27 protein-coding genes are annotated in these 44,638 nt (G+C 40.5%); 15 read left to right on the plus strand and 12 right to left on the minus strand.

Annotated elements, in window-relative coordinates; all coding sequences use genetic code 11:
- Nucleotides 1–268: 268 nt before the first annotated feature.
- Together VF06_RS33310 and VF06_RS33315 are read right to left on the minus strand one after the other, a co-directional pair.
- Nucleotides 269–1,849, minus strand: coding sequence for a group II intron reverse transcriptase/maturase (locus tag VF06_RS33310; protein WP_099072579.1), 1,581 nt, complete (start codon nt 1,847–1,849; stop codon nt 269–271).
- A gap of 761 nt (nt 1,850–2,610) precedes the next feature.
- On the minus strand, nt 2,611–3,180 hold the full coding sequence (locus VF06_RS33315) for a class I SAM-dependent methyltransferase (RefSeq protein ID WP_438502238.1): 570 nt from the start codon (nt 3,178–3,180) through the stop codon (nt 2,611–2,613).
- Nucleotides 3,181–3,649: 469 nt separating this feature from the next.
- Here VF06_RS33315 and VF06_RS33320 point away from each other — a divergent pair, with 469 nt between their 5' ends.
- The 4 genes from VF06_RS33320 to VF06_RS33335 all read left to right on the plus strand — a co-directional run bounded on the left by VF06_RS33320 (nt 3,650) and on the right by VF06_RS33335 (nt 8,506).
- Nucleotides 3,650–4,198: a COP23 domain-containing protein gene (locus VF06_RS33320; protein ID WP_099070473.1), complete on the plus strand. Its 549-nt coding sequence runs from the start codon at nt 3,650–3,652 to the stop codon at nt 4,196–4,198.
- 26 nt (nt 4,199–4,224) lie between these two features.
- Complete coding sequence (locus tag VF06_RS33325) at nt 4,225–5,001, plus strand: S1 family peptidase (protein WP_244918198.1); 777 nt, start codon at nt 4,225–4,227, stop codon at nt 4,999–5,001.
- Nucleotides 4,998–6,719 carry a WD40 domain-containing protein gene (locus VF06_RS33330; RefSeq protein ID WP_099070474.1) on the plus strand — a complete coding sequence of 574 codons (1,722 nt, stop codon included), beginning with the start codon at nt 4,998–5,000 and terminating at the stop codon, nt 6,717–6,719. The genes VF06_RS33325 and VF06_RS33330 overlap by 4 nt, the downstream gene beginning before the upstream one ends.
- 158 nt (nt 6,720–6,877) lie before the next feature.
- Nucleotides 6,878–8,506, plus strand: coding sequence for a WD40 domain-containing protein (locus VF06_RS33335; protein WP_099070475.1), 1,629 nt, complete (start codon nt 6,878–6,880; stop codon nt 8,504–8,506).
- Nucleotides 8,507–9,152: 646 nt separating this feature from the next.
- On the opposite strand, the gene VF06_RS33345 is transcribed toward VF06_RS33335, so the two are convergent.
- Both VF06_RS33345 and rpaA read right to left on the minus strand, forming a co-directional pair.
- Nucleotides 9,153–10,592 (minus strand): serine/threonine-protein kinase, encoded by a 1,440-nt coding sequence (locus VF06_RS33345; RefSeq protein WP_099070476.1) that lies wholly within the window; start codon nt 10,590–10,592, stop codon nt 9,153–9,155.
- Nucleotides 10,593–10,723: 131 nt separating this feature from the next.
- Complete coding sequence (gene rpaA, locus VF06_RS33350) at nt 10,724–11,467, minus strand: two component system response regulator RpaA (RefSeq protein ID WP_099070477.1); 744 nt, start codon at nt 11,465–11,467, stop codon at nt 10,724–10,726.
- 158 nt (nt 11,468–11,625) lie between these two features.
- Here rpaA and VF06_RS33355 point away from each other — a divergent pair, with 158 nt between their 5' ends.
- Entirely contained in the window at nt 11,626–12,687 is a 1,062-nt protein-coding gene (locus tag VF06_RS33355; protein ID WP_099070478.1) for a YheT family hydrolase, read from the plus strand.
- 4 nt (nt 12,688–12,691) lie between these two features.
- On the opposite strand, the gene VF06_RS41615 is transcribed toward VF06_RS33355, so the two are convergent.
- Together VF06_RS41615 and VF06_RS33360 are read right to left on the minus strand one after the other, a co-directional pair.
- A complete protein-coding gene (locus tag VF06_RS41615) occupies nt 12,692–12,859 on the minus strand; it encodes a hypothetical protein (protein WP_180267479.1) in 168 nt (55 codons plus the stop codon).
- Between the two features lie 108 nt (nt 12,860–12,967).
- Nucleotides 12,968–13,171: a hypothetical protein gene (locus tag VF06_RS33360; RefSeq protein ID WP_099070479.1), complete on the minus strand. Its 204-nt coding sequence runs from the start codon at nt 13,169–13,171 to the stop codon at nt 12,968–12,970.
- 588 nt (nt 13,172–13,759) lie between these two features.
- Between VF06_RS33360 and hetI the strand changes: the two genes are divergently transcribed.
- On the plus strand, nt 13,760–14,491 hold the full coding sequence (hetI, locus tag VF06_RS33365) for a 4'-phosphopantetheinyl transferase HetI (RefSeq protein WP_099070480.1): 732 nt from the start codon (nt 13,760–13,762) through the stop codon (nt 14,489–14,491).
- Nucleotides 14,492–14,606: 115 nt separating this feature from the next.
- Here hetI and VF06_RS33370 read toward each other — a convergent pair whose 3' ends face one another.
- Entirely contained in the window at nt 14,607–15,410 is an 804-nt protein-coding gene (locus tag VF06_RS33370) for an SDR family NAD(P)-dependent oxidoreductase (protein WP_099070481.1), read from the minus strand.
- A gap of 633 nt (nt 15,411–16,043) precedes the next feature.
- On the opposite strand from VF06_RS33370, the gene VF06_RS33375 reads away from it, so the two are divergent.
- Both VF06_RS33375 and VF06_RS33380 read left to right on the plus strand, forming a co-directional pair.
- The gene (locus VF06_RS33375; RefSeq protein ID WP_143861823.1) at nt 16,044–16,544 is read left to right on the plus strand and encodes a hypothetical protein; all 501 of its coding nucleotides are present in this window, start codon (nt 16,044–16,046) and stop codon (nt 16,542–16,544) included.
- A gap of 115 nt (nt 16,545–16,659) precedes the next feature.
- Nucleotides 16,660–17,124 carry a hypothetical protein gene (locus VF06_RS33380; protein WP_099070483.1) on the plus strand — a complete coding sequence of 155 codons (465 nt, stop codon included), beginning with the start codon at nt 16,660–16,662 and terminating at the stop codon, nt 17,122–17,124.
- Between the two features lie 181 nt (nt 17,125–17,305).
- On the opposite strand, the gene VF06_RS33385 is transcribed toward VF06_RS33380, so the two are convergent.
- The 5 genes from VF06_RS33385 to VF06_RS33405 form a co-directional block, all read right to left on the minus strand.
- The gene (locus tag VF06_RS33385; protein ID WP_099070484.1) at nt 17,306–18,820 is read right to left on the minus strand and encodes a thioester reductase domain-containing protein; all 1,515 of its coding nucleotides are present in this window, start codon (nt 18,818–18,820) and stop codon (nt 17,306–17,308) included.
- Nucleotides 18,821–18,822: 2 nt separating this feature from the next.
- Nucleotides 18,823–20,496 (minus strand): PfaD family polyunsaturated fatty acid/polyketide biosynthesis protein, encoded by a 1,674-nt coding sequence (locus VF06_RS33390; RefSeq protein ID WP_099070485.1) that lies wholly within the window; start codon nt 20,494–20,496, stop codon nt 18,823–18,825.
- 185 nt (nt 20,497–20,681) lie between these two features.
- Nucleotides 20,682–25,541 carry a PfaB family protein gene (locus VF06_RS33395; protein WP_099070486.1) on the minus strand — a complete coding sequence of 1,620 codons (4,860 nt, stop codon included), beginning with the start codon at nt 25,539–25,541 and terminating at the stop codon, nt 20,682–20,684.
- Nucleotides 25,542–25,756: 215 nt separating this feature from the next.
- Nucleotides 25,757–27,484 (minus strand): SDR family NAD(P)-dependent oxidoreductase, encoded by a 1,728-nt coding sequence (locus tag VF06_RS33400; RefSeq protein WP_099070487.1) that lies wholly within the window; start codon nt 27,482–27,484, stop codon nt 25,757–25,759.
- Between the two features lie 118 nt (nt 27,485–27,602).
- Entirely contained in the window at nt 27,603–33,125 is a 5,523-nt protein-coding gene (locus VF06_RS33405) for a type I polyketide synthase (RefSeq protein ID WP_099070488.1), read from the minus strand.
- A 2,369-nt stretch (nt 33,126–35,494) separates the two neighbouring features.
- On the opposite strand from VF06_RS33405, the gene VF06_RS33410 reads away from it, so the two are divergent.
- From VF06_RS33410 to VF06_RS33440, 7 genes are all read left to right on the plus strand, one after another.
- Nucleotides 35,495–36,703 (plus strand): ABC exporter membrane fusion protein, encoded by a 1,209-nt coding sequence (locus VF06_RS33410; protein ID WP_099070489.1) that lies wholly within the window; start codon nt 35,495–35,497, stop codon nt 36,701–36,703.
- A 136-nt stretch (nt 36,704–36,839) separates the two neighbouring features.
- Nucleotides 36,840–38,018, plus strand: coding sequence for an ABC transporter permease DevC (gene devC, locus VF06_RS33415; RefSeq protein WP_099070490.1), 1,179 nt, complete (start codon nt 36,840–36,842; stop codon nt 38,016–38,018).
- Between the two features lie 179 nt (nt 38,019–38,197).
- Complete coding sequence (locus VF06_RS33420; protein ID WP_099070491.1) at nt 38,198–39,202, plus strand: NAD-dependent epimerase/dehydratase family protein; 1,005 nt, start codon at nt 38,198–38,200, stop codon at nt 39,200–39,202.
- Nucleotides 39,203–39,490: 288 nt separating this feature from the next.
- Entirely contained in the window at nt 39,491–40,474 is a 984-nt protein-coding gene (locus VF06_RS33425) for a glycosyltransferase family 2 protein (RefSeq protein ID WP_099070492.1), read from the plus strand.
- 141 nt (nt 40,475–40,615) lie between these two features.
- Nucleotides 40,616–41,083, plus strand: a complete 468-nt coding sequence (locus VF06_RS33430) for a DUF2141 domain-containing protein (protein WP_099070493.1) — start codon at nt 40,616–40,618, stop codon at nt 41,081–41,083.
- A gap of 154 nt (nt 41,084–41,237) precedes the next feature.
- Nucleotides 41,238–42,497 carry a glycosyltransferase family 2 protein gene (locus VF06_RS33435; RefSeq protein ID WP_099070494.1) on the plus strand — a complete coding sequence of 420 codons (1,260 nt, stop codon included), beginning with the start codon at nt 41,238–41,240 and terminating at the stop codon, nt 42,495–42,497.
- An 852-nt stretch (nt 42,498–43,349) separates the two neighbouring features.
- Entirely contained in the window at nt 43,350–44,597 is a 1,248-nt protein-coding gene (locus tag VF06_RS33440; RefSeq protein WP_099070495.1) for a glycosyltransferase, read from the plus strand.
- Nucleotides 44,598–44,638: the final 41 nt, after the last annotated feature.

Consider the following 44,638-nt stretch of genomic DNA (forward strand, 5'->3'; position numbering starts at 1 on the left):
TAAACGATGTTTGAGGATCATAATTGTACTATCAATACCATCATGAATGTTGCAATAAACTTGGCGATCGCTGTCTGCTCTCGAAAAGTTTCGCAAGCTGGTACTAATATTACGAATCCTTTGAACACCTTCTTTCATGGAAGAAATTAATTGAGGTAAATCAGAAAGTATATGCTGGAAATGGTTGAGTCGATGGGGGATATTATTCCCCGCACCTCTCAGTTAGATCCGTGCGTACCCGTTTCCGTGTACACGGCTCCCGATGTTCTTAGCTTGCGCTTTTGCTCATGTGCTTATAATCGTGGCAACTCTCGTGAATTGCTTCCAGATTATTTTTCTTCCAGTTGGCGTGATTTCCATCGATGTGATGCAGGTGAACCCGTTCCTCATCGATGAACTTTAAGCCGCAAGAGGCACATCTATGGTTTTGCTTCTTAAGAGCTTTAGAGGTTCCGCTATCATAGAGTTGACTGTTACGTTCACTCCAGTAGGCTGTATCTCCGTCGTAAGGTGATTTAGTTCCCTTGACAGAAGTGTGTTTGTTTTCGGAGTAGGGAACCTTTGGGAATGCTTTGTCTAGTAATTTCTTGCTAGAGTAGCGGTTTTGCTTGGTTTCCTTGTTAAATACCGTGTAAGCTCTTGTTTCGATGTGGTATAGCGAGTTTTTAGACCCGTCCATCTTGCAGAACTTATGGTAATTTCTCCACCCTCTAACTACCGGGGCTAATTTCTCAGCCTTTGTGGTAACACCATAATTCGAGTTGTTGACGATGTGCTTTACTTTCTTGCGAAAAGCTTTGAAGTTGTCCATTGAAGGGATACATCTAAACTTTCCGTTTTTCTGGACTTTGAAGTGCCAGCCGAGGAAATCAAACCCATCTGTCGCGGCGGTAACTTTGGTTTTCTTTTGGCTTACATTCATTCCGCGTTTGCGGAGGAACTCGCTGATTCTTTCAAGTATCTCTATCGCATCATCTTCGGGTCGGAGTATAATAACCATGTCATCCGCGTATCGGACTGATGGCTCGGTGATATCCTCTTTTGAGGTTTTATCAGTGATTCTGTTTCCTCGTTTGTAGTTATAGTGGTATCTGTGTATACTCTCAATCCCGTTGAGTGCGATGTTAGCTAGTAATGGGCTGACCACTCCCCCCTGTGGGGTTCCTTGTTCAGGGAATTCTGGATTTACCCCTGCCTTGAGGCATCGGAAAATACCGAGTTTTAAGCCTTTGGGGGCAATGAGTTCATCCATTATTGCTGAGTGGTTAATCCTGTCGAAGCACTTTTCGATATCGAGTTCTATAACTCGTTTTTCTATTCCACTGCAAGCAGAACGGAGGTTATTGAAGATGTATTTTTGTGCATCGTGGGCAGAGCGCCCGGTTCTGAACCCGTAGCTCCTAGCGTGGAAGGTGGCTTCGTGTGCTGGTTCCAGTGCATATTTTGCAAGGCATTGCCAAGCTCTATCCGCGATGGTCGGTATCTTGAGCATTCTGGTAGTCCCGTCCTTCTTGGGAATGGGGATTTCCCGTAATCCTTGATGCTTCCAATTTCCACTATTCATTTTCAGTAGTTCTTCAAGGTTGAAGCGTTGTTCAAATGAGAGGGATTTCTTACCATCAATACCAGCCGTCTTTTTACCAGCGTTTAGCTGAGATACAAGTCTAATTGCAAGAAATCGAGCCGAGGTAGATTTAAGAATAAGCTTTTGGAGTGACCTAGCTTTCCGCTTGTCTCCAACTTGAACAGCTTTATACACGCGCTTTTGAAGGCGGAAAAGATTTCGGCGGMATTTCTTCCACGGTAAAGCTCTCCAAGATTCACTAGTTTTGTAACTGTGTCTAATCATTTTCTCTTCTAGAGTTTGTGTATTCTGAACACCTCAGACCAATTACGGTCTGTCCTACCCGAATTGTGGGAATTAATCCGCTCGTCTGGTCTACTTGGGGGTTCGACCGCCCCTAGACCCACAACTCGTTTTTATTCGTTCCCTCGGAGAGATTGATTGTTCCGTTAGGTGTGGTCAATTCAACCACTGGATTCCCAAGACTCTTGCCGCTATAAGATGGAGATGCGGCGGGAATTAATTCTCCAGTGGAGTCAAGGTTTTTATGTTACGCCCTGCTCTTGCATAGGTTGCTTTTCTAGACCCGGTTTCACCGTAGGAACTCCCTGTTAGCGCCAGTGTCAGCCCGCAACGGCTGTCTGATTGCACCCTGTTCCCAGCTTCACTCTACAAGAACCGAGCTTGTTCGGTGTGGGCAGGTAAGGAGTCAATTCTGAGTCTGAATGGCAAGGCTTGCACTTGCATCTGACCGAGAGTTCAGCCCCTTAGTGACAGTAATCTGCTGTCGGACTGGATTAGTTATATACGGACTGATTACCGTGATTCACTAATCAACGAATCGCACCAAGTGTCAGCCCGCAACGGCTGTCTGATTGCACCCTGTTCCCAGCTTCACTCTACAAGAACCGAGCTTGTTCGGTGTGGGCAGGTAAGGAGTCAATTCTGAGTCTGAATGGCAAGGCTTGCACTTGCATCTGACCGAGAGTTCAGCCCCTTAGTGACAGTAATCTGCTGTCGGACTGGATTAGTTATATACGGACTGATTACCGTGATTCACTAATCAACGAATCGCACCCATCTGTGCAATCAAAGGGTATCCTGATTTTTGAGACTTTGGGTGTACTACCCAATATTGAAGAAATAGTACCAAGGAGAGGATACCTCTTGCTCTCCACTTCCACCATTTTAGGAAAATAATTGACATTCCAGAAGTCTGCTAGTCTTTCTGGATCGTAAGTCAGAATCACGATTTTGCTTCGAGTGACTCGCTTGATTTCCTCAAGCCCCGCCCTCAAGTCCGGCCAGTGGTGTATTGTCAAGATGGCCAAAGAAACGTCAAATGACATATCCTCAAATGGCAAGCTATCGGCAAAGGCATTTATCGCAGGATTTCTTCCGAGAGCAAGTCGCTTCTTTCGCATAACAGAAGACGGCTCAACTGAAATCACATATTTATCTTGTGGTTCATAGGAACCGGTTCCTGCTCCAACATTTATAACGGTATTGAAGTCAACAAGAGCAGACTGAACATATGAGAATATTCGTTTATCAGCCCTTCTGACTTGTGCATAGTCATGTTTATTATTGTCATAGTCGAATGCTGGATTTTCGATTTTCATCTTTAATAATTTGCTACGAATAGTCCCAACAGTAGCATTTTGTAATTCGGTTTTAGTTAAACATTTTTGACACAAAGCATTAATCAAAACTGGTAATTGTTACATGATGATATTCATACTCCGATGTTGGGGTTTTTATAAGGGCGATCGCACACTTCTTTCCGGGATGAGGCGTAGGCGTAGCCCGTCGTAGACATCGCCTTTATCGATCTTGGGGTTTAGATCGAGGCGATCGCTTCAACCATATTTTAATATATAAGTGTTAATTTATACATATAAAGCGGATTTTGAAAAATATCGCGCTTTTGTTGTTGATGGGGGAAATGCGAGCCATCTTGATAATTTTTCATCAAAAAACCTAATTTTTACTGATATATTTGAGCATAATTCCGAAAATCAGTAATTTGAAGTTGTAGCTTGCTCTATTACTGTCAAGTATTTTTAGTGATTAATACTTAGATATATGCAACTGAGGTTATTTGCTCGCGTATTACCAGGGGTAGCAACAGCTTCCGTGATTTCAGCTTTAGCAGTTACCACCACAAGCAACTATCCGAGTTACGCTAGGGGAAACAAATTCTTCTGCACACAGGAAGGTGGTGTACCAGTTACTAAGGTACGTACCTCACGGGGAAATGAGACGTTTATCCGTTGGGTAGTCAAAGATTTTAAAAACTTCCCACCCAAAGAGCGCTGTAAGATTGTTAGTGCCAGATTTCAACGCTACTACGATAACGGCTCACTTTACATCACCAGTCGAGATAACTTCAATAGTTATCCGGTTTTGTGCATTGCTAATCGCAAAGGGGAGCAATGCGAAAAACAAAATGTTCTCGTCACCCTCAAACCTGGAACTGATACCGGCAGAGTTTTGCAACAGATGGTTAATTTCCGCCGGAGTGCAGGAGAATCAGTGATTGATTTAGGTGGATGTCAAGCTTTTAGCTACGAGGAAGGTGAGGTTTATTTGGATGTGAAGCAACTCGTAGACGGTGAGGGGTGCGTTCGATAAATTCGCCGAGAAGCAGAATTGTTTATGTGGTGTGCTTGCTGATTTGTCTTGGTGGTGTTTCGTTGGCACTATCAAAACAGCAAAGCATTTCTGGTGAGTTTAGCAGAGTGGTGCGACCTAATCACCTTGATGTCGAGCAATTGCAAAAATTAGCTAAAACTATCACCGTCAAAATTTCCGCACTAGAGTTACTAGGTTCAGGAACTCTACTCCAACGCCAAGGTGAAATTTATACAGTTATCACCAATGCTCATGTTTTGAGAGCCGCTAAACCACCCTATCAAATTCAAACACCAGATGGGCGTGTATATCAAGCTACTGTGTTGCAAATTGCCGAGTTGCAGCAGAATGATTTAGCTGTGTTGCAGTTTCGTAGCCCTGATATAGTTTATCCAGTGGCTAACATTCCAGATGCGTCTAATTTGCGAGTTGGGGATGAGGTGTTTGTGGGTGGATTTATAGCTAATTTAGCTACTCAAAAGCAGTCTACCCCGACTAAAACTCAGTTTGTCTTTACCTCTGGAAAAGTCACCTTATTGTTAGACAAAGCATTAGAGCAAGGCTACCAGATTGGCTATACCAATGACGTGCGTAAAGGCATGAGTGGCGGGCCATTGCTAAACATACATGGTGAAGTGGTGGGGATTAATAGCTTACACAAAGATCCGCTTTGGGAGACACCGGAAGTTTATCAAGATGGTTCTCAACCGGAGCCGCACTTGCAGGAACTAATTACCCGTTCTAGTATGGCTGTACCGATTAGAAAAGAATTGTTGCAAAATCATCAGGGGAATCAATTATGAGGGTGGCTGGTGGACTAGCGGCATTATTATTGGGTACAGGAATTGTCATAGTGCAACCAGCCGCCACAGCGTTGACACCCTCAGAAATAGCTAATATTGCTCGACAAATTACAGTCCGTATTGATGGTGCAAATACTGGCTCTGGGGTAATTATTGAGCGTCAAGGTAATGTTTATACTGTTGTGACTAACTGGCACGTAGTTCAACTCAAAGGTAACTACACACTACAAACACCAGATGGCAAAAGATATACATTCAATAATAGCCAAGTCAAACCACTTCCAGGTGTTGATTTAGCGGTGTTTCAGTTTACTAGTAACCAAAATTACCGTGTGGCTGAAAAGGGAAATTCTGACCAAGTAGCATTAGGAACAAATATTGCTGTAGCGGGGTATCCCCAAGATACACCTGACATAAGGTTTCTCAGAGGTGAAATTTCGACTCTGGTCACAAAACCAAAAGATGGTTATGCCTTTGTGTATGACATCGGTGGTTTTCCGGGGATGAGTGGGGGAGCAATACTTGATGAGCAGGGTAAATTAGTCGGGATTCACGGACGCGCTACAACTCGTCCAGATACAAATGCTACTACTGTGTTGGGCATTCCGTTGAAGACTTATTTAAGTATTGCGCCATCTGCACAACCTGTGGCAACTGCACCAGCACCAAAGCTGACAAATACTCCAATCTCCACAGCAACAGAGCCAAAGCCAGTCAATCCCTTTCCATTTGTATTCCCTCTTTCACGTCAGCCATTATCACCACTTACTCTTCCATCAGTAGCCAAGTTTACCTTAGAAAAGACCCTGATTGGGCATTCCCAAAAGGTAATTAAATATAGTGACAATGGTTCATTCTTAGAAGGAGAAGTTAATTCAGTTACTATTAGCTCAGATGGCAAAACTTTAGCTAGTGGTAGTGGGGACGGTACTATCAAAATCTGGAATCTCGCCACAGGGCAGGAAATTCGTACTCTCATAGGTTATAAATATGGAGATAATTTAGTCGCTTTTAGTCCAGATGGTAAAACCTTAGCTAGTGGTGGTTCTCATTCCAACCGTACTATCAAAATTTGGAATATTGTCACAGGGCAAGAAGTTCGTACTCTCAAAGGTGATCTTGATAAGACAACATCAATTGCATTTAGCCCAAATGGCAAGACTTTAGCTAGTCGTGGTGGATACTCAACTATAAAAGTATGGAATGTGGGTACAGGGCAAGAAGTTCGGACTCTCAAAGGTCATTCTGGTGTGCTTTGGACAGTTGCTTTTAACCCAGATGGCAAAACCTTAGCTAGTGGTAGTGGTGACGGTACTATAAAAATTTGGAATCTCGCTACAGGGCAGACAATCCGTACAATTTATAGCCGTTCTTCTGTTAAATCAATCGCATTTAGCCCAAATGGTAAAACATTAGCTAGTGGTAGCGAGGACAAGACCATCAAAATATGGAATGTTGCCACAGGACAAGAAATTACTAATTTTACAGGTCATTCTTCTTTTGTTAATTCAGTCGCCTTTAGTCCAGATGGTAAAACTTTAGCTAGTGGTAGTTGGGACAACACTATTAAAATATGGAATGTTGCCACAGGACAAGAAATTACTACTCTCAACGGTCATTCTGATTCGGTTAGTTCAGTCACCTTTAGCCCAGATGGCAAAACTTTAGCTAGTGGTAGTTCGGACGCGACTATCAAAATTTGGCGGTTGTCTGAGTAGCTATTTCATTATAGATTTTGCATGTTATTTAGATTCAAAAAACCTTGTATTTTGAGATTTTTTAGTAATTTAATAAGGCATACAATCAATTACATTTACTCTCTTATGGCTGTACCGATTAAAAAAGAAGTATTACAAAATCATCAGGAGAATCAATCATGAGGGTGGCTGGTGGACTATCGGCATTATTATTGGGTATGGCAATAGTCATAGTGCAACCAGTAGCCATAGCGTTGACACCGAAAGAAATTTCTGAAATTGCTCAACAAATTACAGTCCGCATTGATGGTGCAAATACTGGCTCTGGGGTAATTATTGAGCGTCAAGGTGATATTTATATTGTGGTTACCAACTGGCACGTAGTCCAACTCGAAGGTAACTACACAGTACAAACACCAGATGGCAAAAGATATACATTCAATAATAGCCAAGTCAAGCGATTTTCTGGCGTTGATTTGGCGGTGTTTCAGTTTACGAGTAATGCAAATTACCGTGTTGCCGAAAAGGGCAATTCTGACCAAGTAGCATTAGGGACAAATATTTCTGTAGCCGGTTATCCTCAAGGAACATCAGACATCGATTTTCGTAGGGGTGCAATTTCCCGTCTGGTGACAAACCCAAAAGATGGTTATGCCTTTGTGTATGACATCGGTGGTTTTCCGGGGATGAGTGGAGGAGCGATACTTGATGAGCAAGGTAAATTAGTGGGGATTCACGGAAGGGCTACAACTCGCCCAGATACGAATGCTACTACTGTGTTTGGGATTCCGTTGAAGACTTATTTAAGTTTGACACCAATTAAACCAGCGATCGCAACTGTACCAACTCCTCAGCCATCATCAAATCCACCAGCCTCAACTCCATCACCAGTCAACACTTCACGACTTGTAAATCCTAACAATTCATCCAGCAAATTTGTTTTAGCGAATACTCTCAACGATCATGATGGTAATGTTAATTCAGTTGCTATTAGTCGAGATAAAAAAACTTTAGCTAGTGGTGGTGAAGACAATACTATCAAAATCTGGAATCTGACAACTGGAGAAGAAATTATTACCCTCAAAGGTCATTCTAGTTTTGTTAAATCAGTCGCTTTTAGTCCAGATAGCAAAACTTTGGCTAGTGGTGGCGATCAAACTGTCAAAATCTGGAATTTTGCCACTGGGCAAATAATTCGTAACCTCGAAGGTCATGTTTATGGTGTTGAATCAGTCGCCTTTAGTCCAGATGGCAAAACTTTAGCTAGTGGTAGCGGTGACAATACTATCAAAATTTGGAATATCGCTACTGGAAAAGAAATTCGTACCCTCAAAGGTCATACTTCTGGTGTTGAATCAGTCGCCTTTAGTCCAAATGGCAAAACTTTAGCTAGTGGTAGTAATGACAATACTATCAAAATCTGGAACCTCGCCACTGGGCAAGCAATTCTGACTTTCAAGGGTCATTCTCACGGCCCTAAATTAGTCGCTTTTAATCCAGATGGCAAAACTTTAGCTAGTACTTGGCACAATAGTATCAAAATTTGGGATGTTGCTACTGGGAAATTAATTCGTACTCTTAATGGTCATTTATTGTGGGTGCGGTCTATTGTTTTTAGTCCAGATGGCAAAACCTTAGCTAGTGGTAGTTATGACAATACTATCAAAATTTGGAATGTTGCAAATGGACAAGAAATTAGTACCCTCAAAGGTCATTTATTGTGGGTAAGGTCAGTTGCTTTTAGTCCAGATGGCAAAACTTTAGCTAGCAGTAGCACTGATATCAAAATTTGGCGGCTGTCTGAGTAGTTATTTTTTGCCATTCCCTTAATGAGAGGCGATTAACTATAAATCAATACGGTTCAATTAAGGCTAAAACTCATGGTCAAATTCAATTTTTTTAACGTAGACGCGTAGCGGCTTGCCGCAGGCTACCGCCAAGGACGCATTCGCGCAGCGTCTCGTCAGAGAAGGACGCAAAGAGAAGAAAGAAAGGCTTAACTGAACCGTATTGAACTATCAATATCTCGGTGATGTCCAATTTTGTGAATCGTGATTAATAAAGCTTCAATATCGAAGGAATATATGACCCAATAGTTTCCTACTTTCAATTTGAACACACTACTCATATCGGCACTCAAAGCTTGAGGAGTCAGGTTATCAAAATTTTCAGATAACCATTGAATTTTATGTAATCAACGCTCTTGAATTGTTGAAATTAATACTTTTAAACCAGCAATTGCTTCGGCTTTAAACTCGACTTGATAGCTCAAACCTCTGCGTAACTCTGCGCTTAACTCTGCGCTCCTCTGCGTTTAAAAACATTTGCATCCTAGCTTTTTTAAACGCAAAGGAACACGGAGGTTAGCGCAGAGGTACGCAAAGTATTTGTAATTTTAAAAGTTTCCAGTAATTTCATATTGATACTGTTGCCATAACCTTTGCCTGAAAATTACTAGTGTTCTTGAACCTTAATTTCAAATGAATTAATCATTGTTTCCGCCAGTTCTAAATACTTATTATATTCTTTTTCTTCAGCAGTATAAGTAATAAAATATGCTTTACCATCTCTGACTGTGCCAATTTCCATCACTTTTAGCTTACATTGTCCTTCTTGACGAGTATAAGTTAATTTATAAGCATTAAGTTTTGATAGCGTTGTTGATGGTTGAGAATCATCTCTTATTTGGGAATTTGGATTAATATTTTTGATGTTTCGCACAGCCAAATTTTTAGATTCTTCTAAAGATAACAACTGCTGAGATAAGTCTTTTACATCAATTGTGATTACTAAAGGACAAGAATTTACTTTGTTTTGATTTTTAGGGATAAATTTAACTACCTCACTGCCAAAATTACCGCTTGGTTCGATTGGTTTCCAGTCATTTGATGGATATTTAATTGTGATGCCAGACTTAGGCTCGTTGTAAGGCACAAAAGTAGGTTTAAGATTAATAAATAAAGATAAAATCCACAAAATTAGAGGAATCATTACGGCTGCTAGACCCACAGCCAGCCAAAGTTTCCAAGGTTGAGGTTGAGGTGATAAGGTTTTAAGAGCCTGCAATACTTCATTTGCTGACTGGTAACGCTGGCGGTAGTCGTAGCGCACCATTTTATCAATGATATTTGCTAGTTTATCGCTAACTTGGGTGCGTAGTTTACCACCGTAGGCATCGCGCCAAACAATCTCCCCTGTTTGTGGGTTTGTCGGTAGTCCTGCACCAAGCCGAGGATCGGGATTTATCCCTGTTAAAGCTTGAATAGCAATAATCCCCACTGCATAGATGTCGCTGCTTAATTTTGGGTCGCCTCTTTCTTGTTCGCTAGGCATATAACCAGGACTACCAATGCGAGTGGGAAAACTGACCTGTCCTTGAGGATTAACTACCTGGGTAGTGACTTCTTTAACTGCGCCAAAATCAATTAAAACAATTTTGCCATCAGCCTGACGGCGGCGAATATTTGAGGTTTTTAAATCCCGATGAATTAAATTTTGTTGATGAACAAAGTCTAAAACTTCTAGAATATCCTGTAAAAGTTGAATTACATAAGCTTCACTAAGTTGCACGCCCGATACTAATTCTCGGCTGAGGTCGTAACCTTCAATATATTCCTGGACTAAATAAAATTCTTGGTTCTCTTGAAAGTATGCCAGAAGACGCGGTATTTGGTCGTGATTGCCTAACTTTTCCAGCTTCTCTGCTTCCCTTACAAACAATCTTTTACCAACTTCTAAATTGTATGGGTCGGTAGACATTGGTTTAAACTGCTTGACAACACAATGAGGATTCCCCGGTCGTCCTATGTCAACAGCTGTGAAAGTAACTCCAAATCCACCTTTGCCAAGTTGTTCTAGAATTTGGTAGCGTCCACCGAGAATTTGACCTATCATCTCAGTCACCAATGCATCCTGCAATTTTTATACCATTTATCTTGAGGATTCTAAAAATATAGAGACGTTGCATTGCAACGTCTCTACAAGTTGGAAAATCTCACTTACTACTCAGAACTGCTGCGGTGATTTCATTCCACCACTGTTACAGAGGCTCCCTCGGCGGCTGGAGGTATACTCGGTAACTCTAGACAATATCCTGCACCATACACTGTCTTGATGTAGCGGGGGTGGCGGGGATCTGGTTCTAGTTTGGTTCTTAGGTGACGAATATGGACGCGAATTGTTTCAATGTCGTCATCGGGATCGTAACCCCAAACTTCTCTGAGGATTTCGCTGGGGGAAACTGTTTGACCGTGGCGTTGCAACAAGCAGTGAAGTAGCTCAAATTCCAAGTGAGTCAATTTCACTGTTTCGTTGAACCATATCGCCTCAAATCTTTCGGGAACGAGGGTGAGGGAACCATAGTTGAGGATTTCGCTGTGCTTGGCTGCTTGGGGAATGCGGTCTGTACGCCGCAAAAGTGCCCGCACTCGTGCTAGCATTTCTTCAACTTCAAAGGGCTTGGTGAGGTAGTCATCTGCGCCGGCGTTAAAGCCTTCTACCTTGTCCTGGGTTTGGCTCAACGCCGTTAACATTAACACGGGAATCTCGGCGGTGCGATCGTCCCGGCGCAGGCGTTGGCAAACTGTAAATCCATCCACTCTAGGCAGCATCAGATCGAGCATGATCAAGTCTGGTTGTAGCTGGAGAGCCAGCGCTTGACCTTTGATGCCGTCCTCAGCTTGACTAACATCGTAGCCAGCCATTTCCAAGTTGACGGCAACTAGTTCTGAAATCGCTGGGTCATCGTCTATGACAAGAATCCTCGGCATTCTTAAAAAATTATTACTACTTATTAAGGATAAATAAGAACCTTTGATAGATACAAAGATTTTTAAATCGTTTCTAAAAAAGATTTTAAATCTTACATAAATATTAAGATTAAATGACGGTGAAATCAAGACTCAAATATTACGAAATCCTATAGTCTATGATGTGTTATACTCCCTCCTACAATCCGTCTTGGTTTTTACAAAACGGTTTCCTCATGACTGTATACACTGCTTTGTGGGGAAAACGTTATTGGGAAACTACCATTGAACATCCAGAACCGTCCTACCACGAACAAATCTTTATTGGCAGTGAAGGTGTGCCAATTTTTGGCTTGGTTGCCATCCCAGAAAATGCCCGTGGTACGATTATCGGCACTTATGGGATTACCGGAGAGTTAGAAACACAATGGTATTTGAGACTGCTAGGACGTAAGGCTTTTGCTTTAGGGTATGCTGTGGTGTTATTTGATTGGCGTGCCCACGGCAAAACAGCCCAATTATCGCCTACTTTGACTTCCGATGGCCTTTATGAGGGGGAAGATTATGTTCGCATTGCTGCGGCTGCCAAAGCAATGGGATGTCCGGGAAAATTTTGGTTTGCAGGGTTTTCTTTGGGTGGACAATTGGCGCTGTGGGGGGTAAAAGTTGCTGGGGAAGTAATTAGAGAGTATGGGGATTTAGAGTTAGAAGATAGCGATATTGGCGGTGGTATGGTAATTTGTCCGAGTTTAGATTCACAGCGATCGCTATCTTATCTAGTTACAAAACCTTTCGGCAGATATATAGAGGCGGGAATTGCCAAAGATTTAAAAAAATTGGCGTGGCGATTACACGAAATACATCCCGGAAGCTTTGACCCTAAAGCTATTGAACGAGCAAATAGTATCTGGGGATTTGACAATGAATTGGTAATTCATCGATTAGGTTTTCCTTCTGTGGAGGCATACTACCAAGCTAGTAGTGCTTTGAAAATATTGCCCCAAATATCAAAACCAACGTTGATTATTTATGCTGCCGACGATCCACTTTTTGACCCGGCTATTATACCGGAATTGCAAGCAGCTTGCGATGATAATCCAGCAATAGATTTGTTACTCACTCAATACGGCGGTCATGTTGGTTATGTGAGTAGTAAACAATGCCAGCAGCAATTAAAAGACCCTGACATTTGGTGGGCATGGAATCGAATTTTAGAATGGTTAGAACAAAGAATTGACTAGAAATTTACCACAATATAGTCGGTATCCCAGCAATAACAGAAGCAATACCCGTCCAGAGAGTAAAGCGTTCAATATCTAGTTCATCCAAAGCAACGCTCATTTGCTTAATTGCTAATAGTAGCGCTGTTAGTAGCACCACAAAGAATCCAAGGTATCCCAAATTAGCGATCATTAATCCTCACTATCTCTAAAAAAAATTAATTCTAATAGATTTTTAACAAGCTTTGACTAAGTTTTTTTGTTCCAGATTTAACACTTTATGAGAAAAATTATTTACCAGCTAACAGATATCCACTTCAGATAGCCAAATCATAGTTTCATAACCAACTCGACTTATTTCTGGTTCTGGTTCCATAGGCATTTTGACTAAATATTTCCAGGTACCCGACTCAAATCGGTAGTTGTTAATGATGCCTTCTCCACCCATAAAACTTACTAGGTTACCATTGGAAAACTTAGGTTCTACCAAAACACTTAGAGACATAATTCCTAATTCCTGTGAGTAATAGCTAATGTTCTAACCAAAAGAAAATTGACTATTCTCTGTCAAGGGTTTTAATGTAGTCTCTTTCAGAAGATTTAAGTTGAGTTAAGTATGGTACTTCTATAGTCATAAAAAAATTACATATATTGACAGCAATAAATGACGATATTGTTTATGAAAAGCGATTCTGGCTACTGTAACTCAGTATTCAGTAGTTGTGTTTACAGCCTGAGTTAACATCTAATAAATCTTCTGGTAGATTTTAAGAGAAACAAGCGTAGTTGTATAGACGTTGAGAGCGATCGCCATTACTAAGCTGAGAAAATATTAAGTTTTATATTGATTTTTTGGGAATATATTTTTTTAACTCTTACTTATGGCTAAATTATAAAGCTAAAACCCTCTTGCCTCATGACTTGAAAGCAGGGAGTAGGGAATGGGAAAAGACCGCTTTCATATTTGACTATGAAACTTGCTTCATCTTGACTGCCCCCTGCCTTATCTTCAGGATAAACATTCACGCAGACCTATTTAAACCAAATCCATTGATAATAATTGTCGTAAACTAACAACTAGAGTACAACTTCCTTGACTGCTCCTAATCATCTCTGGCTACCCGCACCAACAGATTTAAATCTGTTACCGGATGAAATTCATGTATGGCGTATCAAACTTAACCAACCAGAACCACAGTTACAAAATTTAAAAAATACCCTTTCCAGTGACGAAATTACTCGTGCTGAACGATTTCATTTTCCACAACACCAACAGCGTTTCATCGCTGGGCGTGGGATTTTGCGGAGTATATTATCCCGTTATTTGGGTATTAAGCCATCAGAAATTCAGTTTAACTATCAACAGCGTGGCAAACCAGTATTAGCAGAAAGATTTGCCAAGAGTGGACTAGAGTTTAACTTGTCTCACTCCCAAGAATTAGGGTTGTGCGCGGTGAACTGTCAGCGTGAAATTGGTGTAGATTTAGAATATATTCGTCCCGTCTCAGATTTAGAAGCTCTTGCCAAACGGTTCTTTTTACCGAGAGAATATGAAATGCTGCGATCGCTTGCTTCAAACCAACAGCAAGAAGTATTTTTCCGTTACTGGACTTGCAAAGAAGCTTATTTAAAAGCAACCGGCGACGGACTCTCCCAACTAGAGGCAGTTGAAGTATTCCTCACTCCCACAGCACCAGCCAAGTTACAGATATCCCAAGATTGGAGTCTTTTTGAATTAGTACCTGCAAATAATTATGTTGCTGCCGTTGCAATAGCAAATTCTGGTTGGGATTTAAAATGTTGGCAGGAAGGTGTGGATTGTTGACGGTTGACGGTTGACTGTTGACTGTTGACTGGGGAGACAAGGGAGACAAGGGAGACAAATTGCAACAATTCTTTTCCCTTGTCCTCTTCCCCTACCCCATCTCCCTCATCCCCACTTACTTATCTTCCTGCATATTTCTGACAATTTTCGTCACCAGTTTTCTGGGTACAAATCTGACGCTTTTTGCTAGTAGTTTATTAATTAAACCGGGGATGACAATGGTTTTGCCTTTCATTAAGCCGTGATAACCGATTTCGGCTACTGTTTGGGCATCCATCATTCTCTTACTTTTGAGCATTTTAGAGTCTGCCATTCCCGTTCTTTGATGAAAGGCTGATTCTGTGGAACCTGGGCAAAGAACTGTCACAGTGACACCTGTGCCTTCTAATTCATTGGCGATCGCTTCTGAAAACGATAAGATATAAGCCTTAGTCGCAAAATAAACCGCCATCAAAGGGCCTGGTTGAAAAGCAGCAGCAGAGGCGACATTTAATATTTTGCCTTCACCTTGCTTAACCATATCCTTGATAAATAGCTTAGTTAAATGGGTGAGACACACCAAATTTACCTGTAGCATTTCCAATTCAGCAGTTAAATTTGTTTCGTGAAATAACCCATAAGTACCAAAGCCAGCATTATTTACCAATACATCAACCTGAATATTGGCTTGTTGTAACTCCGTGAATATCTCGTCTGGAGAAGTTGAGATAGATAAATCTTTGACAATAGCTTTGACAAAATTGCCAAATTTTAACTCAAATTTCTCAGCAACTTCTGTTAGCTTTAATTCATCTTTATCTACTAAGACAAGATTGTAATCATCAGCTGCAAAAAGACACGCTAATTGGTAGCCAATTCCACTTGCTGCCCCAGTAATAAGAGCCGTTTTTTTGCCCTGTGTTTGATGTGTTGTGTTCATGCAAGAATATTGGTAAATTCAACTGCTTTCCATTGACAGTGGTTCTTGTTCTACAATTAAGTATGCTTAATATCTCAAACTACGAAAAACGTCTTGAGCCAAAATAATCTGTAATTTGCTTTTGAATTAAGAATGAAGCGTTGATGTATAAGAGAAAATCTAGATACACCCCTATACACACATATTATGATGACTCACAAATATGGGTAAATTCAAAATTTGATAACCTACAATAACTATTGTAGACTGTTTTTTGTCAAGATGTTCATTTTAAAATTTATATTTGTAAACATAAATAAATAGAGCAATCATCTTGCTACTGATACTGTCCAGATCCTTAGCGATCGATTTACACTCTGTCGGTGCTAGCAGTGGGGCTTGATTTAACTGCATTTTTGCAATTGCTTACAGTGAACCTTTAACTTAATAGTTTCATTACCAAAATAAATAAAGCAATTCATGAAAATCATATATTTAATTTAGTTTTTGCATAATAAAATATGTATAAATTAACAAGTGACTGTACTTGATATAGGCAAGTCTTAACATTATGTTAATTCTTAAGAAATCAGTCAAATCCGGACTGAGAATGATTTTAATTTAGACGTGTATAAATTTATTTCCTTAAATACAATGATAGACCGTATCCTTCTTTTAGCTATTTTCATTTTCATCGGAATACCAATAACGATTTTAGGCATCTTCTATAACTTAAATTATTCAGGTTTCTGTTTTGCAAAGATGCGTTATCTAAGCGATGAAGAAAAGTTACGAATAGCTTTTGATTATAACAATAAAGAGGATAAATTACTTGTATCTTTAGGTGGAAAACTAGAATCTTATGAACATATCAAATATGCAAGTTTTGATGAATATATCAAAGAAAATCCAAACTGCTGTTCTATCAATCACGGCGAACTTTACAAGATTGCACAGCCTTCATTTGGTCTACTTCCAGAGTTTTCATTTTTCGATCGTATATCTGGACTTGGTTTTCGCGATTTGACAGTCATGAACTTTAAAGTACGTTATTTAGATGAAAAGGGTAATCAGAGAGTACAACAAGTACGTGTTAGAAATACTTTACGAAACTGTGGTCGTCCAAAATCTATTTGGTTTAAGCGAGATTCCTAATCACAATTTATAGAGGCTATGGCTATGTATTTAATACAATTATTTTAGATAAAAGTTCGATTTGGCTGAACTATTTTTTGACGGAATAACTATGTAAATAATCACATATTGAATAATGAACCGCACCTGTTTTTTAACTACTTTTCTTTTAATAGGATTACCATTAACTTATTTAAGCATATACTTTAGCTTAAATTATTCAGGATTCTGCTTTGCAAAGATGCGTTATCTCAGCGATTACGAAAAGCTTAAATCAGCTTTTGATTCTTTAAATAATGCAGAACAACTACGTATCAAACTTGCAGGTCAAATGCAATATATTCGATTTATAAAGTATAAAAATTTTGATGAATATATTAAAGAGAATCCTGATTGTTGTACGATTAGTCCTCCTGGCGGTGTTGAGGCGGCTATACCAGATTCTTTTTTAAATCCTCGTATACTTGGACTTGATTCTGGTGAAGGGATACGTATTAAGTTCAAAGTGCGCTATTTAGATGAAAATGACTTGCGAAGATCTCAAGAAATCACTGCTGGTATTGTTTTGCAAAACTGTGGTAAAGATGTAGTTTTCGATTAATAGTTATAGTGTTTACTAATCGGCTAAGGTACTAAGTACTCCGCTTTATAAATTGAGTAAACCTCTGCGTAACTCTGCGTTTGACTCTGCGTGCCTCTGCGTTTAAAAACAAAAATACAACTTAAAATTTTGGATTTTGAATATTCAATCCAAAATCCAAAATCTAAAATTGCCTGTCTTTCTAAGCGAGATTCAAGAATCCGCTTTGAATCAAATAAGCGGTATAAGTCATAAACAATTGAGAATCAATTGTTGGGCAAGCAATAGAACTTCCTGCTAATGCGTGAAGCGTATCTTGGCAACTAATATGTGGTCTTCTAGCTTGCAAGTACAAATCCGGAATAGTCAATTGTTCATCAGACCAACGTTCCAGTAAAAAGGGTCGCAGAGTATACAAAGGATTGTCTACAGAAGACACATTATTGATTAACTCTGATTGCCATTTTTCGTAGGGAATCATCTCAACTGAATAACCAAAAGAACGTATCCAGTCAACTAAAACTTTCAACGGCGCAGGTTGGGGATGTTGTAAATGGAAAGCCTTACCTATAGATTCCTTTTGGCGTGATAGATAGACGATGGCTTGACTCACATAGTCCACAGGAGACATATCCATCATATATTCTACATCGGGGAAACTTCCCATTTGTAGACAGCCCTTGGCCATCAAATTAATAAAGTCATGGGTGTTACAAATCCCTGTTTTGCTATCTCCAGAAATCAGAGGTGGACGATAGATAGTTACAGGAAGTCCTCTGTCACGGGCAATTTTAACTAATCTTTCAGCTACCCATTTTGTTTGGGAGTAGCCAAGATAAATACCTTCCCAATGACTGAATTCATCCTGTTCTTTGACAACCTTACCAGCATAAACAGGTGATTCAAAAACAGCAACACTGGAAACGTAATGTACCGGCTTGACTTTAATTTGACAAGCTAATCTTAAAACTTCTTGAGTTCCCAAAACGTTAGCAGCTTTCAATGCCGAATAGGGATAAACATAATTCAGCAAAGCACCGCTATGATAGATAGTATCAATTTTGGCAGCTAAGATTTGAAATTGTTCTAAACCAAGACCTAACAATGGCAAAGATAAATCGCCAACTACAGGAATAATTCGAGAATTATATTCTTCCTGCCAAATTGCATATTGCTGGAGATTATTTTGCAGTTTAGTCTTGCCTGCTTCAACACTATCAGCACGGACTAAACAATAGATATCTGCCTTAGTTTCCTGTAGTAATTCCCGGATAATAAAGGCTCCTAAAAAGCCTGTTCCTCCGGTTAAAAAGATGTTTTTCGGTTCGCCTATAGGTAAATTAGCAGCAGCACCAGGATTAATTGTAGGGTCAAGAACAGCCTCAGCACCTAAATCTAAAATCAAGGGGGTAGTATTGACGTTAGAAGATGCTGATTTTGTATCTTGAATCGCTGAATCTTCTTGTAGTTCTTCGGCTAGACGCTGGGAAAGGGAGGCAATATTTGGGTAATGCCATAACAGCAGTGGAGATGGTTGAAATCCGAGCAATTTTTCTAATTTACTTACTAGAATCATTGCTTGGGCGGAATCCAAGCCATAGTTTTCTAAATGTTCTTCGATGTCAATTTCAGCAGGTTCAACACCTAGCAATTCCGCTAAATTAGATACTAAAAAATGCTGAATATCTGCGGCGGTAAAAGACTGTTTTAAAGTCATTTTTAAATCTCCAATAATGTAGAACGTACTGGTTGATATTGACTGTAATAATTAGAGAGTTGCAGCCCTTGAATTTTCAAACTTTGGATGCGATATAAAAAGGCTGCGCCAGTCATAATTTGGTCAGCAACATCAACTACTCGGCGATTATTTGGGTCAGACAGGTAAGAACCTTTTACCCAGTCATTGAAGCTACCCATTGCTGGCCCGCACCAAATTTGATAATCGACTTCTCGACCTTTTTCACCAGAATTAGACCAGCGAGAAGATAATCCTAAATACCAGCGGAAAATCAACGCCATTTTTAGCTTAGGATTATTAACGGCTTTACCCAATTTTTCTGGATTTCTTTGGGATAAATAAGCTGCCGTTCCTTCCCAAACTTCAGCAATAGTTTTGCGGAAAACTTGTTTTTCTAATTTCTCTCTTTCTGCCAGAGGAATGTCTTCAATTGAGTCATAAGCACGATAGAGTTCAAATAATTTTTGCGCCCGCATGGGGAACATTGTACCCCGTTTGAGGACTTGCAATTTGACTCCCATTTCAAACATATCCGCGGCTGGTGCCATCATCATATCAGCCATTTCTGCTTGAGCAAGTAATTTTTTTGTATGCTCACAAGCTCCAGATTCAATGCATGATTGATTTATAGAACCAGTTACTATATAAGCAGCACCCATCATGAAACCGGCTAATGCTGATTCTGGGGTACCAATTCCACCTGCTACTCCCACTCGAATGGGTATTTGATAATGATATTGGGCTTGAATTTCGTCCCGTAAAGCAACAATAGAAGGTAGCAAACAAACCAAGGGACGGTTATCTGTATGACCGCCAGAATCAGCTTCGACGGTGATATCATCAGCCATCGGAACTTTAGCGGCCAGAGTTGCTTGTAAGTCTGTAATTAATCCTTGTTGGAGAAGTTCTTTGAGAATTCTGGGTGGCGCCGGTTGCATAAATTTTGTAGCAACTTCTCGGCGGGAAATTTTGGCAATGACTTTATTTCTGATTTCAATTTGATTGGCGTCATTTAATCCCAAACCTGCTACGCGATAGTAGACAATGTTGGGAGTTAAATCTAGAAATGCAGATGCTTCTACTGTTTTTACCTGATATTTGAGATATAAATCTACAGCACGGCGTTCAATTGCGGGTTCGCTGGGACTGTGAATTAAATTAAATGCGTAAGGGCCTTGGGGTAAGGCTTGTTGAATTTTTTTAATGGCTGCTTCTAAGCGGTCTGGACTTAAACCACCTGCGCCAAATGAACTTAAGATTTGGGCTTTTCCGAGTGCAATGACCATTTCTTCTGATGCAATTCCGCCAGCCATTGCACCGGTAGCGTAGGCATATTTGACATTATGAAAGGAGAGGAAGTTGGGATCTCCTAGTTGTTGAATTCTGACTGGTGGAAGAAATGTTAACAGGTCTACTTGTGCTGTTGTGCCATTTTCAGTGGGGGATAAATATCCCTCGTTGGTGACACCGATTTTTCCGGCAACTTTCACGATGTAGCAAGGTTTATCTAATACCATCAATTTGTTTTTGATGGTTTGTTGGTCGAAAGATATAGATTCTAGTGAACCTTTCCAAATTTGGTTTTGAGTGGGGAACCAGGGGGAGAAGTTCAGGCCGTTATCGTGTTTACTTAGTACCGTATCTACGGTTGTCACAGCAGTTGTCCCTCGAATTGTTAGCGTGAGAAAAGAAGAGGAAGGAATGTTATGTGCTGAAAGATTTATTTTTCAACGCAAAGGTACGCTGAGGTTAGCGCAAAGGTACGCTGAGGTTAATATGAGGAGGGGAAAGAAGGAGAATTTTGTTTTATCCTTGAAGTTTTCCCCTATTGAAAGATAGATTATTTGGATTCTTCTTCGAGTAAGTTTTGGGCGCAGGCTAATTGGAGTTGGATGATTTCACTCATTTGCTTGCTAAATTCTTGTCTGGCTTGTAGGAAGGCTGTGTGTGCTTTAGTTATCTTGGAGTTGTTAGCGTTGAGTTTTTGATACTGAGATTTATTTAAATCTGACATGTGGATGATTCTACGAAGTTTTCGAGTGGTGGTTGGAGGAGAAAAAGTAGGTTGAGTGGTTGTTTGTTCAATTGCGGTTGACTCAGAAGATTTTACTTCTTGTTTAAATTCAAAAACGTTATTAATGATATTTTTCGCTGCAACTTTTTCAGGGTGGAGAGGGGAGGGTGGAATGCGATCGGGATTAGTTGTTTGGGAGGAGATTTCGCTGGGAATTTCTAATGAGGAGTTGGGTAAAATTTGAGGCTGGATTTTGGGGCGATCGCCTTTACATTTCTCAACTAAATTCCCAAATATTTGGCGGTTATCTTCAGTCAAAATGCTATCAGTAATTGATTGTCCGCCTAAGGTTACAGTTCTCAGAGTTGCTTTACTTTGATTGGTAGTTTGGGCAACACTATATAGTGGCGATAAATCAACATCTACCTGGTGGCTAACTAGTTTTGCCAGTGCTTTGACAAAAGCAGTATGGTCATCCATACCTCTACGATTTAGAGATACTGTAATGTGTTCTTTACCTTGGAGAATCTTATCAATCCAGCGAGAACAGACATTACCTGCACCAGCTTCAATGAATATTTTGGCACCATCAGCGTAGAGGCGATTAACTAATCTGGGAAAGTCTAATTGTTGAGAAAGACCTGTAGCAATACTACGGGCAATTTCGCCACTCTCAAGTTTAATTGGTTGATATTCAGCAGCAGAATAAAATACAACGCCAGGAATATTTTGTGATGGTAAAGTGTTTAATTTCACCAATTCACCATATTCAGAACGCATTGTTTCGCTGTGAATCACATGATCGAAGGGAGCCGGGAAAGCATTACACCCCAAGGTTTTTATGACTCGCTGACAGGCTTCTGGTTCGCCAGCAATTAATACTTCTTCCGGTGTATTAATCTGAGTTAAGTAAACACGCTGTTCATTTTTTAGACATTCCCTTACTTGCTCTGGGCTAGCCATTAAAACATAGTTACCCCAAAGATTATTGTCTGAAGCCGAGGGAATTTTTGGTAGTCCCCAATACTCACGCACAGCATTTTTCGGCCCGGATAATCTATCGCCAAATAAAGCTGATGAGTTGAAGCTGCTACTACCTTCATAAAAATTGCTCCAAACTCCTTGGGCGACCATCATGCTTGTTTCACCCAAGCTATACCCAAAAATATATTTAGGTTTAACTTGAAAATCATCACGAATAATCGTGGTGAGTAATCTGGTGCAAAACATTTCGGCTTCAAACATTGCTAGAGAATCATCTAGCAATTTCTTTTCTAGTGTTTCTAGTTCCCTAGTAGTGAATTTTTTCAAACTTCTGGGAAAAACTAGCGGTTCAACATCAGCAGCGCGTTTGTAAATACTTTTAACCATTAAGTCGTTGAAGACTCTGGGAAATAAGCGAAATAGCGTGCGACCGATGCCAAGATAAGAATTAACTGCTGCCGGATAAATGTAAGCAATTTCACCTTTTTTACCCAGTGGTTTAGCGGTGAAATAACTACCAACAGGAGTTTGCCAATCTCCTCCACGTTCAAAGGCATTATTTACACCTTTACGTGCAGATTCGATTTCTTTGAGTAATTCTTTTTGGTTGCGTCCTGTAATTGATAGGACATATTTTGCAGCCGATTGTTTTTGAAAGTTCTCAAAATATTCGCTAGCAATTGCTTTGAGAGAAGCAGAATTTTCGATGATTTTTTGGAAATTATCCAAAGCTGCAAATAAACTTGAGCTATCATCAGCCGGGATGGGGAAAAGACAGAAAGGTTTTTCTTCTAAATATCGGCTGCTGCGTTCTTCTTGGCTACCTTCTTCTGATAAGATGACATGGGCAAAACTGCCGTCACAGCCAATACTATTTAGTGCCGAAACCCTCGATTTAGCGTTTTTCCCTAAAAACCAAGGTCTTGATTCTGTAGCCACATAGAAAGGACTGCCTTGCCATACTTGCGGCGTTTTCACACCAGACCAGTTGGGGGTAGCGGGTATGTACCTGTGATACAAACAAAGAGCGTTTTTAATCAGGCTGGCAATTCCCGAAGCCACGTAGGTGTGACCGATATTTGCTTTGACGCTACCAATTGCACAGTGCAACCCATCTCCTACTGGCGGATAAGCTTGCAGTAAACCTGTAATTTCGGCTGCATCTTCCTGGGGAATACCACTACCGCAAACTTCCAGGTAGTTTACCTCTGTGGGTTGGATACCTGCAATGTCGAAAGCTTGTTTGCAGACTTGGCTGATGGTTTCGCCGTCTACCACCGTGGAATTAGCTTGTCCGATGCTAACGGCATCAATAACTGCATAGATGCGTTCCGCATTTTCTAGGGCGGTGTCATGACGTTTGAGAACAACTGCACCCGCACCTTCGCCTACTGTCCAGCCGTCTGCGTTTTGGTCGTAACTCAAGGTATTGATACCCGTATTCACCTTAGCCATTTGGCTTCGCAGTAAGACGTTTTCGACACCGCCAGCCAAGTCAACGGCACCAACAACCACAGCGTCAACTTCTCCCGCAGCTAGTAGCATTTGTGCGACTTCTAAAGCTTTGAGGGCGGAATTTTCGCCAGCTGTCATTGTAAATGCTGGCCCGGTGAAGTTCCACAAAGCAGAAATGCGACTTGCCATGATGTTGGCGATGTGGCTGACATATTCGCCGATTTCTACTGGATGATGAAGGCTATCTTTGACGATGGTTTCGAGTTGAGTTTGCTGTTCGTTGGGTAAAGAGATTTCTTGACTCAGTAAGCCTTCTTTAACTTGCCAAGGCAAATTCCATCTTTGCTGTAGTTGATGTACAGATAATTCTGTTTCGGCGGCAATGATAACTGCGACGTTGCTACCTTCTGGGATTTTCGCATCTTTGAGGGCGCGATCGCTCACTTTCAGAAGTAGTAATTGCTGTGGATTTAATTTATCTACTTCATTCGGTGGAATTTTACACGCTAATGTATCGATTTCAAAATCTTGAATGTACGCCCCTACTGGTGCTTTACCTTCTGGTAAACCATACTCTTTGAGTAAATTTTCTTGGTTTTCTATACCCTGCCATCTTTGCGGCGGTAAAGAAACAAAATGCTGAGTGCCATCATAAATCGAACGTTCAAAAGCATCTAAACCATTGCATTTGCCGAAAAAGGCATCCATGCCGACAATGGCAAGTTTAGAAGAAGACGCGGAGATGGGGAGACGCGGGGACGCGGAGAGGGAAGAAGATGCGGAGATGGGGAGACGCGGGGACGCGGAGAAAGAAGTTTCTGTGTCCTCATCTTTTTGTGTCCCTGCATTCTCTTTCCCCGTGTCTCCGTGTCCCCGTGTCCCTGTGTCCTCTTCCACTTGTTCTAAAATCAGATGAGAATTAGTACCGCCAAAACCAAAAGCACTGATAGCAGCCCGTTTTATTGCAGTGTTATTATTAGGCCATGCTGTAGCGGTTTTAACAATTTTGTCGGGGGAAATTTTACTGTTTTCTGTAGCTATGGGTTCAGTTACATTGAGAGTCGGTGGAATGACACCGTTGGACATACTTAAGATTACTTTGGTCAAGCCAACCATACCAGCCGCAGTTAATAAATGACCGGTATTTGCTTTAGCAGAACCTATTAAAGGTGCGGCTTGATGTTGACCAAAGAATGTTTCGATAGAATTAAATTCTGTTGTATCTCCTAATAATGTGCCAGTAGCATGACACTCTAAATAATCGATGCTTTGAGGATTAATTTTTGCCTCATTATAAGCTCTCTCAAAAGCAAGGATTTGTCCTTTGGGATTGGGGCTGAGTAAATGCTTTCCTTTACCATCATTTGAGAGCCCATTGCCGCAGATGGTAGCAAGAATTTTATCGCCGTCTCTGACAGCATCGGAATACCTCTTGAGCATCACCACGCCAACACCATCGGCGGGAATTAGACCTCTGGATGATTTATCTAAGGGACGGCTAAGACCGTTTTCTGGAAATCCTTGAACGCCAGAAAATAACATCCGCACAAATAGAGAATCTGCACTGCTGATGGCTCCGGCTAACATGACATCGGCTTTGTGCGATCGCAAATAATGAGAAGCCAGTTTAATGGCATAAAATGATGAGGAACAAGCAGCATCAAGACATAAGTTAATGCGGGATAATGATAAGGCTTGAGCGATTATGGCTGCTGGTAAGCCGGAAATCATCGCATTATATAAAGATGCTTGATTGGCAATTGGTAGAGTGGGTAAATCTAAATCTGGAAGTTGTAAAAGTTCTTTGAGGGCAGGTGTGATGGTTTTTTGGTAGATGGGAGAAAATAATTGATTGGAAAGTTTTGTGGGGAATGAAAGGTTTCCCAAAATTACACCGCATTTGGAGAGAACACTTTGATTGCCCCAATAACCGCTTTGGAGAATTGCTTGTTTGGCGGCGTACAATGACCATTTGAAGGTGTTATCTAAACTGGCAAGTAATTCTGGTGGTAGATTGTAGCCGGATGGGTCAAATTCAAAGTTGCGGATGTATCCACCTTTCAGGGAATATGTTTTATCTGGTGTACCTTTGAGTGGATGGTGGAAGATTTCTGGATCTACTCCAAATTCTTGGATGGTTGCAGATGAGGTGGAGTCTTTTTTATTGATGATATTTTGCCAGAATTCTTCGGGGTTTTTGGCATCGGGGAATAGACATGACAATGCGATAATGGCGATTTTTTCCATTATTTTTATCCTCAAGGTTTGGGTATTAGGGATGAGCAAAAGGCAGGATTTACGTTGTTCCCCAAACTTGAAAGATGTTTTATGCCGTTTCTTTGTGAAGCTGTGCCAAATTCTAGCTTTTTTAAACGCAAAGGTTCGCGGAGGTTAGCGCAAAGGTTCGCTGAGGTTTTCTCATGATAATTAGGCGCATTTTCATAGAGAGGAGGAGAGGAGAGTTAGCTTCTGAGTAGTTTCATTGACCAGATGATGGCTCTGGCTCCGAGGAGGCGTGAGTAGATTTGGCCTTGGTGGTTGTGGATGATGATGTCGGCGGTGGCGCTACTGGGGGTTTTGGATTTGACTTCGCAGGAGACGTAGAAGGGTTCGTTTTGTGGTGTGGCTGCAAATTGTTCGTATTTTGCGACTTGTCCGGGTAAGCAACCTTCTTGGTGGAAGTGTTGTGTCCAAACCCAGAGTGCGTGCATACTTAGGTCAGTTGTATATGGGTTGACCCATTGGACTGGAAATTGTCCTTGTTGTTTCTGTGAAATTCCTTCCCACAGGCATTGTGTAGTGATTTTTTCTGGGGTGATATTTAAAACTTTTTGGATTTCTTGAAAAGCTTTGCCATGAAATAATGTAGCTTCTCCATTTTGATAAAAAGATTTACCAGTGAGAGTGATGATATTATCCTGTTCTAAATTAACTGCATCGTAAATTGGGACTGTGGGTATTTCTAGTAATAGTTGGATTTGGGCGCTGAAATGATAAAATGTTTTGCCAGCAGGATTTTTACTTGAAATTTTGGTGTTGAATGTAATCTGTTGACCGTTAGTTTTAGAAACTTCTTCAACGTCTACAATATATTCATTTGCTAGAGTTTCGTTGAAAGTAATTCCTTTCAAAATTTTGAAATCTTGAGCAGCAAAAAATCTGTATCCTGGATAAAGTTGTTCGCAATAATCTATCATCCATGAGAGAGCGCACGTAGCGGGTAATACTGGAGAACCAGCTATTACATGATCCAATAAAAATGGATTTTCTTCTAATGTCATGCGCCGGCGCAAACGATAGCTGTGGAGTTCGGAATCTAACTCTCTAGCTAAGGGTACTAAAGGGCTGCCAATGACGACTTGTGTATTATCTTGATAGGCGGGATGCAATTCGTTAACTAACATTTTTGTCCCAGCTTCTACGGGAATCACTTCAACTCCTCGTTCGGCAAAAGCTTTTTTGAGTTCTGGTGATACCATCCCACTGTCCCAAGCTCCCCAGTTAATTGCTACTACGTGGCATGAGGGATATTGTTGTTTGAAAATATGCGCTGATTTATTGAGGATTTCATTGGCGATCGCATAATCCGATTGACCAATGTTTCCGTAAAATCCTGTTACTGAAGAAAACAAAACTAAATGCTGAAGTTGATTAGGATTAATACAACCCAATAGGTTTTCTAATCCCTTAACTTTGGCGGTATAAACTTTTTCAAAATCCTCTTCTGTTTTCTTTTCAATTAATTTATCGGCTAAATTTCCAGCACCATGTATAATGCCTGTAATTGACCCCAAACGTTGTACAGCATTAGCCAGTTTGTCCTGTAAAGCCTCTGTATCTGTAACATCAACGCTAATATATTCGGCTTTAGCTCCTGCTTTTTCAATTGCTGCGAGGGTCTTTTTAATTTCGCGGCTGGAGGTAATTTTGTTATATATTTTTTGCACATTCATGGGTGTGGGTTTCTCTCCTTGGGCAAGAAGATTTTCCATGATGCGTTTTTTCAATGCTGATTCTTCACAACCTTGAGCAAAATCTGGCTCAGTTTCTAATAATTCAGAGCGACCGAGAAGAATAAATTTACAGGGTTGTTGCTGGGCTAATTTGATAGTACACTCAGCCGTAATCCCTTTTGCACCGCCGCTAACGACAAAAACAGATGATGGACTAAGCTGGGCTGTTTTGCTCATAAATCCTCGTAAAAAAATGTATAAATTTGTTTTTTCCTCCTCTGTGTCCTCTGCGTCTCTGTGGTTCGTAAAAAAAACCGCAGAGGCGCAGAGAGCGCAGAGAGAAGAGATGGAGTGATTAGCCGCCTACTTTTGGATTGGCAATTAAAGTGACTCGTCCTTGCGAACCATACCCAACTTCACCGATATAAAGATTGGGGTCGTGAAGTTCGGCAATAATGTGGTTTACTGACTGTTGAGCGTCAATTCTGGGACTTAAATCGATCGCTCGTGTAAACACTTTTGGCCATTCCCATCTCAGGGTTTTAGTTAACCCAAATAAACCAGCGGCGATCGCTCCGAAGTTGACTTTATAATCTAAACCGAAGCCACCATCGAGACGAGCGACTGTGCAAAAACAACTACGTCCATGTTGTGCCGCTTCGGTGAGAGCAGGTTTGAGGTGTTTCGCCATCAAGAATACGTGCTTGACGATCGCCTTTTCTTGTTCGATGTAGGGAATTGTTCCGGTGTTATTTGATACAAAAACAGGATGTAGATGGATGAAAGCCCCAACCTTACCGCAGTGAGTAGCGATCGCTTCTAGTTGTTGTTGGAGATGTTCTTCGCTCAAGTTTGCCAAGGTGACGCGGGTTACTCCTGCGGGTAAGGGCGATTGTTGGGGAATCAAGGATTGGGGGAAGCCGATAACTACTACTTTCGAGCCTTCGGCAATTAAGGATTCAGTTAATTTGGCAGTAGTGAGGGAACCATCATCGGTAATTAAAGTGATGTATCCCTCTGGTAACGTGAAATCCAAGCGATCGGGTTTTGGTAGCGTTCTGAGTTTGACAGGATAGCGCTGGATACTAGACTCTAATTCCGGTGGCTGCTGGACAAACTCAGACTCATACTTTTTTTTTTCACCTCCAGCTAGCTGCTGTAGGTAATCAACTATTTGACCGATGGTGCGGAGTTCTCCCAAATCCTCTATATTCGGTTTGGGTAAGTCGGGGTACATTTCTTGCATCGCCCCTAAGATTTCTACCCGTTTGATGGAGTCAATCCCCAAGTCGGCTTCCATGTCCATTTCTAGTTCCAGCATTTCCACCGGATAGCCGGTTTTATCGCTGGTGATGGCTAGTAAGGTTTGGGCTAAATCTGGAAATTCATTAGTTGCGGCTGCGGGTTCTGCTTCTGGTTGTGGAGTGAATGCAACAACCACGCTGACTTCAGGTGTAACTTCTGCTGGAGTTTCTACTACTTGTTGTACTTCCGGCGCTAGAGTTTCTACTGGTTGTTGTACTTCGTGAATTACAACTTCTACAGAAACGCTTTTAGCAGCAAAGGATTGCAGATATTCTACCACTTGACCGATGGTGCGTTTTTCTGCTAGTTCTTCTAAGTTGGGCTTGGGTAGGTTAGGATACATTTCCTGCAACGCTCCCAAGATTTCCACCCGTTTGATGGAATCAATTCCCAAGTCTGCTTCCATGTCCATATCCATTTCCAGCATTTCTACCGGGTAGCCCGTTTTGTCGCTGGTGATGGCTAGGAGGTTTTTATCCAAGTCAACAATATCAATGGTTGCATTGGGGACTGGGGGTTCGGGACTGGGGATTGGTGACTGGGGACTGGGGACTGGGGATTGGGGACTGGTGATTGGGGATTGGGTAGAGACGCGATGAATCGCGTCTGCGGGAAGTACAGGGGTTTCGATTACAGGCTGTACTATTTGGGGAAGTACTGGAGTTTCAACTACAGGCTGTACTAATTGGGGGATTACCGGGGTTTCGACTACAGGTACTACCTTGGGAGCAGGGAGGGGTGCTTGGGTATGTGTTGAGCCGTTGCCGTTTTTCGCTACTGGCTCAGTTACAGGTGAGGGTAAAGCTTCTACTATCTTGGTAGTGGAGGGTACTGGTGCCTCTTCGGTGACGGTTGTTTGTGTGGTGAAGGGGATGAAATGATGTCCTGCACCGTTGCTGAGTTTCTCTGTGAGTTCAGCGGCTCCATCTTCTGAGATGATTTGAGAATACTCTTGCTGTATGAGTTGGAAAAAGTTTTTTGTATATTCCAGTTGTTCTTGGAGATATTGCTCGTGAATGCGTAGGGTTTCACCTTGTTGGGAGTGAAACTGCATCATGCTGCGTTCCAAGCTTTCCATGACAACTTGTTTGAGCTTGGTGGTTTCGGCTGTAGATTTACTTTCACTCAAGAGCGCATTTTGTTGCTGCATCAGTTGGAAGAACGCTTTGGCGTATTCCATTTGATGGTTGAGATAAGCTCCGTGAGCTTGTAAATTCTCAGATTGATTTTGCTGGAACTGTGTCAGGAGGTATTCTAAACTTTCTAAAAGTTGTTGGTAATTTGTAAGTTTTTCGGGTGTTGGTTGCATCTTAGATTCCTGGGCTGGTTGACTTAAAAGGGTCACAGGACTCATTTGCTGCTCTGGTTGGGTAGCTATATGAGAAGTCACACCGTTCATTGATGGGGTAGCGATAGGGGGTGTTTTTTTATGTCCGTTAGTCTCTGTTACTGGCAGAGTTCGAGCCACATCTAGGCTGGTAAATAAAGGAGCCGCAGTTTCAGAGGGGATAGGCTGATTTGGTTTCGCTGAATTTTCAGATGAAACCGCAGGTAATGTAACTTTATGACCGTTTTGCAAAGCTTGGGCGAAGGCGTTTTTGGTTTTTTCGGATCTGTAGTTGATGCCGTTTAGACGTACATTTATAGCCTTCTTCTGTTCGATCGCAGGTATAGTTTGGGGAACTTGGTAGGGGTCGAGGTTGCTCAAAGCCATACCGATTACCCGCAACTGCACAACTGCTTCCCGTAAGGAACGATCGCTATTTTTCTGAGTACTAGGGTTCAAAGATACGGTAAGATGCGGGCGATCGCCAAGAATTTCTTTTACTAAGTTGGTCAAAATTCTCCGCGGCCCGAATTCCACGAAGCAAGTACCGCCTGCTGCATAGATGCTTTCAATTTCCTGCTTGAACAGCACGGAGTTGGAAAGGTGCGTTTCGAGGATTTTTTGAATCGCTTGCGGTTCTTTGGGATACTGTTTGCCGGTGACGTTGCTGTAAACGGGGATTTTGGGATTCTCGAATTTGACAGACTTAGTAGCGATCGCAAAGGATTTCTGAGCAAAGGCAATCAATGGTGTGTGGAATGCTGCCGAGACGGGCAACAATACAGCCGTATATCCTTTGTCTTGTAAAGCCTGACGGACTTTAGCGATTTCTGCGGTGGGGCCGGCTAAGACATATTGATTTGGCGAATTTTGATTGGCGATCGCAACTTGGGGAAAATGTTTCAGTACTGCTTCAATTTTGCTGATGTCTTCTTTGACAGCCAGCATACTACCTGCATCGTGGTCTGGGTCTTCCGGCGCCGCCATTGCTTGACCCCTAGCTTTCACCAAGAATAGGTAATCTTCGGTAGTCAAAACTCCCGCAGCCCACAATGCTGTGATTTCTCCGAAGCTGTGACCGGCAACAAAATCTGACCTGAATCCAGCTTGTTGCAGTATGGTGTACATCCCTGCACTCAAAACCCCAATGGCTGGTTGAGCGTATTCTGTGCGTTGTAGGGCAGCAATTTGGGCATTTTTCTCTGCCTCTTCAAACACAGGATGGGGAAAAACAATTTCCGATAGCGGCTGCAAGTTATCTTTGAGCAACAGGCTATCCATATAGCCATGTAGACGCTGCATCATCGGGAAATTCATCACCAATTCCCGTCCCATTTCCAAGTATTGGGAACCTTGACCTGAGAATAAGGCGACAACTTTTCCACCCAATTCCATACCAGAGGCGCGGTAATAAATCCCTTGGGGATGTTCCCAAGATGCTGCTGACCCTTTGTTTTTCAGCCAGTCAATGCTAACTTGCAGTAATTTGCAAGTTTCTTCGAGGTTCTGTGCCACAAATCCAAATCTGGCAGCAGAAACAGGAATTTCTAAGGATTTGCACTCATTGACTAATTTTGCGTAATGTGTTTTGGCTTCTGGCGAACGCAATTTAGCTAACAAATCTTCCGATTTAGCCAGCAATTGAGACGGAGTAGCAGCAAACACCAGCACTTCATTAGCCCCACTGTGCAAGCGGTAGGCGTGATTTTGGTCGGCTTGATATTCTTCTAAAACCACGTGATAGTTGGTGCCGCCAAAGCCGAAGGAACTTACACCCGCACGTCTTGGCGCTTCGCCTTCAGCACGAATCCAAGGTCTAGTTTCGGTATTCAAATAAAAGGCGGAATTTTTAATATTAAGTTTGGGGTTCGGCTCGGTAATATTAATCGTTGGCGGTAATACTTTATGATGTAGCGCCAAAGCCGTTTTAATCAAACTCGCCGCACCCGCAGCCGCTTTGGTGTGTCCGATTTGGGATTTGACGCTACCCAAGGCGATATGCTGCTTTTTCGAGTCATGTTGAGCAAAGAAATCACTCAAAGAACCGAATTCTGTGGGGTCTCCAGCCATTGTGCCGGTACCGTGTGCTTCCATCAAGCCAACGGTGGCGGGAGAAAACCCTGCATCTTCATAAGCACGTTCTAAGGCTTTGACTTGTCCTTCCTTGCGGGGAGCATAAATACTCTTGTAGCGTCCATCGCTGGAGGTACCAATACCTTTAATGACTGCATAGATTTTATCGCCGTCCCGTTCTGCATCTTCCAGACGTTTGAGGACAATCATGCAGATACCTTCACCCAGCATCATCCCGTCGGATTTAGCATCGAAGGGTTTGACATTTTCACCGGGAGAAACGGCTGGTGTTTTGCTGAAAGATATATAAGCCATGATGGTGTTGTCCGTGTCAACGCCACCAGTCAGCATCATGTCAGAACGATATTCGACTAGTTCGCTAATTGCCATTTTTAAAGCACCGAAGGAACTAGCACAAGCGGCGTCAACTACACAGTTCATCCCGCCAAAGTTGAGACGATTCGCAATTCTACCCGCAACTACGTTAGCCAACATTCCAGGGAAGGCGTTTTCGTCCCATTTCACGTAGGCGCTTTTGATTTTTTCGACGATTTTTTGTGTATCTTCGTCAGATAAACCGCTACTTTTCAGGGCTTTTTCCCAAATGGGATATTCCAACCTGGCAGAAAGCGGCATTCCTAACTGCTTGGCCATGGCTACGCCTAAAATTACCCCAACCATTTCGCGGTTGAATTCGCGTTGGTCGCCATAGCCGGCATCTTCCATCGCTTCTTTTGCAACCACTAAACTTAATAGTTGCGATACATCTGTAACCTCTAAAATGCTTGGTGGAATGCCGAATTCCATCGGGTTAAAATCTACCTCTGGAATAAAGCCGCCTCTTTTACAATAAGTTTTATCTTCAGGCGTTCTGGGATTTGGATCGTAATAATCTTCGACGCTCCAATGGGTAGATGGAACATCAGTAATACAATCAATTTTATTTACTATATTTTGCCAATATTCCCGTAAATTTCTGGCTTGAGGTAATAGAGAAGCCATGCCCACAATGGCGATAGGATTGTGTTGTAATTGTCTGTTAAGTTTGTCGATCGACACTGATTTTCCTGAACTCATCTTTTTTTCCTCTATAGACCTAATTACAGCCTGTTCGCAATTGTTAATCAGGCTCTCTAACTCTGCTAAGGCAGTATCAATTGAATGAGCAGACATAGGGCATAGTGAGTACTGTGGATTGTGTAGATACAGTAATTTCTGTTGCCTACTAATTAATCAAAATCTTTGTTGTCAGCAATTAGCTCTCTTATAGTTTGGATAATTACTTATTCTTAAAATCTCTCCGCGTCCCTGCGTCTTTGCGTCAGTCTTAATAATAAGTCTTCAACCAAACATAATGTTATCTGCGCTAATTGCTGTTCTCCCAATCAACACCACACGACATACTGCCCTAATAAAGCCTTAGGTTTACAGGCAATTTTGGCACACAGCGTAGGCGTAGCCCGTCGTAGACATCGTGTAAAAATGTTATGCAACGCTTGATTCTTGAAATTGTAGCGACCAACAAATTTTGGATTTGAGATTTTGGATTTGAGATTTGCTATTTGAGATTTCTTCTACCAAAAACAAGTCAGCCATAAACCCAAAAAATAATCCAAAATCAAAATTTAAAATCTCAGCGATGTATTCCACCGAACAGTAGAAACTCAACAGTAGCTAAAAGAACAGAAACGCTTTTTTCGTTCGTCAGCAATAGTTTGATTTTCAAGCCTAACCGCAACAATGTAGCTGGTATTAAAAAAGAACTCAGAATTCAGCAAGGGACTTCCAGGTGAAAAAATATTCCATAGAAGACTGTTCGCTGCTGACTGTTGACGGTTCACAGTCAACGCATCAACTGGAATAATTTATTTTTTGGACTTCCCCAATGCTATGGATTCAGACCCTCGCGGACTCGCTCTCAGGGAAGCCATACCGCAGGCTTTACCCTACGCCATCCGCCAGTTGCACTCCAATTGAATTGGAGAATTCTGACTTCTGAATTCTTTCTTGTTAATGACAGCGTTCTGTGTCTTGATAAATGTCATAGCCAGTTTCAACGTCCAGGATAATACATGTTATGGGATTCGACCTAGAAAAGTTGACAAGTTCGTTACAAAAAACATCACCTTCAATCTCAATTTATGCAATGTGAAAAACTAATTAAAGGTTAGTAAGGTGATGACCAAGCAGTTTGATTTAGTTATTTTTACCTTCAAAATCTTAATTAAATAACTAATTTACCTCACAGCTTTTAAGCATTGAATTAATAAAAACAATAACATGCTTTATAGAAACTAAATGATTACTTTAAACTTTTTTTATAAAAAATCAGATGATTGTTGATATTTATTGTGCGTAAAAATAATCATTTTGGTATATTTTTCTACTCAAAAAATGTATAGGATGTAAAAATATCTCAGATTTCTATGTAAATTAGTTTGAAACATCACATTATGAAATTTCTAGCGATTAAGTAATAATTACATAGGCACATGAATCGATGGCAGAGCTATAAGTATTTTTTTCAAGAAAAGAGCATAATTCAACTAAGATTTTTGATGATTTTATAATATAAACATAAACAAAAAGCAAAATAGTTATCTATAAAGCAATTGTTAATTTTGAATATGTTGCATAGTAAACTTCTTGCAGAAGTAGGGAAAAGGGGGTGCATGTTTGGTATTTTCCCTTTCCCCAATAAAGATGCATCCCTTTGACCACAAGAGTGCAAGAGGTCTAGTAAACATAAGCTGTAATTGTATTGGTTTTGCATATTTTTTGGTCTTGCTTGTTAACTGTTAAGTGTCAACGGTGAACAGTATTCTATGGAATATTTTTTTAGTTGGAAGTCCTTAATGTCTTACGTTACACAACATTATCAACAAAACTTTGTTATTATTTTGATGGCGTCACCATGATTTCAGAATGTTGAAAAACGTGAATAGAAGAATTTTGATAGTTGATACCCGTGATAATTACAGCTAAATCTGGAAAAATATTTCGATGATGAAATCAGGATTTATCCCCAATCAAACGGTTGACAAATGAAAAATTTGTCGTCATACTCAAGAACAAGGTTATTCAATTTTTTGAATTGATTTATCAGCGCTTCATTATTGTTGATAGTTAAGTTTTCTGGCTGGCTCTATTGTATTTTCCGCTACTGGATTCGAGGACAAGTAACGATATAACTAAAGAAGCTTTCAAGTAACACTACCATAAGGATTCAGAATTCATAATTCTCCAATTCAGAATTTAGCAGTCAGAATTCAAAATTTAGAAGGAGCTTACTATGGTTGGTATGTCTATCAATCAAATGTTTTTCCTGATTCTTTAAATTTTTTGGTTCTCGAACTTGTGATGCTTGCGGTGAACTGCAACAATGGCGGAAACTGCTGCTAAAAGTTTTCTCTGAATTCTGACTTGTGTTAGCGTAGCTCATTCTGAATTTTGACTTCTGAATTATCAATCCAAAATCCAAAATCCAAAATCTAAAATCCAAAATTTTATCAGCTATCCCCTAGTAAGAATTGGAAGAAAATATGGCAGTCAATAAAGAAAGCCGATTATTCACAAAACCCGTTGTGCGATCGCGACTAATTTTAGCAGCTTCTATTACCTTAGCGGCTGGATTAGTTACTTTATATAGCTGGGCAACATTTTGGCCGAAAACCAAAGTTGAAACACCAGTAGCTAACCCTCCAAAAGCTACCACGCCGACAAAAGTTGCTGTTACAGCCTTGGGACGTTTGCAGCCAGATGGGGAAGTGATTTCTTTAAATGCTCCCAATGCTAATAATGGCGTGCGAGTTGAAAAACTGTTAGTCAAAGAAGGAGAAGCAGTTAGGACTGGGCAAGTATTGGCGTATCTAGAAACTTATGGTCGTGCAAAAACAGCATTGCAGCAAGCAAAAGACCAACTGCAAGTTAGCAAAGCTAAATTAGCGCAGGTGAAATCTGGGGCGAAAACCGGAGATATTGACGCTCAAAAAGCAGCGATCGCGCGTTTAGAGTCACAATATAAAGGAGATATTGCTACCCAAGAGGCTACAATTGCCCGCGTCCAGGCTGAGGTAGATAACGCTCAAGCCGAGAATAATCGCTATCAGCAATTATATAAACAAGGTGCGATCGCAGCTTCCGTAGCAGACAGCAAAGCTTTACAACTCAAAACTACACAACAGCAACTCACAGAAGCGCAAGCCACCAAACAACGCACCCAAGACACATACCAAGAACAACTTAAGCAAGCACAAGCCCAACTCAAAAGTATTAGCGAAGTACGTAGCGTAGATGTGCAAGTCGCACAAACTGAAGTCAACAGTGCAACAACTTCCGTTCAACAAGCAAAAGCAGACTTGGATTTAAGTTATATAAAATCTCCCATCAACGGCAAAATTTTGAAAATTCATGCCAAAACCGGAGAAGTAATTAGCACCAGCACTGGATTTGCTGAGATAGGTAAAACATCGCAAATGAATGTCATTGCAGAGGTATATCAAACCGACGTTCAAAAAGTGCGTGTCGGACAAAAAGCCAACATCACCAGCACTGCATTTCCTGGAACATTAAAAGGAACCGTCAAAGAAATTGGCTGGTTAGTTGACAAACAAAGCATTTTCAGCCTCAACCCAGGCTCAGACACAGACCGCAGAATAGTTGAAGTCAAAATCTCCATCGATAACCCCGCAGACAGCGAACGAGTCGCACGCTTAACCAACTTACAAGTAGATGTCGCCATTCAGATTTAGTTTAGGGCATGGGGAGATGAGGGAGACAAGGGAGACAAGGAAGACAAGGCGAATAACTCTTAATTCCTAACTCCTAACTCCTAACTCCTAACTCTTAATTCCTAACTCTTAATGACCAATGACTAATAACTAATTTATGAATTTTAAAATTCCTTTAGCATGGCTACAGCTAGCCCAGCAAAAAGTTCGTTTAATAGTAGCTGTAGCCGGGATTGCTTTTATTGTGCTGCTAATGTTTGTGCAACTTGGTTTTCAAGATGCTCTTTATTCTAGTGCAACGGCAGTACATCAAAATCTCAAAGGAGATTTATTTTTAGTGAGTTCGCAATATAAATCTTTGACCTCAAATCAAAGCTTTTCCCGGACTCGTTTGTATCAAGCTTTAGGGTTTAATGGCGTAGAGTCTGTTAGCCCTATGTATTTGCAATTTGCCAAATTAAAAAATCCGGTAACTGGGGAAAAATATTCAATATATGTTATTGGTTTTGACCCAGGTAAACCAGTGATGAACATTCCAGAAATTGAGCAAAATTTAGATAAGCTCAAAATTCCTGATGTTATGCTTTTTGACAGAATGTCTCGCACGGAATTTGGCCCCATAGCTGAACAATTTGATGCGGGAGATACAGAACAGACAATTGAAATATTTCCCTTTAATTCATTAATTGGTTATAAAGTCAGGATTGGTGGCTTATTCAGTTTAGGGCCTTCCTTCGGGGTAGATGGTAATTTGGTTGTCAGTGACTCAACTTTCCTAAGGATAAATCCCAACACCCGTCCAGCAGATATGATTGATGTCGGTTTGATAACCCTCAAACCTGGTAGTGATGCACAAACAGTGCTAAAAGATTTGCAAGCAAGTTTGCCAAATGATGTGCAGGTTTTTACACGCCAAGGCTTTATTGATTTTGAGAAGAAATATTGGTCTGTGAGAACGCCCATTGGTTTCATACTTAACCTAATGTTGACAATGGCTTCTGTTGTGGGTGTAGTAATTGTCTATCAAATTCTTTATAGTAATATTGCTACACAGTTCGTTGCTTATGCCACATTAAAAGCCATAGGTTATGCCAATAGATATCTGTTGAATGTGGTATTTCAACAAGCTTTAATTCTAGCAATTTTAGGTTATATTCCAGGCTTTATTACTTCTGTATTGTTATACGATTTTGCAATGGAGGCAACTAAATTGCCAATCATTATGACTGCTAACAATGCAATATTGGTCTTAACATCAACAGTTTTAATATGCATCACTTCCGGAGGACTAGCCATCAATAAACTCCGTTCCGCAGACCCAGGAGATATTTTCTAAGGAAACTTCTAAATAAAGAAATATCTAACTCTGTGGTGTGGGCGTTTCGCCATAGGTATCTAACAACTGACAAGATGTCCAACCCACAAGATTAGACAATTTATTTTTTGGTAATCCTTTGCACTTCTGTGTGATATCCAAGCAAAACTTGAATCCAAAATTGGTACAAATTTCCCTCTATGAACTTCAAAAACCAAACTCTCCTGATTACCGGAATTAATGAATTTGTCGGCTTGCGTGCAGCCGAATTAGCCATCGCGCAGGGAATAAAAGTTCGTGGATTACAAACTTCTAAAGAACAGAACAAAACAGCCCTAAATTTAGGTATTGAAGTTATTACTGGTAACATCGCTGACCCTAATATTGCTCAAAAAGCTTGTCAGGGAATAGACGTTGTTTTACATACAGAACAAATGGCCCAAGAAGCCGGCCCAATTAATCATTTTCGAGAAATCAATGTTAACGGTGCTGTTAACATTGCGAAAGCTGCAAAGCAAGCAGGGATTAGCACTTTTGTGCATCTTTCCAGTGTCATGGTTTATGGTTTCAACTACCTTGATGGCGTTACAGAAACCGACACACTTTCTAATGACAACAATCCTTACTGTCAAACAAAAATAGAAGCAGAAACAGCACTTCTAGAATTAAATAATCCACCAGATTTTGGGATTATTATTATTCGTGCCGGTGATATTTACGGCCCTGGAAGTATTCCTTGGATAGTCAAACCAATTTTGATGATGCGCCAAAAATTATTTGCATATCCCAACGATGGTAAAGGAGTCATCAATCATGTGTACATAGATAATCTAATTGATGGCATCTTTCTAGCGATAGAAAAACAGACTTACGGAGAAATATTTAATATCACCGACGGACAACAAACTTCATGGAAAGAGTATTTCATGCGCTTAGCAGCAATGGAAAACTTACCAGCACCTCTTTCATTACCAAAAGATGAAATGAAATTGTTTTTAAAGCTACGCGCCCAAGGACAAAAATTATTTCGGAAAAAAGCCGATATTTTACCGGAATCTGTAGATTTTATGACTCGTCCCTATGCGTGTTCCATTGCTAAAGCCCAAACTTTGTTAGATTATAAACCAATAATTGACCTCGAAGAAGGTATGCAGCGTACACATGAATGGCTGCAACAAACGGAGATTGAAAATTTAGTGAAATAGGGGAGTAAGGAGTGAGGGGTTAGGAGTTTGGAGTTAGGAGTTTGGAGTTAGGAGTTTGGAGTTAGGAGTTTGGAGTTAGGAGTTTGGAATTAGAAGAATAGAAAATTCAGTAAGTGTGTTATTGCTTCTTAATTACCCTGAAATTATTTCACTTGGGTATCAAATTATTCTGACTTCTGACTCCTGACTTCTGACTTCTGACTCCTGACTTCTGATGTTGCATTTGACTAACAATTATTTGCAATTAAGTTTAAAATAATCGACAGATTGTGTGAATACTTGTTTGATATGAGTAGCAATCAGCCACGATTGAGTATTGGATTACCTGTATACAATGGTGAAAAATTTCTTCAAGAAGCCTTAGATTCTCTGTTGGCTCAAACCTTTGAAGATTTTGAATTAATTATTTCAGATAATGCATCTACAGATAAAACTGAGCAAATTTGTAGAGCATACGCCAACAAAGACCAACGTATTCGTTACTACCGTAATGAGCATAACATTGGTTGCGCTCGTAACTTCAATCGTGTTTTGGAGTTAGCTTCGGGTGAGTATTTTAAATGGGCAGCTTATGACGATTTACATGCCCCTGATTTTATCAGTAAATGTGTTGAAATACTCGATAGCGACCCTACCATTATTTTGTGTCACACCCAGGTGTATTTTATCGACGAACAAAGAAAGTTTCTCCAAAACTACAATATTAAACTCAAAACAGATTCTCTAAAACCACAAGACCGCTTTCACGAATTACTAGCTAAACACCTATGTTATCAGTGCTATGGCGTAATTCGTACTACCGCTCTCAAAAGAATACCACCTATGGGTGGTTATGGGAATGCTGATGGAATTTTTTTGTTAAGGCTTGGTCTTCTGGGTAAGTTTTATGAAATCCCAGAATACTTGTTTTTTGCTAGAAGTCATCCGCAACAATCAATGAGTATGTTTTTCCCCGATTATTTGTTGGTTGCAAACAATAATCAAGCATCTTCATTTACTGAATTACCTGATTTTTATAGCTATACAGTGTGGTTTGATTCTGCAAAGCAAGGAAAAATTTTATTCCCCCATTGGAGAATCTTATGGGAGTATTTCCGATCCATTTGGTGTAGTCCTTTAAGTTTGTATGAGCGCTTATGTTGTCATAGAAGCTTACACCAAAAGTTAAAAGGCACAGAATATTTGTTACTGAAAGATTTGCTCAAAGTTTTGCAACAACTTGCATTAAGTTGGCAAAATACATCATTTTCAGAACAAAAAATCACATTTTGAATTCAAGAATAACAGTAATATTGAAAAGTAAAAAGAGAAGCCTGAAAAATCAAATTTTTCATCTCTTTTTATTTTGAACTTGTGAATTTTGATTTGGTGTTTTTTTGAATTTACCAAACTAACCATTTTCACGACAAAAATATGCTGAAACTATCTCACTTATCTTACTTTTTGTTTGCTACTTTAATAGGCATTAGCTTTGCAAAATCAGTGAACGCTGAACCAACAGCAAAACTGAATATTGTAGTCAATGGAATCCGTCACCAAAAAGGTGAGATTTGCTTCCGAGTTTTTGGGGGTGAAAAAGGATTTCCCATGAGTAATACTAGTGAAGTTAAAAGTGGCTGCGCTAAGATTACAGGTTCTTCTGTAACAAAAGAATTCTCTGGTTTAAAACCAGGGACTTATGCTGTTGCTGTAGTTGACGATCAAAATGGCGATCGCAAACTCAATAAAGACTTTTTTGGTATTCCTACAGAAGGTTTTGGCCTTTCCAAAAATCCAACTGTATCCATACAAACAGGCACACCAAAATTTCGTGATGCCAGTTTTGTAGTGAACAAAAATACCACAGTCAACATTAGGATGAAATACTCTTTGGATTCATAAAGGCGAGTAGGGAGTGGGGAGTGGGGGAATAAAAAAGACAAGGGAGACAAGGGAGACAAGGGAGAATAACTCCTAACTCCTAACTCCTAACTCCTAACTCCTAACTCCTAACTCCTAACTCCCCACGCCCCATTCCCTATTTTCGGAGAATTTAATGGAAGATTTGGCAATATTTCTGTCTAAGTCTTTGATGGGTTGGCTGGTTATTCAGGTGTGTTTAACGCTAATCTTTCTTTGGTATGTGCGCTCATCTCCAAAAACTTTATTATCAGATGAGGAGTTGCCTAAAACAGCAGTAATTCTTTGCTTGCGGGGAGCAGATCCGTTTTTACCTAGTTGTTTGCGATCGCTCTTAAATCAAAACTATCCTAATTACGATCTCAAGTTAGTTATTGATAGTCAGGAAGATCCAGCTTGGAAAATTGCCAGCGAAACTATTATAGAACAAGAAGCGACTAATGTTCAAATCAGTCCTTTGAGAATAGTACGCAATAATTGTAGTCTCAAATGTAGCTCTTTAGTGCAAGCTGTCCGTGAGTTGGATGATTCCTATAAAGTAGTTGCTTTAGTAGATGCTGATACTGTAGTTCATCGCAATTGGTTGCGAGAATTAGTCAGTCCTCTAGGGGATGCTAATGTTGGAGCCACAACCGGTAATCGTTGGTATGCGCCAACAGGTAGGCATTGGGGATCTTTAGTACGATACATAGGCAATGTATCGACAGTAGTCCAAATGTTTCTCTTCCAAATTCCTTGGGGCGGAACTTTGGCTATGAAAACAGAAGTGCTTCACCAAACAGAACTTTTAGATAAGTGGGCACAAGCTTTAAGTGAAGATTTCATGATTCATGATGTCCTAAAAATACATGGATTAAAAGTTAAGTTTGTACCTTCTTTACTCACAGTTAATCGTGAAGAAATTGAATTAGTCAACTTACTTGATTATCTCAAGCGTTTAATACTTTGTTCTCGACTTTATCACCCGCGTTGGTTGGCTATAGTTAGTGAAGCTGTTTCTAGTATTCTGTTTCCCACTACAGTGATTATGCTAATTTTAGATTCATTGTTAGAAGCAAAATGGGAAGCAGCATCTCTATTATTTGTTTGCTATAGCGTCTACATTGTCGGATTACTTTTGCTGATGCTCGTCTTGGAGCTAGGCATACAGCAAGTGGTTCGTTTAAATGACCAACCAATAACCAAATTATCAGCCCCTACCATCGCTAAAATGTTAATTGGCATTCCGCTAACACAATGGGTTTATGGCTTAGCAATGCTATCGTCTCTGTGGATTTCAACAGTCACCTGGCGCAGTATCAGCTATCGAGTTCGAGGAGCTTGGAATATTCGCTTAGTAGAATATCGCCCTTATCAATGGTTGGATCAGCCTATTAATAGCAAAATTTCTCTTTGAATAGGAGTCAGGAGTCAGGAGTCAGGAGTCAGAATTCAGGAGTCAGAATTCAGGAGTCAGAATTCAGGAGTCAGAATTCAGGAGTCAGAATTCAGGAGTCAGGAGTCAGGAGTTAGAATCGGGTCTTTATTTAAACAGGGTCTACTTTTAAATTCTTAGTTTTTTGAAAATTAGGTTTTATTTTTAAATCCTAAACTATTGCCTGTTAAGAGTTTACCGTTCTCTTTTGAAAAAGTCCACTTCTCAATTTTGACCAAGTTTAACTAAGATAAATAGATGGTCAAACTCTAATAAAAAGAGACTTCCAATTGATTGACCATTGCCCATTGCTTACTCTTTGCTTTAAATATCAACTAGGCTCTGAAAACTATCAGCCTAAACATTAATTAGTACTTGATTTATATTAACTTATTTTTATTAGACTATATTAATTATAATCCTTGTCAAGCGATACACATTAGTTCATTTTTGGTCAAGGATTATAAAATATATTAAGGGGAATTTTGACTGAGAGTTTTTAGTGTTGTAATAATTTCTGATTAAGGGTCAGAAAACTCATTTTTATCATCTCTAATTGAAAATGATTCTAAATGTGTAAATCCTCAGAGTAACTATATTTTTGGGAATTGTAGAGCCAAATAGTCAGGATATTGTAAGAAAAAATTCATCAGTAGTCTGACTTCAGAATGAGTCAAAAATCAGATTTTATAAAGCTTAATTCTTGTCAATTAAGCTTACATAAAATATTCTAAATTCTGACTTCTGAATTCTGAATTCTGACTTTTCATGAAACATTGCTGCGTAAATCCTAAGTTCAAAACCAGCATTTTCGTGAAATAATTCATTTTTGATATGACTAAACAACGACTCCGCATTGCCCTATTTACCGGATTGTATGCTCCTTTCTTAACTGGAGTTTCCGTGGCAGTACATCAACGAGTTCGTTGGTTGTTACAACAGGGACATGAGGTTTTTTTGATTCATCCACAAATTAACGATCGCTACCCTAAAAATGTTGGCGATCGCCCCATGCTAGGATTAAATGAAATTCAATCTTTCCCTAACTTAACTACTTACGCATTCCCCACAAAACCATTAATCTTTTACAAATCTCTTCCCCAACCATTGCACTATCGGCATTGGAGTGATACCAAGCTGTTAGAAAAGTTTCAGCCTGACATTATAGTGGTGGAAGAAGCACCACAAATGAGAGGTTTATACTCACTTTTCTTGCAAGGTTACGGTCGCCCTGTGGGAACACAATACGCAAGACGAACAGGTACGCCAATAATATCACTTTTCCACACTGATATTGTTGAGTACATCAAATATTACTTTGGCAATAGATTCTTTAGTTTAATTCGTCCAATTATTCCCATTTTGGTGAAACAATTTAGCAAATCTTATGACTTCAATTTCTTTTCTTCTCAAGAACAATTGAATAAATACAAAACCTTCAAATGCCAACGTGCTGAATATCTTGCTTATCAAGGTATAGATTGCGAAAAATTTCACCCGCGTAATATTTGTTATGACCCAATTCCCAACGACAGCAGACCAACTTTGTTGTTTGTTGGACGCATTACTGCGGAAAAGAATGTCAGCCAACTAATTGATATATATCCACTCATTGCAGCCAAAATCCCTGATGTCCATCTGGTGATTGTTGGTAGTGGCCCCCAAGATGAAGAAATCCGTCAGCGTGCCCAAAAATATGCATCGGGTATCACCATCTGGGGTGAGTCCCACGGTTCGGAACTTTTAGGTTGGTTTGCGAGGGCAGATATTTTTGTTAACCCCTCCATCACCGAAAACTTCTGCACTACAAACAACGAAGCTTTAGCCTCTGGAACCCCTGTAATTGCTGTGATTGCACCTTCAACCTCAGAACAGGTAACTCCTGGTTATAACGGCTTTTTGGCTCAACCCAACAACCCAAAAGACTTTGCCCAGAAGGTGATTGCGATTCTAGAAAACCCCGACTTGAAAGCAGAAATGACCACACAAGCCCGACCTTCCATAATCGATTTTGATTGGTCAGCATGTATGGAAAAATTTGAAAACAAACTCTATCAAATCGTTAAGGAGAATAGGGATTAGGGCATGGGGCATGGGGCATAGGGCATAGGGCATGGGGCATG

The organism is Nostoc linckia z4, assembly GCF_002608075.1.
Classification (GTDB): Bacteria; Cyanobacteriota; Cyanobacteriia; order Cyanobacteriales; family Nostocaceae; genus Nostoc; species Nostoc linckia.

Bases quoted from the DNA above. Each gene is read 5' to 3' on its own strand.
- VF06_RS33345 (WP_099070476.1), bottom strand. From the start codon at position 10,592: ATGATAGGTCAAATTCTCGGTGGACGCTACCAAATTCTAGAACAACTT.
- VF06_RS33385 (WP_099070484.1), bottom strand. From the start codon at position 18,820: ATGACTTTAAAACAGTCTTTTACCGCCGCAGATATTCAGCATTTTTTA.
- VF06_RS33335 (WP_099070475.1), top strand. From the start codon at position 6,878: ATGAGGGTGGCTGGTGGACTATCGGCATTATTATTGGGTATGGCAATA.
- VF06_RS33430 (WP_099070493.1), top strand. From the start codon at position 40,616: ATGCTGAAACTATCTCACTTATCTTACTTTTTGTTTGCTACTTTAATA.
- devC (WP_099070490.1), top strand. From the start codon at position 36,840: ATGAATTTTAAAATTCCTTTAGCATGGCTACAGCTAGCCCAGCAAAAA.
- VF06_RS33395 (WP_099070486.1), bottom strand. From the start codon at position 25,541: ATGGAAAAAATCGCCATTATCGCATTGTCATGTCTATTCCCCGATGCC.
- VF06_RS33360 (WP_099070479.1), bottom strand. From the start codon at position 13,171: ATGTCTCTAAGTGTTTTGGTAGAACCTAAGTTTTCCAATGGTAACCTA.
- VF06_RS33370 (WP_099070481.1), bottom strand. From the start codon at position 15,410: ATGAACACAACACATCAAACACAGGGCAAAAAAACGGCTCTTATTACT.
- VF06_RS33405 (WP_099070488.1), bottom strand. From the start codon at position 33,125: ATGTCTGCTCATTCAATTGATACTGCCTTAGCAGAGTTAGAGAGCCTG.
- VF06_RS33440 (WP_099070495.1), top strand. From the start codon at position 43,350: ATGACTAAACAACGACTCCGCATTGCCCTATTTACCGGATTGTATGCT.
- VF06_RS33410 (WP_099070489.1), top strand. From the start codon at position 35,495: ATGGCAGTCAATAAAGAAAGCCGATTATTCACAAAACCCGTTGTGCGA.
- VF06_RS33420 (WP_099070491.1), top strand. From the start codon at position 38,198: ATGAACTTCAAAAACCAAACTCTCCTGATTACCGGAATTAATGAATTT.
- VF06_RS41615 (WP_180267479.1), bottom strand. From the start codon at position 12,859: ATGATCGCTAATTTGGGATACCTTGGATTCTTTGTGGTGCTACTAACA.
- VF06_RS33380 (WP_099070483.1), top strand. From the start codon at position 16,660: ATGAACCGCACCTGTTTTTTAACTACTTTTCTTTTAATAGGATTACCA.
- VF06_RS33330 (WP_099070474.1), top strand. From the start codon at position 4,998: ATGAGGGTGGCTGGTGGACTAGCGGCATTATTATTGGGTACAGGAATT.
- VF06_RS33435 (WP_099070494.1), top strand. From the start codon at position 41,238: ATGGAAGATTTGGCAATATTTCTGTCTAAGTCTTTGATGGGTTGGCTG.
- VF06_RS33400 (WP_099070487.1), bottom strand. From the start codon at position 27,484: ATGAGCAAAACAGCCCAGCTTAGTCCATCATCTGTTTTTGTCGTTAGC.
- VF06_RS33320 (WP_099070473.1), top strand. From the start codon at position 3,650: ATGCAACTGAGGTTATTTGCTCGCGTATTACCAGGGGTAGCAACAGCT.
- VF06_RS33355 (WP_099070478.1), top strand. From the start codon at position 11,626: ATGATGTGTTATACTCCCTCCTACAATCCGTCTTGGTTTTTACAAAAC.
- rpaA (WP_099070477.1), bottom strand. From the start codon at position 11,467: ATGCCGAGGATTCTTGTCATAGACGATGACCCAGCGATTTCAGAACTA.
- VF06_RS33375 (WP_143861823.1), top strand. From the start codon at position 16,044: ATGATAGACCGTATCCTTCTTTTAGCTATTTTCATTTTCATCGGAATA.
- VF06_RS33425 (WP_099070492.1), top strand. From the start codon at position 39,491: ATGAGTAGCAATCAGCCACGATTGAGTATTGGATTACCTGTATACAAT.